The following is a 48,804-nucleotide window of genomic DNA, read 5'->3' as shown; positions in this document are numbered from 1 at the left end:
CGCAAGTAATGCGGATCGAAAGGAGCATCACCCAGAACTCAAAACGGCAGCGTAATTTGAACAAATTGGGCGACAACTAGCTTGAAAATTTCCGCATGGAAACAAAACAATATTCTTTTAACAAAATAAATGGATACTCCAACCAAGATTGTCAATTCCGTTCCATCAAAGCCGCGTGCGGTAGTGTGTGGGGGCGGCATTGGTATGTTCCCGCACTTGATGCAGCGCTTTCGCAACGAGTTCGACATCGTCGCAAGCATCACACCACGTATTTCTCCTTGGTATGCCTGGTGGTATCGCCTGGTTTCAATTCGTTGGCCACGCCATGTCTGGTACCGCAGGTGGCGTTACCATCTCGAAAAAACACCAACATCATTTCGCATGTTGTCCAAGGATTTCGCGCGCCAGATTGCGAAGCTCGACGGTCAGTACGACGTGATCCTGTTTTTGGGCGCCATGTTCTCGCCCGGCGTGCACAAGGGAAAGCGCCTGTTCGTCTTTACCGATTCGTGCCGCTGGCTTTCGTCCAGGAACGTGTTCGATGAAATTTCGCACTTTGCCAATCCAAGTGACGAAAAGGCATGGTTTGCGCTTGAGGGGCAAGTTTACAACACGGCATCCCGGGTCTTCGTCGGAAGTGATTTCGTACGGGATGCATTAATTTCACACTACAACGTCAGCCCGGACAGCGCTGTCACCACTGGCTTCGGCGCTGCTGCGGCATTTGGGGAACCCTACGAAAAGAAGTTTGATGGCAACACCATTCTTTATATCGGCAAAGGGGATTTCGAGAAAAAGGGCGGAACGCTGCTGATGAAAGCCTTCGAACGCGTGCGCGAAACGCTGCCATCGGCGCAGCTCCACATTGTTGGCCAGGACCGGCTCCCGGATGCCAAAGGCGTTATCAATCACGGTTTTGTACGGGATCGTGATCGACTGGTTGGGTTGATGCGGTCCGCACATGTGTTTGCACTGCCCTCTCTCGTCGACCGTAACCCGATCAGCATCCTGGAGGCAATGGCAACGTCGACGCCGTGTATCGCCTCTGACTATGGCGCAATGCCAGGAATGGTTGCTAACGCCGGGATCATTACACCCTGTGAGGATGTCGAGGCCTTGGCAAGTGCCTTGATCAAGATTCTGAGCGACCACGAACTCGCACGGAGGCTGGGTGAAAACGGGAGACGGCGCTACGAGACCATTTACAACTGGGATAGCGTCTGGCAGGTGATACAACATGAAATGAACCTGGCGTTGGGGCACACAGACTCAGAAACTTCAGCGCGGGCAACGAACAATCTGATGAACCAGTAATCGATGTGTCAACACCCTGATTTTACAATTACGTTCTGCATCAATAAGGTGAAGCGTACGAAGACGCTTCCACCTGATAGTGCCAATACCGCAACATCCCGCCCCCGCGAGTTGACAATTTGCTGTTGACCCAACAAATAGTTAACAAAAAGAAATACACCATCAACACCAAACTTTCCTTTTCGATAATGCGTTTTAGATGGAATGCAAAAATTTTGTTTCCATTTATCAATGCTTGAGAAAAATCAATCTCTGCTCAAAAACCATCAATCTTTGGAAAAACTTGTCGAAATTTCCAGATATTGATTGATTTAACAACAAAATAACTCACTTTAGCGTGTTTTTTCTCCGAAATCCGGGAATTTTCTCTGCTCCAACAACGTCAAACTTGCTTAGTGACTGCAAGAAAGGTTCGCCCACTAAAACTTTTTCGATTTAATAGTATTTAACACATTGCTTATCAGAAACTGAGCAGCTACACTAATATTGCTTTTGCGCAATATTCAAATTTCTGGTCGTTCACAGTGTCATTTTGATCACCAGTCGTACTGATCACCTTTTTTTCAGAAATTATTTCCTACAGGAACTAATTTTAGGGGATGTGTTTGCTGAAAATTATGTGTGGTCAGCATTGTAATTAACATTTCGATGTCTTGAGTAACACCTCGTCGTCCTCCACGCACATAACCAGTGGAGCTGCGGCAAGGGTACAAGACCAGCAACCTGGAGCCGTATATGAGCACCATCCAATACACGAAACATCGCACAGACACCGAAACATGGCGTGATTCCCAACAAACATCCTGGGGTCGACCTCTTTCCCTTGCCTTGTTTTCCGCAGCTCTCATTTCCGGATGCGGCGGTGGCAGCACGCCCGATGCCGCTGGAAGCACAGCACCCACAGTCACTTCAGCGACAGAAAATGCCACCATTGTGGACGCCTCGTCGTACTGGCGCCGCCGCGGCAAGTCGACGTTAACCCTTTCGACAACCGCTGGCGGACAAGTATTGTCGACGCCAAGTGGCATTTCTTGCGGAACAACCTGCAATGCACGCTATACGACCGGCAGCAGCGTGGCGCTGACGGCACAGCCTGCGTCAGGGTATACCTTCAAGCAGTGGACCGGCGCCTGTACTGGTACCGCCCCATCCTGCACCGTTACACTCAGCAGCAGCCTGACTACGGCGGCAAGTTTTGCCGCCGTCGTTACGGTTCCACCGCCAGTTACGCCACCTCCAGTCGTGGTGCCACCGGTCGTAGTGCCGCCAACTTCCGGAACTGCTCCGGTGATTCGTTACATCGACGCCGTCAGCGGTCCGGTGACCGGCGGTGAAGGCAACAATGGCGCCTACCTGTCGATCTTCGGCAACAACTTCGGCTCCAGCGGCATGGGCACGACCACCAAGGTCTATATCGGTGGCAGCGAAGTCGCCAATTACCGTTATCTCGGCACCGCCAAGGTCGGCAGCAAGCTCGGTCTGCAACAACTCACCGTGCAGGTTGGCAATCTCGGCAATCCGACTCTTGGAAAAGCCCTGCCGATCAGCGTCGTCGTCAACGGCGTGACCAGCAATGTCGACCAGACCTTCACGCCTAATCCTGGCCGCATCCTGTTCGTCGCCCAGAACGGCAATGACAGCACCGCCGTCGCCGGCGACATCAGCAAGCCGTGGCGTTACCTGCAAACCAGCGCACGTGGTGGCGCCTATGGCACGCTCCAGGCGGGCGACCATGTCGTCATCCGTGGCGGCAACTGGTCCGACACCGGCTTTGATGGCGCCTGGCTGCGTTTCCGCGATACCCAGCAACAGGGTTCCGCACCGACCGGCGCTGCCAGGACCGGCTGGATCCACATTACCGCCTATCCGGGGCCAGTCAGCGGCAACGCCATCGAGGATGTGCATTACTCGACACCGTCCGGCGTCAAGGGCGGCATCCAGGGTGCCAACTCAGCTTACTACGCCACCACCGGTGACTGGGTCTCGATTTCCAACCTGCGCATGGATGTCAGTGCCACCGCCAGTTCCGACGCGGCACCGATCAACGTGCAATATGGTGCCGGCCCATGGCGCGTGGTCAACAATGAACTCGGCCCATGGCTGTCGACGCTGGCCGCACCGGGCAACGCCAAGGGCGGCGGGGTAGCTGGCCATGGCGACAACGTCAAGGTGTATGGCAACAACATCCATGACATCGCCTGTGTCGGTGCGCTGGAAAACCACGGCATCTATATCGATTCCGGCGCTACCAACTGGGACATCGGCTTCAACTGGGTGCACAACATTACCGGCGGCAACCTGCTGCAGATGTTCGACAACATCGGCCTGGCCGGTAACAGCTACGTCGGTTTTCCGGCCAACTGGGCGGGCTTCAGCGGCATGCAGGTGCATCACAACTGGTTCGACGGCTCCGGCAAGTACGGTCTGAATTTGGCCGACAGCATCGTCTCAGGCAAAATCTGGAACAATGTCGTCACCGGTGCGACCTACTCCGGCCTGCGCATCAACACCATCTCGCAAAACATGGACATGACGATTGCGTTCAACACGTTCTATAACAATGACCGTGTCGTCAGCGGTTCCGGCAATGCCCAGGTCCTCAATACCTGGGGCAACTACAGTCCGACCGGCACCATCCGGATCTACGACAACCTGTTTGCCGCCGGACCAAACACCGTACATTCATCGACTTTCTATGAAAACATGGGCAATGCGGATGGCTATCTCGACTTCAAGCGCAATTTGTACTGGGATAGTGGTTATGGTTGGGGCACCGTAAGCCGTGATGCGTCGGGTCTGTATGGCGATCCAAAACTCACTGCTGCCCTGAAACTGGGTACCGGCAGTGCAGCGGTCGACATGGCAACCCAGGCGACTGCCATCACCGTGCTTGATGACCTCAGCGGACTGGTTTCACGGCCACGTGGTGCAGCCAAGGATCTCGGCGCATACGAGCAATAAAACAGTCCTGACTGTTTGACTGACCCATGGTCAGTCAAACCAAAAGCCCGCTCAGCATATTTGAGCGGGCTTTTTTTTGCGCGACGTCCTGCCCTGCCCTGGCCGAGGATGCTGGAGTCGGCTCTGAATCCTGAACGATCGAACCGTTGCCGAAATGAATTCCGTGTTCCGGAAAATATTGAAGAAGCATGTTTCATGTCAAGCCGCCTCAAAGCGCTAACGCGATCGCCGCTGACAGCGCGTTTTATAGTTGGCAAAACGTTTAGAATAGCGCACCAAGATCCACCTATTTCTTCTATCGTGCGCATCCTCTACCATCACAGAACCCAAGGCGAAGAGCCCGAATCAATCCACATCAAGGCGATTGTCGATGCACTCGGAGCTCTCGGTCACGAGGTCCTGGTAGTTGGGCCCGCAGCAATCCAGCACCAAGGGGCGCGTGGTAGCCGGCCATCCCTGCTGGGCCGCATAAAAAACGCGGCGCCGCGACTGCTGTTTGAATTGATGCAGCTTGGCTACAACATCGTCGTCGCGCACCGCTTGGCGAAGGCCATCAAGCAATTCAAGCCACACCTTGTCTATGAACGATACGCATTGTTCAATTTTGCAGGCGTTCGGGTGGCAAAACGATATGGCATTCCACTCATTCTTGAAGTTAACACTCCGTATGCACAGGCATGGGCCAAGTATTACGGACTGTATTTGAAGACACTGGCTCGCTGGCTTGAGAAACGCATCCTGCTGGCCGCAAGTCACATCATCACTGTCACCGAAGTACAACGCGAGTTACTCGTTCATGAGGGTATTCCGCCGCAACAGATCAGCACCTGCCACAACGCAATCGATCCGGACTGGTTCAATCCCGAACGCCACTTGAATCCGGATCTCGCGGCCGAGCTTGGTCTGATGGCGCCCGTGATTGGCTTTGTCGGCACAATGAACCGATGGCAGGGAATGTCGGAATTTCCTGCGGTATTGCGCTCCGTGTTTGCGCGCTGCCCCGAAGCGACTTTCCTGTTTGTCGGCGATGGTGAATTCCGCCAATCCCTCGAAGACGTTTGCGTGTCGGAAGGTTTTTCTGACCGCGTTGTGTTTACGCGCCGCAAACCCCATGCCGACGTGCCACCACTGGTTGCCCTGATGGATATAACAGTCCTGCTCAATTCGAATGCCTACGGCTCGCCAATGAAAATTTTCGAGTACATGGCGATGGGAAAGGCCATCGTTGCACCCTCTGTCGCACCGGTGCTCGAGGTACTCCATGATGGTCAAACCGGTTTGCTGATCGAACCCGGTGACACCACAGAAATGGCTGATCAGATTGTCAGGCTGATCCGCGACCCGGCATTGCGTGATCGGCTAGGCAAAGCGGGACGTGCGTACGTGACGAAACACCATACCTGGCATCAGAATGCCCTTAAAATCGTCTCCATTTATGGCCAGCAAACGCTCGCCACCGCGAGCAAGGAAAGTGCCAGTACATGTTGAAAAGACGGATTGATCTCTGGTTGCCCACCTATCTGGCATCAGCCCCGGCACGCCTCTACCAGCGCTATCGGCGCGCGACCCGGCACACTCACGTTATCTTCCTGATTTGCGACCACTTCGAACCCCAGCACGCAATTCAACGTCCTGAACAGGGTGGCGAACGCCTCAAGGCGTGGAGCGAGGGTTACGCCGCATTTCAGGAGCGCTGCCGCAGTGAATTTGGCACGGCACCCGTGCACACCTGGTTCTACCCGCCGCATCACGGGGTTGAGCATCTTGCTGATCTCGCTGCCATGGCCCACGCCGGGTTAGGTGAAGTGGAGCTGCATTATCATCATGACGGCGACACCGAAGCGACGCTGGAACGGGATCTGCGCAGCACCCTCGACGAGTACCATCGCTGGGGCCTGCTGCTGACGTCGGGCCATCGCCCTGAGCCATCGTTCGGATTCATTCATGGCGATTGGGCGCTGGCAAACTCCGGTGGAGGCAAGCACTGTGGCGTCAATAACGAATTGCATATCTTGCAGAAGCTGGGTTGCTGGGCTGATTTGACGATGCCCTCGGCAAATGCGTGCCAGACACGCAAGATCAACGCCATTTATTACGGCACCGGCAGCAGCGAACATCCCAAAGGACACGACTGGGGTCCGGACGCCCAGACCGGTGCGCCGGATCAGGACGGCTTGATGATGATACAGGGCCCGCTCGGCATCAATTGGGCAGCGCCTTCCTATCCTCGCATCGAAAACGCGAGTCTCACCAGCGAAAACTGGGGACGGGCTGACCGTATTCGCAAATGGATCGACTGCCACGTTCATGTACAGGGACGACCGGAATGGCTGTTCGTCAAGCTGCATACGCATGGCGCAATCGAGAAGGACTTCGATGCGTTGTTTGGCGAAAAAGCCCTGGCAATGCACCGCGAGCTGAATCAGAAATATAACGATGGCAAGCGATTCAGCCTGCACTATGTCACCGCACGCCAAGCCTACAACATAGCGAAAGCCGCGGAACACGGGCAGAGCGGCGATCCCTCGGACTTTCTCGATTTCCGCGTCGCGCCGCCCACCACGGCACTCTGCGCCGTCAATGCCCGACACACGCTCGAACATTGCACAACCGACCACATGAAACTGAGTGCGATCGACGCTGACGCAACGACCTGCATACGTGCGCAGATTGGCCCGGCGATCGCTTACTTCGGGCGGCTGCGCGGCCTTGAAATTGACGTTGTACAACAGCGCATAGTTATTGACGCCGATGGTGCGGTCGAGCTGACGCTCAAAAGCGGTGCGATCCTCACCCCGGTGGACGGCGCGGCCCAACTTATTGCCGACAAGCTGACGGTCCGGCTGACTGTCCACGACCGGTGCTCGCTAAGCTACCGCATTTCCAACCACCCCTGAAAAACTGGCCGTTATGGAAATCTTCGTCTGGACCTCCATTTTCCTGATCATCTATCCCTATTTGATCTATCCGCTGATCATCGCCGTACTCGGCATGGCGCGACCACGCCCGGTCATGCGCGCGGCACAACTTCCGTCGATGACGATTCTGATACCGGCTTATAACGAAGCCGACTGCATTGCCGCCACCATCCAGAACAAGCTCGACCAGGGTTATCCTGCGGATCAACTTCAGATCATCGTCATTTCAGACGGATCAACCGACGGCACCGATGCGATTGTTGAGGGTTTTGCACAACGAGGTGTGCATCTGTTACGCCGCCGGGGGCGCGAAGGAAAGGCCGCCGCCCTGAATGAAGCGGTCGGACTGGCGCATGGCGACATTCTCGTCTTCAGTGATGCCAATACGCTGTTCGGACCAAATGCGCTGCAGAACATCGCTGCAAATTTTGCCGATCCTGACGTCGGATATCTCACCGGTTCGCTGGGTTTCACCATCGGCAACGGAAATCTCAGTGGCACCGGTGTAAGCGCCTATATGCGCTACGAAAATCTGGTGCGGCGGATCGAAACGTCTGTCGGATCGATCATCGGCGTCAACGGCGGCGTCGATGCAATACGCAGGAATCTGTACATCGATACCCCGCCACACCTGATCACCGATTTCATTTTGCCCCTGACCGTTATTGCCGCAAACCACCGCGTCATTTTCGACCCGTCGGTGACTGCTTTCGAGGCGCCAAATTCGGAGTTGGGTTCAGAGTTTCGCATGCGCGTGCGGGTCGCGTTACGGGCGCTGCAGGGGCTGGCATACATGCGCCGTCTGCTCAATCCGATCCATTACCCGCTCACCTGCTTTTGCCTGATCTCACACAAGGTGCTGCGGTATCTCGGTTTCGCTTTCATGATCGGCGCCATAGCGGGAAATCTGGTTCTGGCGATGAACGACAATTTCTACCGGATTCTGCTCGCGCTGCAGCTCGCAGCCTACAGCCTCGCGCTGCTCGGGTTGTTGCCGAATATCCCGGGCTGGCTGAAAAAGCTCACTGTCGTACCAGGCTATCTTCTCTTGTCGAACGTGGCGTTTGCAATTGCCACGTTGCGCTTTTTCCGCGGCGATACCATGGCAGTCTGGCGTCCGCGCGCCGGTTGAGTCGCTCGGGTGCGCGTTATTCGGACTGCGCCTGTTCGGGCTTTTCGACGCGATCAACCAGTCGCCCCAGCAAGGCAAGCGCACTTGAATTGTTTCGTAACAGACCATCCAGCGCGGCCTCGATCCGCGCCATGCGCTGTTCCACCTGCGTCATTCGCAATGCCATGTCGTCCTGAATCAGATCGTCAATCACTCCGCGCGATTCCGTGGAACCGCTCACCGCGACCGCGTGCGGATGCAGCAATTCGGCGCCGGCGGGAACCGCCACCAGCTTCGGTGCAAAGGTTTCGCTCTTGATTTCCCGAACCACCTCGAACACATCCGATTCGGAAAAGGTGCGCGTGTCCGAAAGGAATCCGGTCAATAGCAGTCGATCACAGATTGTATTGATCCGCCTGGGAATGCCACCGCTGGCCTCATGAATTGCAGGGAAAACGTCGGGCGAAAACTGGGGTGATGACTTCCATCCGGCGCGCGTCAGCCGATGCTCGATATACGCCTGGGTTTCTTCGCTATCGAGCGGGCCAATGTGGCACGCCGCGATGATGCGTTGCCGCAGCTGCGTCATCTGCGGGCTCTGCAGTGTGTGACGGAATTCGGGTTGTCCAATCAGAAAACTCTGCAACAGCGCGTGCGTGTCAATCTGAAAGTTGGACAGCATGCGCAGTTCTTCAACAGCCTGCATGCTCAAATTTTGTGCCTCATCCACAACCAGCAGGCATCGCTTTCCGGCGCGATAGGCATCGCCAAGAAATTGCTGCAGTGCCAGGAGCAAATCCGCTTTGTTGAGTGAGGTGGTCGGGATGCCGAATGCCGCACTCACCATGCGCAATGCGTTTTCCGCATCCAGCTGGGTACTGACCAAATGGGCAGAAATGATCGAATCCCGATCGAGCTTGCTCAGGAGATTGCGAACAACGGTGGTTTTTCCCGCCCCCACCTCGCCGGTAATAATGATGAACCCCTCGTTGCGATGCATGCCGTAATCGAGGTACGCCATTGCACGCCGATGTTGACGACTGCCAAAATAAAACGAGGGATCAGGGTTGGCCTGAAATGGCTTGTCGGCCAGGCCGTAGAATGCTTCGTACATGAGAAAATCCAGGACTCTAAAAACGCTGCGACAGGGTGGCGACGACCGCATTCTCGCGGAAGCTGCCATTGATCGAGCTGTCAAATCGGGTGCCGCGCGCTCCCACCGAAACCAGGGTTTTCGGTGCAACCATGAACGTAATCGAAAGCGCTTGCGTCAACTGATTCTTGGTCAGGTTTGCCACGCTCAAGCCATCCGTTCGAAATCTGGTGGTCAGGAAGTTCAACGTGGCCGATGGGGTAAGCCGGTGCGTCCAGGACACTGTGGCGCTGCGTTCACGGATAAGGTTACTTTGCGCGAAACTGTCAGTCGCACTCGTTGAATTATCGAGTGCCTCCTGGTCGCGCTGGATGAGAATCAACTCGACGGTATCCCTTGGCGCCAGCCAAACCACGGAGGCGTCGCGTACCCGATTGATAAACAGACGGGAGGTCTGGACGGCGCCGGAAGTCAAGTCGGCGGTTGTCACGGCAGATTGTTCCAGACGGGCACGCACGGCCTCGGCGCGCGCAGCGGGATCAGGAATACTTGCCGCCAGCAGGTCCGACATCAGCACGGCGATCGTGCTCTCGCCAGAAGTTGCCAGCAAGCTCGACAAATTGGTCACATCCTTGATGTCCGAGTAGCGCCAATTCAGCAATGCTGTCCGATGGCTGAGCAAAAAGCTGTGACTCGATCCGAAAAATCGCCGCTCTGCCAATGCCGCCAATTGCGTGCGAGGGCTTGGCGCCCACTGCAAACCGATACCTGGGGTCGAACCACTCTTCTTGGTCGCGGTGTCGAAGTTGGCTTGTTCGGTCCCATCCGACACCAGCAAATTAAACTGGGGTAAAACTTCGATCGTCACGCCTGCGCGCAGGCGATTGTCGTCGCGGCTGCCGAGGATGTCATTGCGCACGTTAATGAAATCACCGTCGACAAACCAGCCGATCTTTGCACCTGCCGAATTATTCTTGAGCGAACCTATCCATTGCGTGACATAAGTGTTGGCAAGGGCGGCATCATCAGAACGCGATGCGGTCGATATTTCGCGCAACTGATAGGCAACGAGATCGGCAACGCTGCCTTTTACATAAGGGGAAACTGCCACCGTCCTGGTTTCCGCGCGGTTTGCCAGGGCACTCCTGTTATCGGTGGCAACTGGGGCAAACGCGGACGCATTACGTTGCCCGATGCTGGCATTCGCGTCGATGTACAGCCATTTGTCGACCGCCTCCAGCGTCGCAGAGGAAGTCAGCGAGTTCAGATTTTGCCGGATCGACGGACTGCCCGAGTAGTAAAGACTATCGAGCTGATAATCAAGATTTGCTTTCAGGCGAGCGCCACCGCCAACAATCCGGATTCCAGGGGAGATATCCGAAATCCAGCCGCGCACGGGCGATTCCGAAATCAGGGTCACGTTGGAACTATAGGTCTCCGAGACGTCGACCCTGGGGACGATCAACCATGCTTCACCGCGCGCAGTCGATGCGCACAAGACCGTTGCCGCACCCACGAGGCAACACTGACGAACAAGGGAAAATGCAGCAGGCCTAGCGGTCATAACCATAACCATAGCCATAAGCCGTCTGACCAAGACTGCGCGATTGATTCAGCACCATGTACTTGACAGGGCATGCTGCGATCGTGCCAAGTGCTTCCTTGACCGCGCTTTGCAGCGTATGTTCGGCGCGGACGACGAAGACGATTTGCCCCATTTGTGTTGCCAAAGCACGCGCCTCGGTAGTCACCAGCAATGGCGGTGAATCAAAGATAACGATCCGATCCGGGTACCGCTCTGCCATTTCCTCCAGCAACGACGCCATCGCCTGGCTCGCCAGCAGTTCGGTCGCCCGAGCCTGTGGCGTGCCAGCCATCAAGAGATTCAGTTTGTCGACATTTGTGCGCAATAACACTTCGCTCAATGGCAAGGATTTGTCTTCCAGCACATCCAGCAAGCCTTTGCGCGGGGCCAAACCCAGCAAGGTCGGCAAGGAGGGTTGCGCGACATCGGCATCCACCAGCAGGACGGTGCGCTCGAGCTCCATAGCAATGCTCATCGCCAGGTTCAGCGCGGTAAAACTTTTGCCTTCTTTCGGCATTGCGCTCGTGACCATGATCAGGTTCGGATGTCGAATCGGGGCACCGGGACGACCCGCAACATTCGCAAGAAGCGGGCGCTTGAGAACCCTGAATTCTTCAGCGATCATTGAACGCGGCGCATCGGGCATGACGAACCCGGCGCTGGACAACTTCTGGAGATCAATCTCGACCTGGATCGATGCAGGGGCCTCCGACGTCACGACGCCCGCTTGCGCGGCAGACGGCCAGACAGTCAACAAATCCGGCGTTGATGGAGTCGACGTGGATGGCACCGGCGCTGAGTCCGTCTTGGGCAATCCCTCCAGATGCTGGGCGGCTTTCTCGATGAGGTTCATGGGGTTCCCTTTTTACGTAGCCGTCTTGGTCAGCATTAAACCGGCAAATACGACGGCGAAATAGACACCCATCAACGCAACAGCAGTTTGGGTAAATCGACGTGTCCCGCGTTTCGTTTCACGAGCGGAATTCTCGTTGGGAACGACTGATATCACACCCAGCAATGGCAAATCGGTAGCCTGGCGCAACTGCAGAGAATCGTAAAAACGCGCCCGGACTTCCTTCAGAAGAAACGTCAAACCGATTCCCGCGCCCGCAGCCAGCACCAGTGATGCCAGCAACATCAACACACGCGACGGCGATTTTGTCGAGGGCGAGACCCGTGGCGGATCGATCAACCGAAAATCCCCGACGCCGGCGACAGATTGCATGTCTCCGGCAATGTTGGCCGACTCACGGCGCGATATCAGATTTTCGTAGTTCTTCTTGTTCACATCATAGTCACGGTTGAGTTGCGCAAGTTCTGCTTCGAATTCGGGGACCCTGCGCGCCATTTCACGCAGCTGGGTTAAGCGGGCCGAATATTCGCCCACGCGCGCCCGCAGCGAAGCAACCGAGGCCTCCGCCTGGGCAAGCGAAACCTTGATTTGCTCAGAAGCACGGGGACCCGTGTTGATTCCCTGAGGAACCAGCGGAATGCCCTCCTTCCGGTATTCCGCCGCGAGCTGGCTGCGCTGCTGCTCAAGCTCGCGAATAACACGGCGGGTTCCTGCGACGTCCGGGTGACTTTCGGTGTAGCGCTGCAACAGCGCGTCAAGATTGCGCTTCATCGCATCGGTGCGCGCATCGATTTCCGCGATGGTCTCGCCGGCCGGCGTCAGGCGGGCCGCGGGCGTGCCGGTTTCACTCTCGGACGATAGACTGCGGCGATAGGCATCGCGCGAATTCTCCGCCTCGCGCAACTGCAGTTGGGCCTGATTCAGTTGCTCCCCGATGTTTGCCATCTGGGCGAAGTAGTCCTTGCCATCGCCGGAAAGGTTACCTGGCGCGTTGGCCATGTTATGCAGCTTGAATTCCTTTAACCGTGCTTCCGCTTCGAGCAGCTTTTTTTCGTAGACACTGGCCTGCTCGTCGAGAAATTGCTTCGCGGCGTCGGTATCGTTACTCCGTCCACCCTTGCTCGACTCAATGAACTTGGCAACCAGCAGCTCGACCATGTGCTTTGCGCGCATCGGCACGGTGTCACGGAACTTGACCACAAACACGTTATCCCGCTCACCGGAATTCTGGATCTCGAGCGTCTGGATGACATCGTCAATCAGGCGCTCGCGCTGCTCGGGTGTTTTCGCCTTTTCGCTCAATCCGGTTTCCTGGATCAATTGATCGACATTCGGGCGACTGATCAGCAAACGACTCAGCAGAGCGACACGCTGGCTGTTGTCTGGCTGTACGGTCATGCCGACCATCAGGGGTTTTAAAATGGAATCCGTGTTGACGTAGATGCGCGCCGACGCTTCGTACTTCTTCGGAATCGCCAGGACGACCACGGCGCCGATCAGTGCGATCGCCCAGGCAGCAAAAAGGCCGAGCCAGCGATACCGCCACATTGCTCGCAGATGCTGCAAAGCGTCGAAAATTATTTTGTCCATCGATTCAGGTTTCGCTGGGTTGAGCCACGTCAGGCGTCGTTAAATTGCAAATGGCCGTCGCCGACAAGCACGAAGATCAGAACCAGCTTTGCGGAATGATGAGAACGTCGCCCGGGCGCATCTCGACATTGGCGGAATAGTCACCGCGCTTGATGAGATCACTGATGCGCACACTGTATTGCTTGTTCCCGTCAGTTGTCCGCAGGATGGTCGCCCTGTTGCCATTGGCAAAATCGGTAATCCCGCCGACGGCAATCATGACATCCAGCAAAGTCATTTTCTGGCGGTAAGGAAGGACCTGTGGTTTCGCCGCCTCGCCAACCACGCGGATCTGTTCGCTGTATGGACCGACAAAATTGGTGACGACCACGGTGACGACCGGATCGCGAATGTACTTGGTCAACGCAACTTCAATATCACGGGCAACGGTGGTCGCGCTCTTGCCGATGGCAGAAAGGTCTTCCACCAGCGGCGCGCTGATTTTGCCGTCAGGACGAACCGGAACCGCCATCGACAATTCGGGATTGCGCCAGACCACGATGTTCAGCGTATCGCCCGGCCCGATGAGGTAATCGTAGTCGGCTGAAGCGGCCGAGACTGGCGCCGGTGGAAACGATGCACAACCAGTGGCGGCAAACGCCACGATGATCAGCAAACCAAGAACCCGCAGGAAGAATGATCGCGACATGCTTTATGCTTTCTGAATGAATGCCCGGCTTTACGGAGCGGAAAAACCAACCTGCTTTTGTGATAAAACCAACGGATGTGATCATGACACCAAAACTTCCGAAAGGATATCCTTGCCCCGTTAAGTGAGTCTCTGTTGCCACATCAATGCAGCGTGAATTGACCTTCGGCAGTCTCCGTAGAAGTAAAATCGGGGTCGACGCCCCGTTCTGAAAGCATGTCGCCAGCGCAACCGCCCACCAAGGAAAACGTAAATTGAATTCAGAGCCCATTTCTGTACGCCCGATCGTCAACGCGATGACCGTGGACGTTGAGGACTATTTCCAGGTTTCCGCCATGGCGCCACATATTGACCGTGCCGACTGGGAGGACATCTCCTGCCGGGTGGAAGCCAATGTAGATCTGTTGCTGCGGGTTTTTTCCGAAAGCGGCAACCGCGCGACGTTCTTCGTCCTTGGCTGGATCGCCGAGCGCTATCCGGACATGGTCAAGCGCATCGTCGCGCAGGGCCATGAACTGGCCAGCCACGGCTACGGGCACTTGCGCGCCACAGACCAGACCGCCGACGAATTTGTCGAGGATATTCAACGCGCAAAAGCGATTCTGGAGGATTTGTCCGGGGAACTGGTGCGCGGCTATCGGGCGCCGAGTTTTTCAATTGGCGACTCGAACCCATGGGCATTCGATGCCATCCTCGCCGCCGGATACCAGTACAGTTCAAGCGTTTACCCGGTCCGCCACGATCACTACGGCATGCCGGATGCGCCGCGCTTCCCCTATCAGTCGCGCGAGGGATTGCTGGAAATTCCCATCACAACCGTGCGTACTCTTGGCCGCAATTTCCCGGCCGGCGGCGGCGGCTATTTCCGGTTTCTGCCCTACTCCGTATCGAAAATGGCCATCGACAAGGTCAACCATGACGATGCCCGTCCGGCGATCTTCTACATGCATCCGTGGGAAGTGGATCCGGACCAGCCACGTATCGACGGCGTCGGCCTGAAAACCAGGTTCCGGCATTACGTCAACCTGTCGCGCACGGAATCACGCCTGCGCCGTCTGACGCAGGACTTTCGTTGGGATCGGGTCGATCACGTCTTTAGCGAGGAGCTTGCGCGTAAGGCGGATCAGTCGTTGCCGGAACAGCTTGCGACGACTTGAACAATGGCTGGTGCCCGAGGCCGGAATTGAACCGGCACGACCGTAAGGTCGAGGGATTTTCTTACCACTTCGACTTTCGCCGCCAGCGTAAACGCTGTTCGTGGTCTGGAGCACGCCTTCACCATAGTCTTGCGACCGTAGGTGCCCGCCGTCTGCTCTCTACACCTTCCATCGAACCTTTCGGATCGAGGCTTGGCTCGGTGTTGGCTCGGATTCTTGCAGCATCCAGGGCTTTCGCCGAATTTGACGGGTTTCACCTCCTGGGTTTCCCCTGGAGGGCTCAAATTACTTTAAGTCCCTTGTGTCTACCGATTTCACCACTCGGGCTAGACTGATTCGTTGCCGAACCGATGTTGCGCCTAGCTACGCTAGGCTTGTTTCAACTGTACTTCTCTACTGGTTCCTACATGACACCTAGCAGCCAGAGGGCTGTTGGTGCCATTTGCACTAAAGCCCGGGAAACCCGCGCCATTTCAGGCTCTGCGCCGACTTCCCCGATGAGAAAAAGACTTGACAAAGGAGTTTTTAAGTCTCTTACGTCTACCTGTTTCGTCACTCGGGCATTGCATTCTGCCGGGTGCTGGAGAGGTTTTCGCCTGCTCGCCGACCGACATTTTGAAGCCGCCGATGGTAACACAGCCATGCCCGGTATAGCCGCCGTTACGCTGCTTTTCGTCGATTCTCCATCGTTCTTCAACTGCCCGCTGACCTGCGCCATCAAGGTCCGTTAAATAATCCAAAAGTTTCCCTTCGCCGATAACGCTTACCATTAGTTAACTTATATACTTCACCAAGGTGCAGCCTGGCAGGCCCGGTTGCCCTCACCCGCTTTCTGCTCAGGGCGAAAGTGCTCTGGTTGGTAATACGTATCAGTTGCCGGAAACCTGGCTTGTTCGAATTTCCGTCTGTCCGGAAAGGGGATGGCGCGGTGAAATTGCGAAACCTGATATCGATCCTGGTCCTTTGCCTGCTTGCTGCAGCAGAGGTTCGTTGGGTTGCTCCGCTGCTGATGCGGGTCCCCGGCGACTACCAGGGCGAACTGGAATTCGAAGGCCAACTGGAGCAGCGTCCGGTGGCCGACGGGCAATGGTCGCGCAATTACCTGATCGTTCGCCGAATTGACCAGACACTGGCAAGCTCCGGTGATCGCATCGTTGTCCAGGCTGGCCTGCGCTGGACAGATACCGACGGCAATGTCATCGCCGAGAGCCGGCACGTTTATGGGGTGGACCGGTTTACCAGAATGAATTTGCCCGAGTACGGCGATGTTCGCCGAACCGGACAATTCCTGTTCCCGTTGCACACCGGGCGGAAAACCCACGGTTACTGGGATCCACACTCCCCCGGCTTTCGTCTGGCCGTGTTTGACCATAGCGAAACAATCAATGGCATGGAGACATACGTCTTCAATTTCTCGACGACCGGGGTTGATCAGGATCCCGGCGTCGGGCCGGGGCGCGTCACCGTGCGCGGCGATGTCGCCGGCAAACTATGGATCGAGCCTGCCTCCGGTGTGCTGACCGACTTCACGGCGCAGGGGCAAAAATATACCGTCGATGTTGACAGCGGCGCCCGCGGCGAGGAGCGCGAACACTGGCGCCTGCAGATGACTTCGGCGACAAAGACACGCCAGGTTCAACATGCACGAGCAACAAGAAATGCGCTTGCACTGCTCGAACTGGGACTCCCGGCACTTCTTCTCGTTGGCGCTGTGATTGCGCTATGCGTGGGGCTTCGCTCACGGCCAAAGGTCACCGCACCGGCCGATTTGCGGGTTGATTGGGACGCGATATGAGACGCCGCTACAGCCTGTTCCTGCAGATTGCTGGCGCCCTCGCGATTTCGTCGGTGGTCCTGCGCATACTGCTGGGCATACCGACCATCAACATCGCCCTCGACAACGTGCAGAAAAAATCGGCAACGGCGCTCTTCGCTTCCGCAAGCGAAAAGGAAATGCATCTGAATGACTGGCTCAACAGCCAGCAGGCCGATGTTGAGGTGCTGGCAAAATCGGCTGAGCTGGCACGTACAGCCAGTGCCCTGTCGGCAACGGAGCGACAATCGGCGCGGTACCGCCAGGTGCACGCGCAGGTCATCGCGGAACTCGCAGCGCGTACCGAGCTGCGTCCAAGCCTGACGCTGGCGATTGCCAATGGCAACACCGGCACGGTCATGGCTGCCACGCGCGCTGAACTGGAAGGCCATTCGATTGCCGATCAACCGTGCTTTCAACAAGGGCGCGCCGGTTTATCGGTGCAGCCAGCAAGCCGCGGCAAACTCCTGCCAGAGCCGGCAACGATGCTCTGTACACCACTGCGCGGCACAACGACGACAGGCACGGCAGTCGTCATCGCCTGGATTGTGGCATCGGAGCTGGAGCATATTGTCGCCCACCGATCCGGTCTCTACAGATCGGACGACGCCTACCTGATCAATAGCCAGGGAGAACAGGTTACGGCAAGCCGGCTGGCCGTGAATCATGGCGACAGTGCATGGATCGCGCCGGACCCACAGGCGGTCAAACTGGCCCTGTCCGGCAAAACCGGGATGATTGCCGGCACCGACTTCAGCGGCGCGCCGGCATTGATCGCCTATCGATGGCTGGATCGCCAGCGTCTCGCCTTGATCACCTCGATCGAAAAAGACGAGACCGTCGAGGTTTTGCGCGAGCTCGAGCCCTCGCTTCTCGCCAACGGCGTGGCGTTCCAGGCGGCTGCCATCCTCCTGGCGATTCTGGTGGCACGCCTGATCGTACGGCCCATCCATACCCTGTCAGAAGCACTCACCCGATTTGGCCGGGGCGACCTGTCGGTCAGGCTGCCAACCAATCTCAGTCTCGAATTGGCCCAACTGGCCGTCGAATTCAACCGGATGGCCGATGCCATCAGCGAGAAGGAAAACCAGCTGCGCGCCAATGCCGAACAGCTTGAATTACGCGTGCAGGACCGCACCAAAGCGCTGCAGCGTCAGGCCAATCTGCTGGATCTGGCACACGATGCGATTATCGTGCGCGACCCGAATGGCACTATCCGGTTCTGGAATTACGGCGCGCGCGAAACCTATGGCTGGAGCGGCGATGAAACGATCGGGCACGATGCCCATGCGTTGTTGCGAACCCGCTTTTCCGTCACGCGAGAGCAATTCGATGCGACGCTTCTGGAGACCGGACGATGGGAAGGAGAGCTGACCCATCATCGCCGCGACGGCACGCCCATCGTGGTGGCGTCGCGGCAAGCTGTCAAATACGATGAAAAAGGCGCTCCAGCTGCGATCCTGGAAATCAACAGCGACATCAGCGAGCGCAAGCATGCCGAGGGATTGCTGACGCAGGCCAAGGAGGACGCCGAGGCAGCGACCCGGGCAAAAAGCGAGTTCCTGGCGAATATGAGCCATGAAATCAGGACGCCAATGAACGGCGTTATCGGCCTGACCAATCTGGTGCTGAAAACACCGCTGTCGCCGCAACAGCATGAATACCTCAATCTGATCAAGGTCTCGGCCGACTCGTTGCTGCGTCTTCTCAATGACATTCTCGATTTTTCAAAAATGGAGGCGCGCAAGCTGGAACTCGATGTGGTCGATTTTGATGTGCGCGAACTGATCGGCGATACGTTGAAATCGTTTGCAGCGAGCGCCAACGAACGCGCGCTGGAGCTGATTCATCATGTGTCGCAGGACGTGCCGGAACGATTGCAGGGCGATCCCGGACGGTTGGCGCAGATCATTGTCAACCTGACCGGCAACGCATTGAAATTCACCAAACAGGGCGAGGTCGTGGTGCGGGTGGTGCAAGAATCGCGCGACCACGAGTCTGCGATGCTGCGGTTCAGCATCGCAGACTCCGGCATCGGCATTCCGCGCGAACAGCAGAGCTATATCTTCAATGCGTTTGCCCAGGCGGACAGTTCCACCACGCGCGAATATGGCGGTACTGGCCTCGGGCTGGCGATCGTTTCGCAGCTGGTCGATCTGATGAACGGCACGATCTGGGTTGACAGCGAGCCTGGCAAAGGCACGACGTTCCACTTTACCGCACGCTTTACCTTGCCACAGCCACGGCGCCACGCCGTCTCGACCACGCGCGTTGCGGGCGGTCTCGAGAATATGCCGGTGCTGGTGGTTGATGACAATCGGTCGAACTGCCTGATGCTGCAAGACATCCTCAGTAGCTGGACGTTGCGGCCGGCACTGGCCGAGAACGGCCGCGACGGACTTGCGCTGTTGCAGGAAGCCGCCAACGCCGGCGCGCCATTTCGTCTCGTCCTGATTGATGCGCAAATGCCGGAGTTCGATGGGTTTGCGCTGGCCGAGGCAATCAAGCTTGGTCCGTTGCGCGCGACGGCCATCGTCATCATATTGTCGTCCAATGAGATCAGCGGCGAAGTTGCCCGTTGCAAGGCGCTCGGTCTGGACAGAATCCTGCAGAAACCCATCAAGCAGTCCGAGCTGTTTGATGCGATTTCGACGGCCATCATCGACCGCGCGGATGCCAATGTGCCGGCCCGGGAAGACGTGCCGGGTTTGTCCGACCAGGCCGCCGTGCCTTTACACGTGCTGATTGCCGAAGACAATCTGATCAACCAGCGTCTGATCATCGATATCCTGCAGGAGCGCGGCCACACGTTCCAGCTCGCAGCCACGGGCATCGAAGCCTTGCAACTGTTCGATGCCTTCCGCTTCGAGGTGATTCTGATGGACGGGCAGATGCCAGAGATGGACGGCTATGAGGCAACGCGCGAAATTCGGGCCCGTGAAGCCCGTACAGGCGGACACACGCGCATCATTGCCGTGACCGCCAACGCGATGAAGCAGGATCGCGACACGTGCCTCGCCGCCGGAATGGATGATTACATGTCAAAACCGATCGATCCGGATCAGTTGATTGCGCTGATCGAGCGCCCCGCTGCACCGGAACCCCGGGAAGAAGAAAAAAGTGTGGTCGGCCTGCAGGCTGCCAACGACGATACCGCCAGCGTATTCAATGCGTCCACCGCGCTGCGGCGCGTGCGCGGCAGGCGCGAGCTGCTGGACGAATTGATTCGCGCCTTCCTGCTGGACCTGCCGGCGACATTGGGTGAAATCGACCGTGCACGCGATGGTCGCGATGCGGCTTCTCTGGCGGCGCTGGCGCATCGCCTGTGCGGCGCTGCCACCACATTGAGTGCAGCGAATGTGGCGGAGGCCGCCGCACGCATAGAGCAACTGGGGCGCTCCGCTTCGCTGGACGAATGCGCCGCCGAAATCGCAACACTGCACCACTGTGCCGCACGCTTGCAGGAGGTCATGACCGCTTACACGCAACCGCAGTTCTGAGCGTCGCTCGGGCGGTAAGCGGTGTTACCCGCGTTGTGTCCGGCGCATTGCTCTAACTGCAGGCATCATCGGCCGCCCTGCGCCGTCATTTGCGTTCCGTGTTGATGTTAATGGCCAGCTTTTTCGATCCCGTTGGCACCGCGTCAAGCGACCCTTCGAAATCACCGGCGGAAGGCGTTGCGCTGCCTGATGCCGAAATCCGCGCACCCACGATCAACATTGGATATCCGGACAATTTGGCTTCGGGCACGACGCTCATGCTGTCGTCGAGCACAAACGTGATCGGTAAATCCTTGACCTGCCGGCGCAGCACGGCGAGCGGGAAGCGGGGTCCTTGCGCAGCCCGGGCGAAAATGAACACCGTGTCCGTGGCGGCGACCCGTGAACGCAAGGCGGGATCGAGCACGACGGTGCCGCTGACCGTGGTGGCGCTTGCCGACGGCGTTGCCGCCGCTGTCCTGGCGCCACCGGCCAATCCGCGGGCTTCGGCAATCCCCGTGCTGGTCAGCCGCGCCGTATCGGAATTCGACGGCACCAGGGCGAGGATTTTTTCCCACTGGGTCGCTGCCACGGCATAATCGCCGCGCTCGAATGCCGCGCTGCCGGACAGGGACAATGCCTTGACGTTGTTCGGATCCAGCACCAGCGCGCGCGCGATCAGCTGCTCAGGCTCGCCATGCAGCTTTTTACCCTGCGCCATGCCGACGGCAACGGCATAGTCGGCCATCGCGTCGGCATTGTTCGGCGTCAGCCCGATCAGATGCTTATACGCTGCGACGGCGTCCGGATAACGGCCCATGGCATGGTAGGAGCGCGCCAGCATGGTCCAGCCTTCGACGTCGTCAGGCCGGTCTTTCAAGCGTTGCGCGAGTCCGGCCACCATGCTGGCGATCTGTTGTTCGGTGACTTCAGCGCCAGCGGTGGCGGCGCCGGCGGCGCGCTCCGGATTGATGCCGGTCGGGTTGCCGACCAGCAGATACGTCGATACCGCAATGGCTGGCACCAGCACGGTAACGGCCAACGCACTCCAGTGCCTGCGTGACGCGGTTGCCGACATAGCCGCGACCGGGGTCACGTCTTCCGCCACGCGCTGTTCCAGCTCGTGGCGGGCGCTCTGATAGCCGGTGGCATCGATATTGCCGCGCGCCAGATCAGCGTCGAGTTCGCGCAACTGGTCGCGCAACACCGTCAGGTTTACCTCGGCGCGCAGCGCGTGCGATGGCGTGACGACGCTCTTGCGCAGCAAGGTTGGCAAAATGAATCCCAGCGCCACGGCGATGAGCAGCGCGGCGGTCAGTAAAAATCCGGTCATTTCTCTTCTTTCAAATCAGTCGTTGCGGCAAGCAAATTCGCTGCGCGCTGCATCTCTGCCGGCGGCAGTGGCGCTGCCTGCGGGCGTCCCCTCGCCAGCTTGAATCCCAGCAGGACCAGGCCACCCAGCATCAGCAGGAACGGACCGAACCACAATAGCCAGGTGCTGTTGTTGACCGGCGGACGATACAGCACGAAGTCACCGTAGCGCTGCACCATGTAGTCGTAGATATCCTTGTCGGCCATGCCCTGTTGCAGCTTCTCGCGCACCTGGTTGCGCAGGTCGACGGCCAGATCGGCATGCGAATCGGCGATGGTCTGGTTCTGGCACACCAGGCAGCGCAACTCCTGGGAGATGGCCATGACGTGGCGTTCCAGCGCCGGATCGGGCGCAGTCGCTTGCGCCTGTGCCACGCAACTCAGGGCAAGCAGCGCCAAGGCAAACAAAAATTTAAGCACGGTTGAGCTCTTTGATTAGCGGTAACAGTTTGTCGGCAATGATCTCGGGCGTCAGCGGCCCGACCAGCTTGAGACGAATCACGCCGAGCTTGTCGATGACGAAGGTCTCGGGCACGCCATACACGCCGTAGTCGATGCCGATGCGACCATCCGCATCGAACGCCGACAGCTGATAGGGATTACCGAACTCCTTGAGCCAGGCCATGCCATCAGCACGCTGGTCCTTGTAATTCAGGCCGATGATCGGTACCACGTTCTGCCGCGCGAAATCGATCAGCACCGGGTGCTCTTCACGGCACGACACGCACCACGAGGCCCAGACGTTGAGCAGCCAGACCTTGCCTGCCATCTCCTTCGGTTCGATGGTCTTGTCGGCGACTTCAAGCTGAGGAACCTTGAACGCCGGTGCCGGCTTGCCGATGAACGGAGACGGAATCTCGCGCGGGTTGAGGCGCAGTCCAACCCCAAGAAAAACGACCAGCGCGATAAACACGCCGAGCGGCAACAGAAAACGGTGCATGCGATTGACCTTGGTTGATGGAGCGGTTCAGGACGTCACAACGGCGCCGTGCGCGCGTGCCGCGGCGAGTTTTTTCTGGCGCGACGCCATCCGGTAGCGACGATCCGACGCGGCCAGAAAGCCACCGAACGCGATGATCAGGCAGCCGGCCCAGATCCAGGCCACGAACGGCTTGTGTTGCACCCGCACCACCCAGACGCCGGCACTGATCGGCTCACCCAGCGACACATACAGGTCGCGTGTAAAGCCGCGATCGATGCCGGCCTCGGTCATGGGCATGTTCCGCACCGTGAACAAGCGCTTTTCCGGCGTCAGCGTGACGACCTTGTTGCCATCGCGCGTGACCTCGAACACACCCTGGCTGCCGGTGAAGTTGCCGCCATTGATCGGCTTCAGACCGGCAAATTTGAAATCGTAGCCGCCGACGCTGGTGGTCTCGCCCACGCGCATGGTCACGTCGTTGGATACTTCAAGTCCCTTGACCAGCGTCACGCCGACCACGAACACGCCGATCCCGGCGTGCGCCACCAGCATGCCCCAGTAACTGCGCGGCTGGCTGCGCACCCGTTGCCAGATAGCGGTGCCGGCCGGCGCATGACGCAGGCGCTCCAGCAGGTTCGATCCGGTCGCAAGGAAAATCCAAACCGCCAGGGTTACCCCAAAGACCACCATCGGCGAGGACGACAACAGCAAGCCCGCCGCCACCGCAAAGAGCAGCGTTGCCAGCGCAATCAGACGCAATCGGTGCAACAGGTCCGCCACCGAGGATTCCTTCCAGCGCACGAACGGGCCGACCGCCAGCAGCAGCAGCACCGGAATCATCAATGGAACGAATACGGCTTCGAAGTACGGTGGTCCGACCGATATCTTGCCGAGATTGAAGGCATCCAGAAACAGCGGATACAGCGTGCCGAGCAGCACCGTTCCGGCCGCCGCCAGCAACAACACGTTATTGACCAACAACATCGATTCGCGCGAGAACAGGGCGAAGCGCCCACCCAGTCCGACCTTCGGCGCACGCCAGGCGAACAGGGTCAGCGACCCGCCAATCACGACGGCCAGAAACATCAGGATGAACAATCCGCGGCGCGGGTCGGTGGCAAACGCATGGACCGAGGTCAGCACGCCCGAGCGCACCAGGAACGTGCCGATCAGCGACAACGAAAACGCAATGATCGCCAGCAGCACCGTCCAGTTCTTGAAGCTGCCACGCTTTTCGGTCACGGCCAGCGAATGAATCAGGGCGGTGCCGACCAGCCACGGCATGAACGAGGCATTTTCCACCGCATCCCAGAACCACCAGCCGCCCCAGCCGAGTTCGTAATAGGCCCAGAAGCTGCCCATGAAAATTCCCAACGTGAGGAACATCCACGCCACCAGCGTCCATGGCCGTGACCAGCGCGCCCAAGCGGCATCAAGCTGGCCACCCATCAGGGCCGCCAGTGCAAACGAGAACGCGACCGAAAAACCGACATAGCCCATGTACAGCAGCGGCGGATGAATGATCATGCCGAAATCCTGCAGCAGCGGATTCAGATCCTGGCCGTTGGCCGCAGCCGGCAGCAGGCGATCAAACGGATTCGACGTGAACAGCATGAAGCACAGGAAACCCACACTGACGAGGCCCATCACGCCCAGCACCCGCGCTACCGTTTCATCCGGCAACTGACGACTGAACAGCGACACGGCGAAGGTCCACAGCACCAGCGTTTGCACCCACAGCAACAGCGAGCCTTCATGGCCACCCCAGGTTGCCGAGACGCGGTAATAAATCGGCAATGCCGAGTTCGAATTCTGCGCCACGTAGGCGACCGAAAAATCATTGTTGACGAACGATGCCACCAGGCAGGCAAAGGCAATCGTGACGAACACGAACTGGCCGTTGGCGGCCGGGCGCGCCAGCGCGATCCAGCGCTGATCGCCGCGGAACGAGCCAATGATGGGCATGATGCCCTGCACCAGGGCCAGGCACAGCGCCAGCATCAAGGCAAAATTACCAATTTCCGGAATCATTGCGCACCCTTGATTTCTTTGTTGTCGACCACCGTGGTGACCGTTGTCGCGGCCGATGTTGGTGCCGGTGCCGCGGCCTTGGCCTGCTGGGCTTTTTTCAGCGCATAGGCGGCGTCGGGTGGCGTGTAGTTCTCATCATGCTTGGCCAATACCTCCTCGGCCACGAACAGGTTGTCCTTGCCCAGCCGGCCCTGGGCCACCACGCCCTTGCCTTCCTTGAACAGGTCCGGCAGGATGCCGCGATAATTCACGCGCACTTTCTGGACCGTGTCGGTGACGACAAAGCTGACGGTGACGCCATCGCTTTCGCGTTGCAGGCTGCCCTTCTCGACCAGTCCGCCCATCCGGAAGCTGCTGCCGCGCGGGGCTTCGCCGGCGGAAATCTGGGTCGGCGTAAAAAAGAACACCAGATTCTTCTGAAATGCCGACAGCACCAGCGCTGTGGCCACGCCCAGGGTGGCGACGCCAGCGGCGATCAGGATCAAGCGTTTGTATCGTGGTTTCATCGTGCATTCTTTCGCGGCACGCTTGCGGCGCGCGCCTTGGCCAGCTGTAGACGTATGGTCTTGCCACGTTGCTTCAACAGCAGAATTTCCATTCCCATCAATCCGAACACCACGACGAACGAGCCCCACACGTACAGTGCATACCCGCCCATCGCAAAAAAATCATGCCAGCTCGCCCAAATCATCGCGTTTCTCCGCCAATGTGTTTACCCCACTCGGTATGGCGCTCGCGCTCCAGCACGATGCAGCGCAGTCGTACCAGCGTCACGGCGATCGTGTAAGCCCAGAATGCCAGCGCCATCAACAGCATCCCCAGCAGCATGGTGGCGGCCATCGTCGGCGCACTCTTGAAATTGATGGACGACCCCTGATGCAGGGTGTTCCACCATTGCACCGAAAAATAGATGATCGGAATGTTGATCACGCCTACCAGCGCCAACACCGCGCCCGCCTTGTCGGCGCGTCGCGGCTCGTCGATCGACGCCTGCAGCGCCATGAAGCCGACGTACAGGAACAACAGAATCAGTTCGGAGGTCAGGCGCGCATCCCAGACCCACCAGGCGCCCCAGGTCGGACGTCCCCACAAGGCGCCGGTCCAGAGCGCCAGAAAAGTGAACATGGCACCGGTTGGCGCCAGCGCGGTGGCCATCATCGATGACAGTCGGGTATTGAACGCCAGGCCGATCGCGGCCCAGAATGCCATCGCCAGATACACCACCATCGACATCCACGCCGCCGGTACATGCAGAAAAATGATGCGGTAGGCATCGCCCTGCTGGGCGTCGGTCGGCGCAATGAAAAACCCCACATACAGGCCGGCCAATCCGAGTGCGGCCGCGAGCATGAAAAACCATGGGACCAGCTTTCCGGCAATCGGAAAAAATGCTTGCGGCGCGGCGTATTTGAACCAGCGTGTGGCGGGCGCTGCCATGACAGCAGGCGACAACTTGTCGGAAAGGGACACCTTTATTGCGCTCCTGGAATTGAGAGGATGTCGGCCGCGTCAAGGCCGCAAGTAACGAGACGAAAAATCAACAACGGGTATCCGAAAAACGGCAGCTGACCCTGCAGCCTGCATGTTAACTTACTCAAGCGAAATGCGTAGCGCGGCAGCAGTCGCCCACGGGGCAAGCGCTGCAGCGCCCGCCAGCGCTCCCCCGAGCAACAACAAATGCGCACTGCTGCCCAATCCACTGGCTTGCGCTGTCACGGCGCCCGCCCCAAAAATCAGAATCGGGATGTACAACGGCAATACCAGCAGCGCCACCAACACCCCGCCACCGCGCACGCCCAGCGTCAGTGCCGCACCAATCGCGCCGATCAGACTCAGTACCGGAGTGCCGATCAGCAGTGCGAAAAACAACACCGACAGCGCCTCGCGGGACAGGTCGAACTGTACACCCAGCAAGGGCGCCAGCAGCACCAGCGGCAAACCCGACACCAGCCAATGCGCAATCACTTTTCCGATCACGATCAATGATAGCGGTTCTGCGCACAACAACATTTGCTCCAGTGTGCCATCCGCGTAATCCAGCGCGAACAGACGGCCCAATCCAAGCATGGATGCCAGCAACGCGGCAACCCACAGGATACCGGGCGCCATCGTGCGCAGCAGTGCTGCCTCGGGACCAACACCCAACGGAAACAGTGTCGCCACCATGATGAAGAAAAACAAGGTCATCATGACATCGGCGCGGCGTCGAAACGCCAGCAGCAGGTCGCGCCGCACAATGCAGATCAGCGCCCTCAGCACGAATTATCCCCGCTCAGATCCAGATGCACCAGTCGTTGTCCGCGCAGATCGATTTCCTGATGGGTCGTATAGATGACGATGCCGCCTTGTGCCAGATGGACATTCATGGTGTCGCAGAGTTGTGACACCGCGCCTTGATCCAGCGCAGTAAACGGCTCGTCAAGAATCCAGAGTGGCATGGTCCGGCTCAAACCCAGCCGCGCCAGCGCAACCCGTTTGCGTTGGCCCTGTGACAGCGCGCCGGCGGGCAGCTCGGCGGCATCTGCCAGCCCGGCCTGTTCGAGCTCTTCGATGGCGCGTTCGCGACCGACCGGATGGCCAGCCAGCGTAGTGGCGACAACCAGGTTTTCCCACGCCAGCAGATCGTCCTTGACCCCGATTGCGTGGCCCAGGTACAGCATCTGCGCACCGAATTCCTCGCGCATGCTGCGGATGTTGTTGCCCTTCCAGCGCACTTCGCCGGCTGCCGGAAACGCCAGGCCGCACAACAAGCGCAGCAGACTGGTCTTGCCGCTGCCATTGGCGCCGGCGACACGCATGGCGTCACCAGCATCAAGGTGGATATTGATATCTGTGAACAGCGCGCGCTCGCCGCGCGTACAAGCAAGTTCGGATGCCTGCAACATCATTGACCATTCTCCATGGGACCAGATGGTAGCGCATATCGGGACACAAAAAAGACAATCGTCGGCATGCCGGCGCGGATCAATGAGCGATCACGGCAGTCAACAAACGATGAGAGGGAAACGATGCGGGTCGGGCCATGTTCGGCCGTAAGCAGGATGAAGAAAAACTGGAGGCGGGGGTCGGGTTCGAACCGGCGTAAACGGCTTTGCAGGCCGCTGCATAACCACTTTGCTACCCCGCCGCGGAGCGTATTGTAACTGCAAACGGTGCATCTGCAGTGACAAAATGGAGTTCAGATGTAATCGTTTACATCGATTTTCCGCAAGAAAAAGGGAAGCCCTAAGAGCTTCCCTGTTTCAATCTGGAGCGGGAGAAGAGGCTCGAACTCTCGACCTCAACCTTGGCAAGGTTGCGCTCTACCAACTGAGCTACTCCCGCGTAAAACGGCACTGCACATCAACAGCTATTTCAATAAAAAAGGAAGCCGGTGACAGCTTCCCTTCTTTCAATCTGGAGCGGGAGAAGAGGCTCGAACTCTCGACCTCAACCTTGGCAAGGTTGCGCTCTACCAACTGAGCTACTCCCGCATGACAACAAGCTGCGTATTATAGATGACTGCCTTTTTTTGTCAACTGATCCACACCATATTTGCGCACTTAAGCTCAGGGTAAATGCCCGGAGTACTGCTTGATCAACGGCCACGCTTTTTTGAGGTAGTAGAACATGGACCAGACCGTGAGCACTGCGGCGACTGCCAACAGCCATTGCCCCCAGATGCGGGTATCGATCAAACCGAACAGCGTGTCGTAGTAGAGCAGCATCGGAATCGCGGTCATTTGCGCTGCCGTCTTGATTTTACCGATCGAACTCACCGCGACGGACTTGGATGCGCCCAACTGCGCCATCCATTCACGCAATGCGGAAATCGCGATTTCGCGACCAATGATAATGAAGGCAACGGCGGCATTGACGCGATCAAGCTGAACCAGCACCAGCAATGCGCCGGCCACCATCAGCTTGTCCGCCACCGGATCGAGAAAGGCGCCGAACGCCGATGTTTCATTCCAGCGCCGCGCCAGAAAACCGTCGAACCAGTCGGTCGCTGCGGCAACGACAAAAATGCAGGTTGAGGCGAGGCCGCGGTCGAACATCGGCATCACACTTTCCGGCAAATAAAACACCCCTACAACCAGAGGAATGAGCGCCACGCGTAACCACGTGAGCAAGATCGGGGTATTGAGAGGCATGAGTCAGATGTGTTGGGTACGGCAAAGACAGTGCACCAATTGCAAAGCCCTGCGTAATTTAATGCAATTGCCTATAAATGTCTTCCGCCAATTGACGCGAGATGCCATCCACCGATGCCAGATCGTCCACGCTGGCATCGACCACGCCGCGCAATCCGCCAAATCGGGCCAACAGTTTCTGGCGCCGCTTCGCGCCAATTCCTTCAATCTCTTCCAGCCGCGAGGTTTGCCTGGCCTTGGCGCGCCGGGCGCGCATGCCGGTAATGGCGAAGCGATGGGCCTCGTCGCGAATCTGCGCAATCAGCATGAGTGCGGCCGATTCCTTACCCAGTTCCTTGGGCTCACGGCCATCGACAAAGACCAGGGTTTCCAACCCGACACGACGCCCCTCCCCTTTGGCCACGCCGACAATCAGGCTGATATCGAGACCCAGTTCGGCGAACACTTGGCGCGCGACTTCAACCTGACCTTTGCCACCGTCGATCAACGCGATGTCTGGCATGACGCCATCACCGTTGGCGACTTTTTCGTAGCGCCGCGTGAGGACCTGTCGCATCGCAGCGTAATCGTCGCCCGGCGTGATGCCGGCAATGTTGTAGCGGCGGTATTCGCCATTTTGCATCGCATGATGGTGGAACACCACGCATGAAGCCTGCGTTGCCTCACCCTGGGTATGGCTGATGTCAAAACATTCGATGCGAATGCTGTCGAGATCATCGCCATCCAGCCCGAGCACCTCCACCAGCGCGCGCGTGCGCGATTGCTGCGAACCCTGCTCGGACAGCAACCGGGCCAGCGAAATTTCGGCCCCCTTGGCCGCCATTTCCAGCCATTGGCGGCGCTGCCCCTGCGGCTGAAACAGCAGATTGATCCGATGGCCGCACTGCTCCATCAACGCAAGCATCAGCTCGGGTTCGTCCAGGTCGAGACTGAGCACCAGCGTCGACGGAATGAATTTTTCAATGTAATGCTGCGCCAGGAAGGCCTTCATTACTTCGACCTCGAGCGGCTCGCCCTCGCTGGCCAGCGCATTGTCGACGTGGGTCGGGAAATAGGCACGGTCGCCCAGATGCCGGCCACCGCGCACCATCGCCAGATTCACGCAGGCCCGGCCGCCCTGCACCAGCACGGCAATGATGTCGAGATCGGCTTCGTTGCCCGACTCCATGGTTTGCTGATGCAGCACGCGCGACAGCGCATTCATCTGATTGCGCACCACGGCGGCCTGCTCGAATTCGAGTGCCTCGGCATGCGCATGCATTTTTTCCCCCAGCGTCTGCATCACCTCGGTTTGCCGGCCGCGCAAAAATTTCGCCGCATTCTCGACGTCGCGCAAATAATCCTCCTGGCTGATCGCCTTCACGCAAGGCGCGCTGCAGCGATGAATCTGATGCAGCAGGCAGGGTCGGGTCCGGTTGGCGTAGACGCTGTCTTCGCAGGTGCGCAACATGAACACCTTCTGCAGGATTTGCATCGACTCCTTGACCGCCCACGCGCTCGGGAAAGGTCCGAAGAATTGATTGCGCTTGTCGATCGCGCCGCGGTAGTACGCCATGCGCGGGAAATCCTGTCCGGTGATTTTCAGATACGGATAGGATTTGTCGTCGCGGAACAGGATGTTGAAGCGCGGCTGCAAGGACTTGATCAGATTGTTTTCCAGCAGCAGCGCTTCGGCTTCGCTGCGGGTCACCGTGGTCTCGAGCCGGGCGATGCGCTCGACCATCATGGCAATGCGTGAGCTGCTGGCGGTCTTCTGAAAATAACTCGACACCCGCTTTTTCAGATCGCGCGCCTTGCCCACATACAGCACATTGTTGTCGGCGTCGAAATAGCGATACACGCCCGGCAGGTGCGGCAGCTTGGCCACCGTCTCCAGCACGATGGCGCGCGGGTCGGGAGCCAGCGCGTCGGTCATTCGGCCAGTAATGCAGCGATGCTGCGTTTGGCCGACTGGTAGCGGTCATCGGCTTGCAGGGAAGCCCAGTCCAGCGGCGCCATGGTCGGCATCAGTGTCGCAATGCGTGCCGCGCTGCGCTCACTGGATTGATTGGCGTGCAGTCCGTCGAGCAACTGGTCTGCCTTGTCCGGCGCATTGCAGATCAGTACCATGTCGCAGCCAGCGGCCAGTGCCGCCGTGGCACCGGCAATCACGTCGCCCGCGACGCTGGCACCCTCCATGCTGAGGTCATCACTGAAGATCACGCCGTCGAATCCCATGTCGTGGCGCAGGATCGACAACCACTTCCGGGAGAACCCGGCCGGCTGCGCATCGACCTGCGGGTAAATGACATGCGCCGGCATCACACCTGCCAGTCCCAGCCCAAGCCAGTCGTACGGCGCGGCATCGTCGCCGAGAATCGCTTCCAGCGAGCGCTCGTCCACCGGCACGGCGACATGCGAATCAGCCTGCGCAAAACCATGGCCTGGAAAATGTTTGCCGCAATTGGCCATGCCCGCCAAAGCAAGGCCATGGTTGAGACTCTTGGCCAGCAGCGTCACGACGCGCGCATCGCGATGAAAGGCACGGTTGCCGATCACGCCCGATTCGCCGTGATCCAGATCCAGCACCGGCGTAAACGACAAGTCGACGCCACAGGCACGTAACTCGGCGGCCAGCACAAAACCGACATCGGTCGCTACCCTGGTGGCGGCAAGCACGTCCCGATCCCATAGTTGGCCGAGCAGCCGCATTGCCGGCAATACCGTAAATCCATCGGTCCTGAAGCGCTGCACCCGGCCGCCTTCATGGTCGACGGCAATCAGCACATCGGCGCGCAGTGCGTGGATGGCGTCGGTCAGCGCCACCAGCTGGGCGCGATCGGCGAAGTTGCGCGCAAACAGGATCACGCCACCGGTGAGCGGATGCCGAATGCGCCGGATGTCGTCGGCATTGAGTTCGGTACCGATCACGTCAAGCATCACCGGTGCGGTGCGATTGTGTTTCATGTCTGCTGCCTGATTCATGTTTTCTCCACGATGACGAAGGCGACCGCGTAGTCGGTTTCGTCGGTAATTGATACCTGTGCACTCAGTCCGTGCTGCTCCATGAACAACGTCAATGCGCCGCTGGTGACAACAATCGGTTTGCCGCTGGGCGCGTTCAGGGTTTGCATCGCCCGCCAGGTCATCGGCATGTGAATCCCAAGGCCGATGGCTTTCGAAAAGGCTTCCTTGGCGGCGAAACGGGTTGCCAGAAAACGCAGTCCGCGCGCGGCAACCTTGGCGCTGCGACGATGGTATTTCTCAAGCTCTTCAATGCCAAGGATTTTTTCGGCGAAACGCGGACCATGACGCTGTAGCGCCGCTTCAATGCGACTGATCTGAATGATGTCCGTACCGATGCCGTAAATCATGCTTTGCCCGCGTCGAGGTGGCGCGCCTGCGCGACGATGGATTTCATGTCGCTGACCGCCTTCGACCAGCCGCCAATTACTGCGCGCGCAAGTACCGCGTGGCCAACGTTGACCTGCGTGATCGTGTCAATCGCCGCGATCCGGCCGACGTTGCGATAGTCCAGAAAACCACCAGCCTGCACCTGCAGCCCAAGTCGCGCTGCCTCGATTGCGGCGTTGGCAAGTCGCTCCCATTGCACCGATGCCTGCGCTGCATCGTCCGCCATGGCATACGGTGCGGTGTTGAGCATGATTGCAGTTACACCGGTGTCGACAGCGGCCTGAATCTGCACGATGTTCGCATCGATCGTGAGCATCGCCACGACCGGACGCTCGCGCAGGTGCTGCAGCGCCAACCGGATTGCAGCGCCATGCTGTACCACGTCGATGCTGCCACCCTCGGGCTGATCGCCGACGAGGCAAAGCGCATGTGGCGTCAGTTCAGCGGCAAGTGCAAGCATCTCCGCACCCAGCGGCAGCGCGAGGTCGCATCCGCCAGGTAGTCGGGCGCGCATCGCGATGACATCAGCCTGCCACTGCGCACCTGCGTCGCTGCGCAATGACAGTGCAATCCGGTCTGCGCCGGCAGCCTCGGCCAGCATTGCGGCCTCGGCCAGTTCGGGCGCGCCGGCGCCGGGCCGCAGGTCGCGCAATCTCGCAAGGGCGGTGAGGTCGATGCACAGCGCGGGTGTGGCGGCGGGTGGATTCAGGTAGCTCATGGCAGGCTCGGACCGATCATAGTTGGGTCAGATCGATGAGGATCTGGCGCGTGTTCAACGGCACACCGCCCAGATGCCAGGCCAGCAAATACCGCATCAGGAACTTGCTCTGGGTGAGTGTGGTGCTGTCGCTGTAATCTTCGCGCTCCATGTCGAGCAAGGTCTGCCCGCTGACGCGCGGCGCCGCGTCGGACGGATTGGCCGGGCGCGGACCGCGTTCCGGATCGACCACGTAAAGCCGCTCGGCCTGCACCCGTTGTCCAGTGCCTGTACACATCGTCAGGTCGCCCGCCACGCCGGTTTCCTTCATCAGGCTGCGTTCGAACTTGCGCAACACGATGGGCGCCGGTTCGTCATGGCCGAGCTGATTGAGGGCAGCGATGTAGTGATCAAACAGGGCGGGATGGGGATCGTCGCGGGCGAGCAGCTTGACCAGCAGTTCGTTCAGATAGAAGCCGCACAGCAGGGCGGCTTTTTCGAGTGGCGGCAAACCGCCAACCCACTCGGCGCCGGTCAGCGTGCGCACTTCCGATTTGCCGCTCCAGCTGACCGACAAGGGCTGGAAAGTTTGCAGGACGCCGCGCAGTTTCGAATGCGGGCGCTTGGCGCCCTTGGCGACCAGCGCAATCCTGCCGTGATCGCGCGTGAACACATCGACGATGAGGCTGGTTTCCTTGTACGGGTAGCTGTGCAGGACGAATCCAGGCTGATTGCCGACGCGATGGTCTTTTTCCAGCACCCGCGGCCGACGCGGCCGGGCCGACGGTGTGTCAGTCGGCGCTGCCACGACGGGCATCGGCGAGTCAGCGGCTTGACCTACCACGCGCCTGGTCCGGTCCGGTTATTCGTAGCCGTAGGCACGCAGACCGGCTTCGTTGTCGGCCCAGCCCGACTTGACCTTGACCCAGACTTCGAGATACACCGGCCCGCCGAACAAACGCGCCATGTCGAGTCTGGCCTGCGTCGAAATCTCCTTCAGGCGTGCGCCCTTCTGACCGATCAGCATCGACTTGTGGGTGTCGCGCTGCACCAGAATCGCCGCAAACACGCGGCGCAGATCGCCTTCCTGTTCGAATTTTTCAATCAGGACGGTACTTGTGTAAGGCAGCTCGTCACCGACGAAGCGGAATACTTTTTCGCGGATGATTTCGGCCGCGAGGAATTTTTCGCTGCGATCCGTGATGTCGTCGGGACCAAAAATCGGCGGTCCTTCCGGCAGGAAGTTGCGCGTTTCCTTCTGCAAGCCATCGAGCTGGAATCCCAGCGTGGCCGACACGGGAACCACCGCTGCGAAGTCATGCTTGGCGGCGATTTGCTGTGCGAACGGCAGTAGCACGGCCTTGTCCTTGACCCGATCGGATTTATTGATCACGAGGATGCATGGCACCGATTCGGGAATCAGGTCCAGCACCTGCTGGTCGGCAGGTCCGAACGTTCCAGCTTCGATCAGGAACAGGATCACATCCGCCGACGTCAGCGTATTGGACACCGTCTTGTTGAGGGTCTTGTTCAGCGCATTCGCATGACGTGTTTGAAAGCCGGGCGTATCGACGTACACAAACTGGGTATCTTCCACCGTTTGAATGCCGGTGATGCGATGGCGCGTGGTCTGCGCCTTGCGTGAAGTGATACTTACTTTTGCGCCGATCAACGCATTCATCAACGTCGACTTGCCGACGTTGGGTCGTCCGACGATGGCGATGTAGCCACAGCGGAAATTCGATGGTGTTGCAGATTCAGTCATGCCGTCTTCGTTTGAGTTACTGCAATTGGTTTGGTGACATCGGTGGCATCCGGTGGCTCATTGCCAGCCCGAACGTCGGTGCCGGGTTTGCTGTCTTTCGTCGCACTCTCGCCGGCTTTTGGATTGGGATCAATTTTTGCGGACACCTTTTTTTCACGCGGTGTGCCGGCTGCTTCAACTGGCGCATCGGGCTGAATCGTTGCGATGCCGGCCAATTTGAGTTGCGAGGTGCGCGGCTTGCTCTTGCGGGCGCCCGCGGGACTTTTCAGGAACGCACTTTGCACCGCCTCCAATGCATGTTTTGCGGCAGCCTGCTCGCCTGCCCGCCTGCTGCCGCCGGTGCCGAAAACCTGAATATCCAGTTTCGGTACCAGACATTCAATCTCGAATTCCTGATTGTGGGCAGCGCCATGCGTGGCAACCACGTTGTATTGCGGAAGCGCGATTTTCTTTCCCTGCAAATACTCCTGCAGCAGTGTCTTGGCGTCTTTTCCCAGCGTCTTCGGATCGACGGTATCCAGAATGGGAATGTACAGCGCCCTGATCACATCCCGCGCCGCATTGAATTCACTGTCGAGATAAATCGCCCCGAACAGCGCTTCCAGTGTGTCGGCGAGAATCGAAGGACGCCGGAATCCGCCCGACTTCAACTCGCCCTCCCCCAGGCGCAAGAACTGCGACAACTCCAGTCGCTGTGCAATCTCGTACAGGGACTGCTGCTTGACCAGGTTGGCGCGCAGCCGGGACAGGTCGCCTTCGTCAATTTTGCTATAACGCTCGAACAACAACGAAGCGACCACACAATTGAGAATGGAATCACCCAGAAATTCGAGCCGCTCGTTATGCAAACTGCCATGGCTGCGATGTGTCAGCGCTTGCTGCAGCAAAGCGGCATCCTTGAACGTATAAGCAAGTCGGTCTTCCAGAAGCATAAAGTCCATTTCAGTCGGCGCTACACCCGATCAGACGGCAGGTTTCTTGGTAGCAGATTTGGCAGTGGTGGCTTCATATTCCATCAGCAACGAGGCGGGCCCGAACAGGGGGATTTTTTTCTGGTACGCGATACTGACTTCAATTTCGCCATCGTCCTTGGAGAAAACCAGATCCTTGCTCGTCACGGAATCGATATAGCCGGTAGTGGCCTGCTTGTCGAACGAGGTTCGGATCTCGACGGGTGTGGAACCAGAGGCTTTCGCTGCAACCAGCGCTTTCTTGACCGACATGAACTCGACCACCGTCGGGAATACTTTCAAGCCAATGACGCCAATCAGTCCCAGAATGGCGAGAACGAAAATAAGTCCAACCAAAGTAATGCCGCCCTGCTTGCCGATTGCCCTTGAACGCATGTGTTGCTCCTTGTACGCCGATTTATTTGAAACTGCCAATACGCTTGAGATTGCCCAGATTCATCCACACGTAAAATGCTTTTCCGACAATATTTTGATCGGGAACAAAGCCCCAATATCGGCTGTCGGCACTGTTGTCCCGATTATCCCCCATCATGAAGTAATGTCCAGCGGGGACCGTGCAGGCAAAACCCTCGGAGTTATAGCTGCACGCCTCGCGCATCGGGAACTGGTCGACGTTGTTGAGTTCATCGCCTGCCTGCGGATTGTTCAAGATCTTGTGCTCGACACCGGTAAGGTTTTCAAGGTACTGCTTGGAGTAGGTCAGGCGCTCCTCGTCCAGATAGTCCGGCAAGCCCGTGTACGAGACGGGTGTGCCATTGATCGACAGCCGTTTATTCCTGTAGACAATCTTATCCCCCGGCACGCCCACCACGCGCTTGATGTAGTCGAGCGACATATCCTTGGGGTATTTGAACACCATCACATCGCCACGTTGTGGATTGTTCACTTCGATGATCTTCTTGTTGAGCAATGGAAGCCGGATGCCATAAGTGAATTTATTCACCAGGATCAGATCGCCCACCTGCAAGGTCGGGACCATGGATGGCGAGGGAATCTTGAACGGCTCGTATAAAAAGGAGCGCAAGAAGAACACCAGAGCAATTACCGGAAAGAAACTACCGGAATATTCGATCCAGGTAGGCTGCCGCAACAGATCCGCTTCCAGTGCCTGCCGGCCGGAGGCTTCCAGCTTGATGCCCTCGGCCTGCAATTTGCCGTTGCGGGCATCAAATTCCGCCAGCGCCGAGTCGGCCCGGGCACGACGCTGGCGGGCCAGATAAAACACATCCAGAAACCAGATCACACCGGATAGCACAGTCAATACGAACAGAATCAACGCGAAGTTGCCAAGAATGACTTGCAGGTTCATTTATCGTCCACTTGTAAAATTGCCAGAAATGCTTCTTGCGGTATTTCGACCGAACCTACCTGCTTCATGCGCTTCTTGCCGGCCTTTTGCTTTTCGAGCAGCTTGCGCTTGCGGCTGATGTCGCCGCCATAGCACTTTGCCAGCACGTTCTTGCGCAACGCCTTGACGTTCTCGCGCGATATGATATTTGCCCCGATTGCGGCCTGAATTGCCACATCAAACATTTGCCGCGGAATCAATTCGCGCATCTTGGCAGCCACTGCGCGTCCACGATACTGGCTGTTGGCACGGTGCACGATAATGGCCAGCGCATCGACTTTTTCACTGTTGATCAGCATGTCGACTTTGACCACATCGGCGGAGCGGTATTCCTTGAACTCGTAATCCATCGACGCATAGCCGCGCGACGTCGATTTCAGCTTGTCGAAAAAATCGAGCACGATTTCCGCCATCGGCATCTCGTAGGTCAGCTTTACTTGCTTGCCGTGGTAGTTCATGTCGATTTGCATGCCGCGCTTTTGCGTACACAGCGTGATCACGGCACCCACATATTCCTGCGGCATGTACAAATTGACGGTGACGATTGGCTCCCGGACCTCTTCGATTTTGGATGGATCGGGCATTTTCGACGGGTTGTCCACCATCAGAATCGAGCCGTCACGTTGCACGACTTCATAAATAACCGTCGGTGCCGTCGTGATCAGGTCCATATCGAATTCACGCTCAAGACGCTCCTGCACGATTTCCATGTGCAACAGGCCGAGGAAGCCGCACCGGAAACCGAATCCCAGCGCCTGCGAGACTTCCGGCTCGTACTGCAGCGCGGCGTCGTTGAGCTTGAGCTTTTCAAGCGAATCGCGCAATGCGTCGTACTGGTTGGCTTCCACCGGAAACAGACCGGCGAACACCTGTGGCTGCACTTCCTTGAAACCGGGCAGCGGCTCAGTGGCCGGACGGCTTGCAAGCGTGATGGTATCGCCCACCTTGGCGGCCTTGAGCTCTTTGATGCCCGCAATAATGAAGCCGACCTGCCCGGCAGACAAGGTTTCACGGGTCACGGATTTTGGCGTGAAGACGCCAACGCTTTCGGTCAAATGCACCGAGCCGTTCGCCATCAGCAAAATTTTGTCCTTGGCCCGCAGGGTTCCATTGACGACCCGCACCAGCATGACGACGCCGACATAGTTATCGAACCATGAATCGACCAGCAGCGCCTGCAGCGGCGCATCGGGATCACCCTTTGGCGGCGGCACCTTCAGAATCAGCGATTCCAGCACATCCTGGACACCGAGCCCCGTCTTGGCGGAACAGTGCACTGCCTCGGAAGCATCAATACCAATGACCTCTTCGATTTCGGCAATGGCATTGGCGGGGTCAGCCGACGGCAAGTCGATCTTGTTCAGGACCGGGACCACCTCGACACCCAGATCCAGCGCCGTGTAGCAATTGGCGACGGTTTGCGCCTCAACGCCTTGCGAGGCATCAACGACCAGTAGCGCGCCTTCGCAGGCTGACAGAGATCGACTGACTTCGTAGCTGAAGTCGACGTGGCCAGGCGTATCAATCAAGTTGAGGTTGTACACCTTGCCGTCGCGCGACTTGTACATCAGCGCCGCTGTCTGGGCCTTGATCGTAATGCCGCGCTCGCGTTCGATGTCCATGCTGTCGAGCACCTGGGCCTCCATCTCGCGATCAGACAGCCCGCCGCAAAGTTGAATGATGCGATCGGCCAGCGTGGACTTGCCATGGTCAATATGGGCGATGATGGAGAAATTGCGGATGTTATTCATTAACTCAAAACACGATTACAAAAAAGGCGCTCCGGACGAGGATCAATTCCTCAGGCGAGCGCCTTGTTTCAGGAGGTTGTTCAGCTGCGCATTTTACCGGATTCCAGAGGGGAAAGCCCGTGAAATCAAGCAGCTAGGCGATTCGCATGCGGACCACAAAGCATTGCGCCCTGGAAAACCGTATTAAGCCGGCTGAGCAAGCAGAAAATCGCGTACGGCATCACCTGAAAGAAAATAATGGCACAGTTCGATCTCCGCGCCATTTGCATCGTGCCCGATGAGCACCGGTACCAACTCATCGTATCGCGCCACCAGCAATGCGTCGGCATCCACATCAACCACGTTGACCTGAAAACTCCGCAATGACTGAAACGCGTTCAGGGCGGCAGACATGTCGTCGCACAGGTGACAGTAACTGCGTGAATATAAGGTCAAGTTAATCACTTCAGGAGCACCACCCGTGAAAAAAGCTGCGACCCTCAAGGCAGCAGCTTCTTTTGACAATCATTCGACTATTGCGCCAGTGGCCGAATCGGCACGAATTGGGATGCGTCGCCACGGCGCACCAGGATGACCGCGACTTTTTTTGCATCAAGCTTGGCAACCAGTGCCGCGAACTGCTTCGCGTCTTTTACGTCCGTATTATTCAATCGAAGTACGACATCACCGGCGCGCAATCCGGCCCTTGCTGACGCACCTTCTGCCGCATCGACGACGACGCCGCCATCAATCTTCAATTCCTTTTTTTGCGCATCGGTAAGATCGCTCGCAACCAGCCCCAATGCGTTGGCCGTTTGCTCCGCTTTTGATTTCTTGTCGTCGCGCTTGGCCACTTTTTCCTGCTCCATTTCTGCCACGGTCACATTCAGGTCCCGATTGGCTCCCTTGCGCCACACTGTCAGGACAGCGCGCGCACCCGGCTTGGTGTTGCCCACCAGGCGGGGCAGATCGCTTGAGCGCTCGATCAGGATGCCATTGAATTTCAGGATGATATCGCCGGCCTCAACGCCAGCCTTCTCAGCAGGACCGCCGGCCTCGACACGTTGCACCAGCGCACCTTGCGCCTTGGACAGTCCAAGCGACTCCGCAACTTCCTTCGTCAGCTCGCCGATTTGCACGCCAATACGGCCGCGCGTCACTTTGCCAGCTTGCTTCAGCTGGTCGGAAACGCGCATCGCTTCATCGATGGGAACGGCAAAGGAAATCCCCATGTAGCCACCCGAACGACTGTAAATCTGTGAGTTTATACCGACCACCTCGCCCCGCATGTTGATCAACGGACCACCCGAATTACCCGGATTGACGGCAACATCGGTTTGAATCAGCGGCAGATAGTCACCGGTATCACGGGCCTTTGCGGAAATAATTCCGGCCGTGACGGTATTGTCCAGTCCGAACGGTGAGCCAATCGCAATGACCCATTCGCCGACCCGGATCTTGTCCGAATCCCCAAGCGCAAGTCTCGGCAGATTGGCGCCTTCGATCTTCACGAGCGCAACATCGGTACGTTTGTCGGCACCGATGATTTTCGCCTTGAATTCGCGCTTGTCGGTAAGCGTTACGTAGACTTCGTCGGCGCCATCGACAACATGCGCATTTGTCATGACGTAGCCATCGGCCGAAATGATGAAACCTGAACCGACGCCGCGCGGTACCTCTTCTTCAGCCGGCGGTGTTCCCGGTCGCTTTGGCCGGGACGGACGTTCCGGCTGCTGCTGACGCGGTGGGACCGGCACGCCAAAGAACCGCTTGAAAAACTCCTGCATTTCCTCATCGTCGGCACCGGCGCCGGGCGCGCCCTGGGCAAACTTGGCTTTTTCCGTGGTGCGAATATTGACCACTGCCGGCCCGGTCTTTTCGACCAGATCAGTAAAGTCAGGCAATCCGGCAACAGAGGCCGCGCTCGCCGTCGAAGGGAAACTCGTCGCGACAGGTATGGCAATGATCGCGGCAACGCTCAACATGACACTTAAAGTTTTATTCAATATGTGGGTACGTGAGTTCATGGCATCGTTACTTTGGTTTGAATTCAATGGAATTGGCAACTTGCTTGATTGCAGCTTCAGGTACTTCGCCGACAATGGTAAGCCAAAAATCTCCCTGCCGTTTGCCGGTAATATTAACCGCCCCCTGCTGCATGGAGCCCTCGGTTCGGCTGCGCGATCCCGGCTCGATGAAGACCGAGATTGCCGCAAGGCCGTCGGAAAAAACCAGCTGAATCAGCTCCCGTTGCACTGGTGCCGAGCCATTGGATTCACCCTGGGGCGCGCTATCCGAAATCAACCGTTTCATTTCCCGGATTTTCTTGAATCCGGCAGGTATGCTTTTGACCGTCCAGGATTGCACTGTGACCGGGCTCATCACGCTGTTCTCGGTGTGCCACCCGGCAGTATTGGTGAAGCTTGGCTTGACCCGGCTTCGATTGATATTGCCAATTTCCAATTGAGTGAACGCGATTTGCTCAATGACCTCCTGCTTGTCATTGAGCGTTTGCGCACGCAGCAGCAGGCCGGTTGCCTTTTCGGCCCATAGTTTATATCCGTACCGAAGATTATCTTTCGGCTCCAGCAACAAGGCCTGCGTGTCGTACCCTGCAACGCGTCCCGATTCACCGCGCTTGACAGTGTAATGGAGCGTTACGTCCGCTGGATTGGTCGCAAGAATCGCGGGAAAGACCTCTGGCGCCGGTCTTTTTTCGATAAATAACGTATGTATCTCAGGAACATAACAAACTACTTCGTCGTTATTCCGAATGTACTCGCGCGGCTTGCCATCCAGTATCTCCAGCTTCTCCATTTCGTTCTTGCCATCATGGATATGCGTAATGCGCGAAGTACGGACCTGATTCGCCTGTTGATAAACGAACGTCCCCCAGTAATTCACTTTTTGCGCGGCGACCTGAATCCGACGCAGCCAATTTTGCGCATCCCGGTTTTCGTCCTGAGAATCAACGCCCTCAGCCAACGCTGAATAAGAGATCAAACTCGATAAGACTACGACAAACTTGAGAGAGGCTAGTGTTTGCCGCATAAATGTCATTTATTGGAATCGCTTGCAAATGTGGCTGAACGGGCAAATTTTGCGGAACTGTAAACGGACGGCGAAAATTGCTGATGCGCGAGCAAATACTCATCAATGCGGGGGTCGCGCAACACAGTAACGCCGGATGGCGCCGCCGCGTCCGAATTCTGCGCAACAATGATATTCGAATTTACGCGAATGGCGCCGTTTGCATCCGCGCCCGCTTCCACAACGCGCTCGCTGCCGGCATCGCCTGTGCCCGACAGCAATTGCGGGATACCGAAATACGCTACTGCCGCAACGGCCGCCATCGCAGGAATGAATGATTTACGATGCGCAACAATACTGCGTATCGCCGCGCTCGCCGACAGGCGATGCGACGCGGCGGACGCCAACGTCTGCGGTGCGATGAAGGCGGGCTCGAGATCAAGGCGGGCGGCCATACGGGCGCCAAACCCATCACTCAGGCCAGTTGTCGCCATGTCGTTCGAGCGAAGTATGTCACCGATGTGGTTATAGACATTCCAGGCGGCCTGCGCGTCGTGTTGTCGCAAAGCTTTGGAAATCGCATCAAATCGATCCGGGGCAAGTTCTCCATCTGCAAAAGCAGAGATTTCTTGATTTGTCATTTCATTCGTATTCATACTTGCCTCACGGTGACCATCCAACTTGCTTTGCCCCAAATAAATTACAGCATTACCAGCGCTTATCGATTGCCGTCCCCAACAAGGGTCGCAACTTCTCGGCTATTGCCTCACGTGCCCTGAATATCCGACTCCGCACTGTGCCAATCGGACATGCCATGGCGTCTGCGATTTCGTCGTAACTTAATCCTTCGATTTCCCGCAACGTTATTGCCGTACGCAACTCTTCAGGCAAGGCGTTCATTGCGACGTTGACCGTTTCAGCAATCTGCTTCGTCGCCAGCATTGATTCCGGTGTATTAATATCTCTTAGGTGGTCAGCGTCATCAAAAGTTTCTGCTTCTTCAGCATCTGCATCAGTGGAGGTCGGAGCACGCCTTCCCTGCGTTACCAGGAAATTCTTCGCGGTATTGATGCCAATGCGATATAACCAAGTATAGAACGCCGAGTCGCCGCGAAACTGCGGCAATGCGCGGTATGCCTTGATAAAAGCTTCTTGTACAACATCTTCAGCCTCGGCCTGGTCGCGAACAAGCCGCGACACTAACCGCATTAACTTGCGCTGGTATTTGATCACCAATAGCTCGAACGCTTTTTTGTCACCGCGCTGGACGCGTTCGACAAGCAGCTGATCAATATCGCGTTCTGTCGTCAATCCCCATTCCCTTACTTTTTTTCAACACGCACGCGGACCAAAGTGTTGACTGGCTGTAACGTACTTAGTTCATTGGTGGAGGCGTATTCCCCCACAATTTCTCTGGTTTGGCGGGTATTTTGCGCGGCAATCCAGCGGCAAGCAACCAGCAGACATCGGAAGCCTTGCTGCGACACCGAATCTGGAAAAATCAGCAGGGTGTGAATCAGCCCCGTTTTATTTTTCAGCCTGAGGAAAAGCAGCGACGGCGTTATCAGCGACCCTGATGCAATTTCCAGGCAATTCTCAGCATCAGCTGCCAGCAAGACTTCAGAGCGCCTTCCAGTGTCCGACGAGGATAGCCTGATCTGCCCCAAACCGGAGATATCAATCCAGTATGTTGCATTTTTCTTGGCTACTTTCATTCCAAGCGCAACGCTGGCGGCCACCGAGAAGGCTGCGCCAAGCAACCGTGCCCACGTATTTTGCTGGCACAACAATCCGCTCGCAAGCAGTCCCGTCACAATTGCTGCGACCACTGCCATGACAAGGCACAGAACCCCGAGAGTTCCTGAACGCCTGACCACTACTGAAACTGCGATCGACATGTCGCTTGATGGAAGAAAGAGAGCCGGCCCTCAACGCGTCAAGGGCCGGCGTGACCCGCTCAAATCTTGCCGAAGACCAGTGAACCGTTGGTTCCGCCAAAGCCAAATGAATTTTTCAAGGCAATATCGATAACCATGTCACGGGCAACGTTGGCACAATAATCCAGATCGCAATCAGGATCGGGATTTTGCAGGTTGATGGTGGGTGGTGATTTTTGATGATGCACTGCGAGGACGGTGAAGACAGACTCCAGGCCACCCGCGCCGCCGAGGAGATGACCCGTCATCGACTTGGTTGAATTGACAACCACTTTCGATGCGTGCTCACCAAGGGCACGCTTGATCGCGACGGTTTCTGCGGCATCGCCCAGCGGCGTTGAGGTACCGTGTGCATTGACGTAGTTGACGTCGTCGACATTGACTCCGGCGTTGGTTAGCGCGGAGATCATGCAGCGACTGGCACCTGCGCCATTTTCCATTGGCGCCGTCATATGATATGCATCGGCGCTCATGCCGAAACCAAGCAGTTCGGCGTATATCTTGGCGCCTCGCGCCTTGGCATGCTCGTACTCCTCGAGCACCATGACGCCTGCACCCTCGCCGAGAACGAAACCGTCGCGGTCGCGATCCCAGGGACGGGATGCGGCGGCAGGATCGTCATTGCGTGATGATAATGCGCGCGCCGAGGCGAATCCGCCGATCCCCAACGGTGAGATCGTGGCTTCCGATCCACCCGCGATCATCACGTCAGCATCGCCGTATTCGATCATTCGTCCGGCAGCACCAATGCAATGCAATCCGGTCGTACAAGCGGTCACGATCGCCAGATTCGGTCCACGCAATCCGTACTTGATCGACAGGTGTCCGGAAATCATGTTGATGATCGATGCTGGAACAAAGAAGGGGCTGATGCGACGCGGGCCCCGCTTCGTTAGCTCCGCATGCGTCTCCTCGATCAGTGGCAAGCCACCGATTCCGGAACCGACGATCACGCCAATACGATCAGCGTTTTCCTCGGTAACCACGAGGCCGCTATCCTGCATGGCTTGGATACCCGCCGCCATGCCGTAGTGGATGAACACGTCCATGTGGCGCGCTTCCTTGGCCGGCATGTACTCTTCGACGTTGAAGCCTTTGACTTCCCCGGCGAAACGGGTGCTGAAAGGCGTTGCATCGAATCTGGTAATTGTCGCTATACCAGAACGGCCCTCAAGAACCGCATTCCATGCCTGTGAAACGGTATTTCCCACCGGCGAAATACATCCCAGACCAGTGATGACGACACGACGTTGACGGCTCAATCAGTTCTCCTAAATTCAGTCAATTCAGGCTTTGACGTTTGCCTTGGCGTAGTCAATAGCCTGCTGGACTGTCGTGATCTTTTCAGCTTGCTCGTCAGGAATTTCCATTTCGAACTCGTCTTCGAGAGCCATGACCAGCTCAACCGTATCGAGCGAATCGGCACCCAGGTCGTCAACGAATGAAGACTCGATCTTGATGTCGGCTTCAGCGACACCCAATTGCTCAGCGACGATTTTCTTAACGCGTTGTTCGATATCGGACATGTTTTAACTCCAGTGAGTGGTGACGGAAAGTGCGCGCATTTTATCAGGTTTGCGCAACGAAAATTTACTTTTAACTTTCATTCTGACGAATGATCAAAACAGGCCGGGCAGGAGATCTGCAGGGGTCTAACCCATGTACATTCCGCCGTTCACATGCAACGTAATTCCGGTAATGTACCCGGCAGCTGGCGACGCAAGGAATGCAACTGCTGCGGCAATGTCCTCCGGCTGACCAAGTCGACCGAGCGGAATCTGCTGCGCCAACTGCGCGATTTGCTGCTCCGGGAGGGCTTTGGTCATGTCGGTGTCGATGAATCCAGGCGCCACGCAGTTTACCGTGATGTTACGGCTGCCAATTTCACGCGCCAATGCGCGACTCATGCCTTCGACACCCGCCTTTGCAGCAGCATAGTTCATCTGCCCGGCATTCCCCGACGAGGCGACGACGGAGGTAACGTTGATGATGCGCCCGCCCTTGGCCTTGATCATCCCGCGCAGGACCGCTCTTGCCAAGCGGCCGACCGCTGACAGGTTGGTTGCGATGACCCGATCCCATTCGTCGTCTTTCATGCGCATGGCCAGCTGATCAGCCGTGATGCCGGCATTATTGACGAGAACCGAAAGCCCGCCAAACTCTTTTTGGATCGCCTCGACCAGCGCTGTACAGCTGGGCGCGTCATTTACGTCAAGAACGACGCCCTTGCAGTTCGACGTGCCCGCAGCGGCAAGGAAATCCGATATCGATGCAGCACCGGAAGCGGATGTTGCGGTACCTATTACGGTAGCACCGCGGCGCGCCAGTTCCAGAGCAATTGCCCGCCCTATTCCACGCGAAGCGCCAGTTACCAGGGCTATTTGATCTTTCAGGTCAGTCACGTTCACACTCCCTTGAGCAATTCCAACACACGTTGCAACGAACCCTCGTCGACAATCGCGTCGGAAATCAGCGTGCCATCGATGCGCTTTGTCAGCCCGGAAAGAACTTTTCCGGGACCACATTCAATGACGTGGGTGACGCCCGATGTCGCCATTTTTTGTATCGTCTCAACCCAGCGAACAGGACTTGCGGCCTGCCGCGCCAACGCATCGCGGAATGCCGCAGCGTCGTTCACGATCGCGACATCAACATTATTGATCAATGGAACGACACTGTTCTGAAATTCAATTGTCGCCAGATATTCACGCAGCTGATCGGAGGCCGGCTTGAGCAGGGAAGAATGAAATGGCGCCGACACGGACAATAGCAATGCCCGTTTCGCGCCCCTGGCTTTCGCCGCTTCGCACGCACGCTCCACGGCTGCCCGCGTACCTGCGATAACCACTTGCGCGGGCGCATTGAAATTGACGGCCTCGACTATTTCACCCTGCGCAGCCTCGGCGCAGACGGCGATCACATCCGGATCGGACAATCCAAGAATCGCGGCCATACCGCCCTGACCGACAGGGACGGCTTGCTGCATAGCCTGCGCACGGAACCGCACCAACGGCACCGCATCGGCAAACGACAGCACGCCGGCGGCGACCAGTGCGGAGTATTCGCCCAGACTGTGTCCTGCAACGATGGCAGGCATTGCGCCACCAGCCGCTATCCAGGCGCGATAGAAAGCGACCGCGGCGGTGAGCATCAGGGGTTGGGTATTGGTGGTCAGATCGAGCAGCTCTTTCGGCCCGTCGGCAATCATCTGGCCCAGATCAACGTCAAGTAAATCCGATGCTTCCGCAACGGTATCCTTCACAATCTGGTTGTCCAGGAAACCATTAAGCATGCCAATGGCTTGGGAGCCCTGTCCCGGGAAAACGAATGCAAATGTGGTCATGCGATCAATTCAGGTGGATTTCAGGTTTACATGCGTGCGACGATCGCACCCCAGGTGAAGCCGCCGCCGACGCCTTCCATCAGCACATGCTGGCCGGGCTGGATTCTGCCGTCGCGCATTGCAACGTCAAGGGCCAAAGGGATGGATGCGGCTGACGTATTTCCATGCTGGTCGACGGTAACGACCATCTTTTCGATCGGCAGGTGCAGCTTCCGGGCAGTGCTTTGCATGATGCGAATATTGGCCTGATGCGGGATCAGCCAATCCAGCGCCTCAGGTTGCAGGTCGGCAGCAAGCAGCGCTTCCTTGGCGACCTTTTCGAGAACCGACACGGCAAGCTTGAAGACGGCTGGGCCATCCATGTAAAGATAAGCACTGCCGGCCAGCGTGCCCGCATTGATGTTGCCCGGGACGCACAGGATACTGGCATGGCGGCCGTCAGCATGGAGTTTGGTCGATAGAATGCCGGGCGCGTCCGACGCCGCGAGAATGACTGCGCCGGCACCATCACCGAACAGCACGCAGGTCGTGCGATCCGTGAAATCGAGAATACGCGAAAACACTTCCGTGCCAATAACCAGCGCCTTCTTGTGCGACCCACCGCGGATGAAACTGTCGGCGACCGATACGGCATACACGAACCCACTGCACACCGCCTGCACATCAACCGCAGCGCAGTCATTGGTGATACCGAGTTTGCGCTGGACAACGCAGGCAGTACTCGGAAAGCCGCCGAAATGATCTGGCGTGGATGTCGCCACGATGATCAGATCGATATCATTGGCAACCAGACCGGCCATCTCCAGCGCCTGCAGCGCGGCATGCACCGCTAGATCACTCGACAATGTCGCGGGATCGGCATAGTGCCGGGCCGAGATGCCGCTGCGCGAGAAAATCCATTCATCGGATGTTTCTATGCCGTTTGCGGCCATGCTTTGCGTCAGCTGCGCATTGGTGACGCGATTAGGAGGCAGATAGCTGCCGGTGCCAATGATTTTGCTATAAATCGTCATGCGGTTTTCTGTTCCATCAATTCGGTTGCAGGACCTGAACCATCCGGCGTTGGTGGGCCATCGACTTGCGGCATCAATGACGCAATCGTGATCGAGATTCGTGAAAGCACGTCGTTTCGGGCAGCGTCAAACGCGCGTTTGATTGCCCATTCATAGCCATACTTATCTGCGCTGCCGTGACTCTTGAAGACCAATCCGCGCAAACCAAGCAAGCTGGCGCCATTGTAGCGGGACGGATTGATGCGACGGGAAATCGCCTTCAACGCTCCACGCGCAAGCAGTGCGCCGAGCATGTTCATTGGCGAACTTTTGAGTTCCGTGGCCAGTACGTTCTTAAGGAATCGCCCCAGCCCTTCGGAAGCCTTCAAGGTGACGTTGCCGACAAAGCCGTCGCAAACCACAATGTCAGTGGTGCCTTCAAAAATATTGTTGCCTTCGACATTGCCATGAAAGTTGAGTACGCCTTTTGCATGCTCCGCCCGCAACAATGCAGCGGTGCGCTTGACCACGTCGTTGCCCTTGATGTCTTCTTCGCCGACGTTCAACAGACCGATGGTC

46 protein-coding genes, 3 tRNA genes and 1 pseudogene (1 of these 50 only partly in view) are annotated in these 48,804 nt (G+C 57.7%); 9 read left to right on the top strand and 41 right to left on the bottom strand.

Annotated elements, in window-relative coordinates; translation table 11 throughout:
- Window positions 1-129: 129 nt before the first annotated feature.
- The 3 genes and pseudogenes from RCH09_RS07035 (at window position 130) to RCH09_RS07030 (ending at window position 4,275) form a co-directional block, all read left to right on the top strand.
- On the top strand, window positions 130-1,314 hold the full coding sequence (locus RCH09_RS07035; protein WP_326940341.1) for a glycosyltransferase family 4 protein: 1,185 nt from the start codon (window positions 130-132) through the stop codon (window positions 1,312-1,314).
- A gap of 735 nt (window positions 1,315-2,049) precedes the next feature.
- A pseudogene (locus RCH09_RS19705) lies at window positions 2,050-2,505 on the top strand (InlB B-repeat-containing protein); the annotation flags it as partial.
- Between the two features lie 96 nt (window positions 2,506-2,601).
- The gene (locus RCH09_RS07030) at window positions 2,602-4,275 is read left to right on the top strand and encodes a hypothetical protein (protein WP_326940340.1); all 1,674 of its coding nucleotides are present in this window, start codon (window positions 2,602-2,604) and stop codon (window positions 4,273-4,275) included.
- Window positions 4,276-4,309: 34 nt separating this feature from the next.
- On the opposite strand, the gene RCH09_RS07025 is transcribed toward RCH09_RS07030, so the two are convergent.
- Window positions 4,310-4,465: a hypothetical protein gene (locus tag RCH09_RS07025; protein WP_326940339.1), complete on the bottom strand. Its 156-nt coding sequence runs from the start codon at window positions 4,463-4,465 to the stop codon at window positions 4,310-4,312.
- A 5-nt stretch (window positions 4,466-4,470) separates the two neighbouring features.
- Between RCH09_RS07025 and RCH09_RS07020 the strand changes: the two genes are divergently transcribed.
- Genes RCH09_RS07020 through RCH09_RS07010 form a run of 3 tightly spaced genes read left to right on the top strand, consistent with a single transcriptional unit; the run spans window position 4,471 to window position 8,325 of the window.
- Complete coding sequence (locus RCH09_RS07020; RefSeq protein ID WP_326940338.1) at window positions 4,471-5,763, top strand: glycosyltransferase family 4 protein; 1,293 nt, start codon at window positions 4,471-4,473, stop codon at window positions 5,761-5,763.
- Window positions 5,764-5,783: 20 nt separating this feature from the next.
- Window positions 5,784-7,172: a hypothetical protein gene (locus RCH09_RS07015; RefSeq protein ID WP_326940337.1), complete on the top strand. Its 1,389-nt coding sequence runs from the start codon at window positions 5,784-5,786 to the stop codon at window positions 7,170-7,172.
- A gap of 13 nt (window positions 7,173-7,185) precedes the next feature.
- Window positions 7,186-8,325 (top strand): glycosyltransferase family 2 protein, encoded by a 1,140-nt coding sequence (locus RCH09_RS07010; RefSeq protein WP_326940336.1) that lies wholly within the window; start codon window positions 7,186-7,188, stop codon window positions 8,323-8,325.
- Window positions 8,326-8,341: 16 nt separating this feature from the next.
- Here the strand turns inward: RCH09_RS07010 and RCH09_RS07005 are convergent, their stop codons facing one another.
- From RCH09_RS07005 to RCH09_RS06985, 5 genes are all read right to left on the bottom strand, one after another.
- Entirely contained in the window at window positions 8,342-9,418 is a 1,077-nt protein-coding gene (locus RCH09_RS07005) for an XrtA/PEP-CTERM system-associated ATPase (RefSeq protein WP_326940335.1), read from the bottom strand.
- Window positions 9,419-9,434: 16 nt separating this feature from the next.
- Window positions 9,435-10,961 carry a TIGR03016 family PEP-CTERM system-associated outer membrane protein gene (locus RCH09_RS07000; RefSeq protein WP_326940334.1) on the bottom strand — a complete coding sequence of 509 codons (1,527 nt, stop codon included), beginning with the start codon at window positions 10,959-10,961 and terminating at the stop codon, window positions 9,435-9,437.
- Window positions 10,951-11,835, bottom strand: a complete 885-nt coding sequence (locus RCH09_RS06995) for an XrtA-associated tyrosine autokinase (protein ID WP_326940333.1) — start codon at window positions 11,833-11,835, stop codon at window positions 10,951-10,953. The genes RCH09_RS07000 and RCH09_RS06995 overlap by 11 nt, the downstream gene beginning before the upstream one ends.
- 12 nt (window positions 11,836-11,847) lie before the next feature.
- On the bottom strand, window positions 11,848-13,425 hold the full coding sequence (locus RCH09_RS06990) for an XrtA system polysaccharide chain length determinant (RefSeq protein ID WP_326940332.1): 1,578 nt from the start codon (window positions 13,423-13,425) through the stop codon (window positions 11,848-11,850).
- Between the two features lie 76 nt (window positions 13,426-13,501).
- A complete protein-coding gene (locus tag RCH09_RS06985) occupies window positions 13,502-14,113 on the bottom strand; it encodes an XrtA/PEP-CTERM system exopolysaccharide export protein (protein WP_326940331.1) in 612 nt (203 codons plus the stop codon).
- A 296-nt stretch (window positions 14,114-14,409) separates the two neighbouring features.
- Here RCH09_RS06985 and RCH09_RS06980 point away from each other — a divergent pair, with 296 nt between their 5' ends.
- The 3 genes from RCH09_RS06980 to RCH09_RS06970 all read left to right on the top strand — a co-directional run bounded on the left by RCH09_RS06980 (window position 14,410) and on the right by RCH09_RS06970 (window position 20,583).
- Complete coding sequence (locus RCH09_RS06980; protein ID WP_326940348.1) at window positions 14,410-15,270, top strand: XrtA system polysaccharide deacetylase; 861 nt, start codon at window positions 14,410-14,412, stop codon at window positions 15,268-15,270.
- A gap of 889 nt (window positions 15,271-16,159) precedes the next feature.
- The gene (locus RCH09_RS06975) at window positions 16,160-17,065 is read left to right on the top strand and encodes a porin PorA family protein (protein ID WP_326940330.1); all 906 of its coding nucleotides are present in this window, start codon (window positions 16,160-16,162) and stop codon (window positions 17,063-17,065) included.
- A complete protein-coding gene (locus RCH09_RS06970) occupies window positions 17,062-20,583 on the top strand; it encodes a hybrid sensor histidine kinase/response regulator (protein ID WP_326940329.1) in 3,522 nt (1,173 codons plus the stop codon). The genes RCH09_RS06975 and RCH09_RS06970 overlap by 4 nt, the downstream gene beginning before the upstream one ends.
- A gap of 85 nt (window positions 20,584-20,668) precedes the next feature.
- Here RCH09_RS06970 and ccmI read toward each other — a convergent pair whose 3' ends face one another.
- From ccmI to plsX, 35 genes are all read right to left on the bottom strand, one after another.
- Complete coding sequence (ccmI, locus tag RCH09_RS06965; protein WP_326940328.1) at window positions 20,669-21,895, bottom strand: c-type cytochrome biogenesis protein CcmI; 1,227 nt, start codon at window positions 21,893-21,895, stop codon at window positions 20,669-20,671.
- Window positions 21,892-22,353, bottom strand: a complete 462-nt coding sequence (locus RCH09_RS06960) for a cytochrome c-type biogenesis protein (RefSeq protein WP_326940327.1) — start codon at window positions 22,351-22,353, stop codon at window positions 21,892-21,894. The genes ccmI and RCH09_RS06960 overlap by 4 nt, the downstream gene beginning before the upstream one ends.
- Window positions 22,346-22,873: a DsbE family thiol:disulfide interchange protein gene (locus RCH09_RS06955; protein ID WP_326940326.1), complete on the bottom strand. Its 528-nt coding sequence runs from the start codon at window positions 22,871-22,873 to the stop codon at window positions 22,346-22,348. Before RCH09_RS06955 ends, RCH09_RS06960 begins: the two co-directional genes overlap by 8 nt.
- Before the next feature lie 27 nt (window positions 22,874-22,900).
- On the bottom strand, window positions 22,901-24,886 hold the full coding sequence (locus RCH09_RS06950; RefSeq protein ID WP_326940325.1) for a heme lyase CcmF/NrfE family subunit: 1,986 nt from the start codon (window positions 24,884-24,886) through the stop codon (window positions 22,901-22,903).
- The gene (gene ccmE, locus RCH09_RS06945) at window positions 24,883-25,392 is read right to left on the bottom strand and encodes a cytochrome c maturation protein CcmE (protein ID WP_326940324.1); all 510 of its coding nucleotides are present in this window, start codon (window positions 25,390-25,392) and stop codon (window positions 24,883-24,885) included. Before ccmE ends, RCH09_RS06950 begins: the two co-directional genes overlap by 4 nt.
- On the bottom strand, window positions 25,389-25,577 hold the full coding sequence (ccmD, locus tag RCH09_RS06940) for a heme exporter protein CcmD (protein ID WP_326940323.1): 189 nt from the start codon (window positions 25,575-25,577) through the stop codon (window positions 25,389-25,391). Before ccmD ends, ccmE begins: the two co-directional genes overlap by 4 nt.
- On the bottom strand, window positions 25,574-26,323 hold the full coding sequence (ccmC, locus tag RCH09_RS06935; RefSeq protein WP_326940322.1) for a heme ABC transporter permease CcmC: 750 nt from the start codon (window positions 26,321-26,323) through the stop codon (window positions 25,574-25,576). Before ccmC ends, ccmD begins: the two co-directional genes overlap by 4 nt.
- 153 nt (window positions 26,324-26,476) lie before the next feature.
- Window positions 26,477-27,145 (bottom strand): heme exporter protein CcmB, encoded by a 669-nt coding sequence (gene ccmB / locus RCH09_RS06930; RefSeq protein WP_326940321.1) that lies wholly within the window; start codon window positions 27,143-27,145, stop codon window positions 26,477-26,479.
- On the bottom strand, window positions 27,139-27,774 hold the full coding sequence (gene ccmA, locus RCH09_RS06925) for a cytochrome c biogenesis heme-transporting ATPase CcmA (RefSeq protein WP_326940320.1): 636 nt from the start codon (window positions 27,772-27,774) through the stop codon (window positions 27,139-27,141). The genes ccmB and ccmA overlap by 7 nt, the downstream gene beginning before the upstream one ends.
- A 165-nt stretch (window positions 27,775-27,939) precedes the next feature.
- Window positions 27,940-28,013 (bottom strand) — tRNA-Cys (locus tag RCH09_RS06920).
- Between the two features lie 121 nt (window positions 28,014-28,134).
- Window positions 28,135-28,210, bottom strand: a tRNA-Gly gene (locus RCH09_RS06915).
- Between the two features lie 73 nt (window positions 28,211-28,283).
- A tRNA-Gly gene (locus RCH09_RS06910) sits at window positions 28,284-28,359 on the bottom strand.
- Between the two features lie 75 nt (window positions 28,360-28,434).
- Window positions 28,435-29,019: a CDP-diacylglycerol--glycerol-3-phosphate 3-phosphatidyltransferase gene (gene pgsA / locus RCH09_RS06905; RefSeq protein ID WP_326940319.1), complete on the bottom strand. Its 585-nt coding sequence runs from the start codon at window positions 29,017-29,019 to the stop codon at window positions 28,435-28,437.
- A gap of 58 nt (window positions 29,020-29,077) precedes the next feature.
- Complete coding sequence (uvrC, locus tag RCH09_RS06900; RefSeq protein ID WP_326940318.1) at window positions 29,078-30,934, bottom strand: excinuclease ABC subunit UvrC; 1,857 nt, start codon at window positions 30,932-30,934, stop codon at window positions 29,078-29,080.
- Window positions 30,931-31,983 (bottom strand): beta-N-acetylhexosaminidase, encoded by a 1,053-nt coding sequence (gene nagZ, locus RCH09_RS06895; RefSeq protein ID WP_442785013.1) that lies wholly within the window; start codon window positions 31,981-31,983, stop codon window positions 30,931-30,933. The genes uvrC and nagZ overlap by 4 nt, the downstream gene beginning before the upstream one ends.
- Entirely contained in the window at window positions 31,980-32,372 is a 393-nt protein-coding gene (acpS, locus tag RCH09_RS06890) for a holo-ACP synthase (protein ID WP_326940316.1), read from the bottom strand. The genes nagZ and acpS overlap by 4 nt, the downstream gene beginning before the upstream one ends.
- Window positions 32,369-33,130: a pyridoxine 5'-phosphate synthase gene (locus RCH09_RS06885; protein ID WP_326940315.1), complete on the bottom strand. Its 762-nt coding sequence runs from the start codon at window positions 33,128-33,130 to the stop codon at window positions 32,369-32,371. The genes acpS and RCH09_RS06885 overlap by 4 nt, the downstream gene beginning before the upstream one ends.
- A 16-nt stretch (window positions 33,131-33,146) precedes the next feature.
- The gene (gene recO, locus RCH09_RS06880) at window positions 33,147-33,926 is read right to left on the bottom strand and encodes a DNA repair protein RecO (RefSeq protein WP_326940314.1); all 780 of its coding nucleotides are present in this window, start codon (window positions 33,924-33,926) and stop codon (window positions 33,147-33,149) included.
- Window positions 33,927-33,971: 45 nt separating this feature from the next.
- Complete coding sequence (gene era / locus RCH09_RS06875; protein WP_326940313.1) at window positions 33,972-34,874, bottom strand: GTPase Era; 903 nt, start codon at window positions 34,872-34,874, stop codon at window positions 33,972-33,974.
- Complete coding sequence (rnc, locus tag RCH09_RS06870) at window positions 34,871-35,815, bottom strand: ribonuclease III (protein WP_326940312.1); 945 nt, start codon at window positions 35,813-35,815, stop codon at window positions 34,871-34,873. Before rnc ends, era begins: the two co-directional genes overlap by 4 nt.
- Window positions 35,816-35,836: 21 nt before the next feature.
- On the bottom strand, window positions 35,837-36,220 hold the full coding sequence (locus RCH09_RS06865) for a DUF4845 domain-containing protein (protein ID WP_326940311.1): 384 nt from the start codon (window positions 36,218-36,220) through the stop codon (window positions 35,837-35,839).
- Between the two features lie 22 nt (window positions 36,221-36,242).
- Window positions 36,243-37,154 carry a signal peptidase I gene (lepB, locus tag RCH09_RS06860; protein ID WP_326940310.1) on the bottom strand — a complete coding sequence of 304 codons (912 nt, stop codon included), beginning with the start codon at window positions 37,152-37,154 and terminating at the stop codon, window positions 36,243-36,245.
- The gene (gene lepA / locus RCH09_RS06855; RefSeq protein ID WP_326940309.1) at window positions 37,151-38,944 is read right to left on the bottom strand and encodes a translation elongation factor 4; all 1,794 of its coding nucleotides are present in this window, start codon (window positions 38,942-38,944) and stop codon (window positions 37,151-37,153) included. The genes lepB and lepA overlap by 4 nt, the downstream gene beginning before the upstream one ends.
- A 183-nt stretch (window positions 38,945-39,127) precedes the next feature.
- Window positions 39,128-39,427, bottom strand: coding sequence for a glutaredoxin family protein (locus RCH09_RS06850; protein WP_326940308.1), 300 nt, complete (start codon window positions 39,425-39,427; stop codon window positions 39,128-39,130).
- A gap of 29 nt (window positions 39,428-39,456) precedes the next feature.
- The gene (locus tag RCH09_RS06845; protein ID WP_326940347.1) at window positions 39,457-40,908 is read right to left on the bottom strand and encodes a DegQ family serine endoprotease; all 1,452 of its coding nucleotides are present in this window, start codon (window positions 40,906-40,908) and stop codon (window positions 39,457-39,459) included.
- Window positions 40,909-40,957: 49 nt separating this feature from the next.
- Window positions 40,958-41,974 (bottom strand): MucB/RseB C-terminal domain-containing protein, encoded by a 1,017-nt coding sequence (locus RCH09_RS06840; protein ID WP_326940346.1) that lies wholly within the window; start codon window positions 41,972-41,974, stop codon window positions 40,958-40,960.
- 5 nt (window positions 41,975-41,979) lie between these two features.
- Window positions 41,980-42,609, bottom strand: a complete 630-nt coding sequence (locus tag RCH09_RS06835) for a sigma-E factor negative regulatory protein (protein WP_326940307.1) — start codon at window positions 42,607-42,609, stop codon at window positions 41,980-41,982.
- Window positions 42,610-42,661: 52 nt separating this feature from the next.
- Window positions 42,662-43,264, bottom strand: coding sequence for an RNA polymerase sigma factor RpoE (gene rpoE / locus RCH09_RS06830; RefSeq protein WP_326940306.1), 603 nt, complete (start codon window positions 43,262-43,264; stop codon window positions 42,662-42,664).
- A gap of 11 nt (window positions 43,265-43,275) precedes the next feature.
- Window positions 43,276-43,851, bottom strand: a complete 576-nt coding sequence (locus tag RCH09_RS06825) for a protein YgfX (protein WP_326940305.1) — start codon at window positions 43,849-43,851, stop codon at window positions 43,276-43,278.
- A gap of 59 nt (window positions 43,852-43,910) precedes the next feature.
- The gene (fabF, locus tag RCH09_RS06820; protein ID WP_326940304.1) at window positions 43,911-45,152 is read right to left on the bottom strand and encodes a beta-ketoacyl-ACP synthase II; all 1,242 of its coding nucleotides are present in this window, start codon (window positions 45,150-45,152) and stop codon (window positions 43,911-43,913) included.
- 24 nt (window positions 45,153-45,176) lie between these two features.
- Window positions 45,177-45,416, bottom strand: coding sequence for an acyl carrier protein (acpP, locus tag RCH09_RS06815; protein ID WP_326940303.1), 240 nt, complete (start codon window positions 45,414-45,416; stop codon window positions 45,177-45,179).
- A 126-nt stretch (window positions 45,417-45,542) separates the two neighbouring features.
- Window positions 45,543-46,292 carry a 3-oxoacyl-ACP reductase FabG gene (fabG, locus tag RCH09_RS06810; protein WP_442785012.1) on the bottom strand — a complete coding sequence of 250 codons (750 nt, stop codon included), beginning with the start codon at window positions 46,290-46,292 and terminating at the stop codon, window positions 45,543-45,545.
- 2 nt (window positions 46,293-46,294) lie between these two features.
- Window positions 46,295-47,233, bottom strand: a complete 939-nt coding sequence (gene fabD / locus RCH09_RS06805; protein WP_326940301.1) for an ACP S-malonyltransferase — start codon at window positions 47,231-47,233, stop codon at window positions 46,295-46,297.
- A gap of 26 nt (window positions 47,234-47,259) precedes the next feature.
- Entirely contained in the window at window positions 47,260-48,246 is a 987-nt protein-coding gene (locus RCH09_RS06800) for a beta-ketoacyl-ACP synthase III (protein ID WP_326940300.1), read from the bottom strand.
- On the bottom strand, window positions 48,243-48,804 hold the 3' portion of the coding sequence (gene plsX / locus RCH09_RS06795; protein WP_326940299.1) for a phosphate acyltransferase PlsX. Its footprint extends 530 nt past the window's final position; only the last 562 of its 1,092 coding nucleotides appear in the window; the start codon falls outside the window, past its right edge — the gene reads right to left on this strand; it ends in the stop codon at window positions 48,243-48,245. Before plsX ends, RCH09_RS06800 begins: the two co-directional genes overlap by 4 nt.

The organism is Actimicrobium sp. GrIS 1.19, assembly GCF_035984655.1.
Taxonomy (GTDB): domain Bacteria; phylum Pseudomonadota; class Gammaproteobacteria; order Burkholderiales; family Burkholderiaceae_D; genus Actimicrobium.
The sequence above is the reverse complement of the archived record's forward strand: the minus strand, read 5'-3'. Positions and strand labels throughout refer to the sequence as shown.

What these genes read in the sequence shown, in the direction of transcription:
- RCH09_RS07035 (WP_326940341.1), top strand. Translation starts at nt 130, where the DNA reads ATGGATACTCCAACCAAGATTGTCAATTCCGTTCCATCAAAGCCGCGT.
- RCH09_RS07025 (WP_326940339.1), bottom strand. Translation starts at nt 4,465, where the DNA reads ATGCTTCTTCAATATTTTCCGGAACACGGAATTCATTTCGGCAACGGT.
- RCH09_RS07020 (WP_326940338.1), top strand. Translation starts at nt 4,471, where the DNA reads ATGTCAAGCCGCCTCAAAGCGCTAACGCGATCGCCGCTGACAGCGCGT.
- RCH09_RS07010 (WP_326940336.1), top strand. Translation starts at nt 7,186, where the DNA reads ATGGAAATCTTCGTCTGGACCTCCATTTTCCTGATCATCTATCCCTAT.
- RCH09_RS07005 (WP_326940335.1), bottom strand. Translation starts at nt 9,418, where the DNA reads ATGTACGAAGCATTCTACGGCCTGGCCGACAAGCCATTTCAGGCCAAC.
- RCH09_RS07000 (WP_326940334.1), bottom strand. Translation starts at nt 10,961, where the DNA reads ATGACCGCTAGGCCTGCTGCATTTTCCCTTGTTCGTCAGTGTTGCCTC.
- RCH09_RS06995 (WP_326940333.1), bottom strand. Translation starts at nt 11,835, where the DNA reads ATGAACCTCATCGAGAAAGCCGCCCAGCATCTGGAGGGATTGCCCAAG.
- RCH09_RS06990 (WP_326940332.1), bottom strand. Translation starts at nt 13,425, where the DNA reads ATGGACAAAATAATTTTCGACGCTTTGCAGCATCTGCGAGCAATGTGG.
- RCH09_RS06985 (WP_326940331.1), bottom strand. Translation starts at nt 14,113, where the DNA reads ATGTCGCGATCATTCTTCCTGCGGGTTCTTGGTTTGCTGATCATCGTG.
- RCH09_RS06980 (WP_326940348.1), top strand. Translation starts at nt 14,410, where the DNA reads ATGACCGTGGACGTTGAGGACTATTTCCAGGTTTCCGCCATGGCGCCA.
- RCH09_RS06970 (WP_326940329.1), top strand. Translation starts at nt 17,062, where the DNA reads ATGAGACGCCGCTACAGCCTGTTCCTGCAGATTGCTGGCGCCCTCGCG.
- ccmI (WP_326940328.1), bottom strand. Translation starts at nt 21,895, where the DNA reads ATGACCGGATTTTTACTGACCGCCGCGCTGCTCATCGCCGTGGCGCTG.
- RCH09_RS06955 (WP_326940326.1), bottom strand. Translation starts at nt 22,873, where the DNA reads ATGCACCGTTTTCTGTTGCCGCTCGGCGTGTTTATCGCGCTGGTCGTT.
- RCH09_RS06950 (WP_326940325.1), bottom strand. Translation starts at nt 24,886, where the DNA reads ATGATTCCGGAAATTGGTAATTTTGCCTTGATGCTGGCGCTGTGCCTG.
- ccmE (WP_326940324.1), bottom strand. Translation starts at nt 25,392, where the DNA reads ATGAAACCACGATACAAACGCTTGATCCTGATCGCCGCTGGCGTCGCC.
- ccmD (WP_326940323.1), bottom strand. Translation starts at nt 25,577, where the DNA reads ATGATTTGGGCGAGCTGGCATGATTTTTTTGCGATGGGCGGGTATGCA.
- ccmC (WP_326940322.1), bottom strand. Translation starts at nt 26,323, where the DNA reads ATGGCAGCGCCCGCCACACGCTGGTTCAAATACGCCGCGCCGCAAGCA.
- ccmA (WP_326940320.1), bottom strand. Translation starts at nt 27,774, where the DNA reads ATGATGTTGCAGGCATCCGAACTTGCTTGTACGCGCGGCGAGCGCGCG.
- pgsA (WP_326940319.1), bottom strand. Translation starts at nt 29,019, where the DNA reads ATGCCTCTCAATACCCCGATCTTGCTCACGTGGTTACGCGTGGCGCTC.
- uvrC (WP_326940318.1), bottom strand. Translation starts at nt 30,934, where the DNA reads ATGACCGACGCGCTGGCTCCCGACCCGCGCGCCATCGTGCTGGAGACG.
- nagZ (WP_442785013.1), bottom strand. Translation starts at nt 31,983, where the DNA reads ATGAATCAGGCAGCAGACATGAAACACAATCGCACCGCACCGGTGATG.
- acpS (WP_326940316.1), bottom strand. Translation starts at nt 32,372, where the DNA reads ATGATTTACGGCATCGGTACGGACATCATTCAGATCAGTCGCATTGAA.
- RCH09_RS06885 (WP_326940315.1), bottom strand. Translation starts at nt 33,130, where the DNA reads ATGAGCTACCTGAATCCACCCGCCGCCACACCCGCGCTGTGCATCGAC.
- recO (WP_326940314.1), bottom strand. Translation starts at nt 33,926, where the DNA reads ATGCCCGTCGTGGCAGCGCCGACTGACACACCGTCGGCCCGGCCGCGT.
- era (WP_326940313.1), bottom strand. Translation starts at nt 34,874, where the DNA reads ATGACTGAATCTGCAACACCATCGAATTTCCGCTGTGGCTACATCGCC.
- rnc (WP_326940312.1), bottom strand. Translation starts at nt 35,815, where the DNA reads ATGGACTTTATGCTTCTGGAAGACCGACTTGCTTATACGTTCAAGGAT.
- RCH09_RS06865 (WP_326940311.1), bottom strand. Translation starts at nt 36,220, where the DNA reads ATGCGTTCAAGGGCAATCGGCAAGCAGGGCGGCATTACTTTGGTTGGA.
- lepB (WP_326940310.1), bottom strand. Translation starts at nt 37,154, where the DNA reads ATGAACCTGCAAGTCATTCTTGGCAACTTCGCGTTGATTCTGTTCGTA.
- lepA (WP_326940309.1), bottom strand. Translation starts at nt 38,944, where the DNA reads ATGAATAACATCCGCAATTTCTCCATCATCGCCCATATTGACCATGGC.
- RCH09_RS06845 (WP_326940347.1), bottom strand. Translation starts at nt 40,908, where the DNA reads ATGTTGAGCGTTGCCGCGATCATTGCCATACCTGTCGCGACGAGTTTC.
- RCH09_RS06840 (WP_326940346.1), bottom strand. Translation starts at nt 41,974, where the DNA reads ATGCGGCAAACACTAGCCTCTCTCAAGTTTGTCGTAGTCTTATCGAGT.
- RCH09_RS06835 (WP_326940307.1), bottom strand. Translation starts at nt 42,609, where the DNA reads ATGAATACGAATGAAATGACAAATCAAGAAATCTCTGCTTTTGCAGAT.
- RCH09_RS06825 (WP_326940305.1), bottom strand. Translation starts at nt 43,851, where the DNA reads ATGTCGATCGCAGTTTCAGTAGTGGTCAGGCGTTCAGGAACTCTCGGG.
- acpP (WP_326940303.1), bottom strand. Translation starts at nt 45,416, where the DNA reads ATGTCCGATATCGAACAACGCGTTAAGAAAATCGTCGCTGAGCAATTG.
- fabD (WP_326940301.1), bottom strand. Translation starts at nt 47,233, where the DNA reads ATGACCACATTTGCATTCGTTTTCCCGGGACAGGGCTCCCAAGCCATT.
- RCH09_RS06800 (WP_326940300.1), bottom strand. Translation starts at nt 48,246, where the DNA reads ATGACGATTTATAGCAAAATCATTGGCACCGGCAGCTATCTGCCTCCT.